This window comes from Acinetobacter sp. yr461 (assembly GCF_900110445.1).
Lineage (GTDB): Bacteria > Pseudomonadota > Gammaproteobacteria > Pseudomonadales > Moraxellaceae > Acinetobacter > Acinetobacter calcoaceticus.
The window spans coordinates 230,686-288,356 of the sequence record NZ_FODU01000003.1 but is presented as its reverse complement, the minus strand read 5'-3'; the positions used below and the strand labels follow the sequence as shown (position 1 = coordinate 288,356).

Sequence of the window (57,671 nt, the reverse complement as noted above, 5' to 3'; positions counted from 1 at the left end):
TTTTAAACTTGCTTCATGCCCCTGACGATACTTTTAATACGCATGAAGCTTTATTGAACACCATAAAAACCGGACAACCCTATACGCGTCGAGAAGCTGTCATTAATGTCAACTTTAAAGACCTTCATGTGGATTACACAGTTTCTCAATTAAATGCAGGTAAAAGCTACCATCCATTACTGTTGATCGAACTTAACCCAATTGATCGCATGTTAAAGATTTCAAAAGAAGAAAATCTGGTTCAACAGCATCAAGTCGCTAGACAACTCGTGCGTGGTGTTGCACATGAAATTAAAAACCCACTTGCAGGTATTCGGGGAGCAACCCAGTTACTCGCTCGTAGTTTAAATGATAAGACTTATGCTGAATTCACCGATGTCATCATTAATGAAGTAGATCGTTTAACCAACTTGGCTGATACCATGTTAGGTTCTAGACAACTACCAAGCTATGAAAATGTTAACGTACACGAACCCTTAGAACGAGTACGCTCTCTTATTGCAAACCAGACAAAGAAGAAAATTAAAATTATACGTGATTATGATTTGTCATTACCCGATGTTAATGCCGATCGAGATCAGTTAATACAGGTCATGCTCAATATTAGTGTAAATGCAATTCAAGCCATTACAGAAAACAAAGCATTTTTTATAGAACAGGAACCGGAGTTAATTCTACGTACGCGAATACAGCGTCTTGTCACGATTAATGGTGTACTGAATCGATCCACCGTTCGGGTCGACATTGAAGATAATGGACCAGGCATTCCTGAAAATATTTTAGAGTCTGTGTTTTACCCGTTGGTTACCGGACGAGCAAAAGGTACTGGGCTTGGCCTGAGTATTGCACAGAATATTATGCATCAACATAACGGAATGATTGAATGCCAATCTGTTCCTGGAAAAACTATTTTTAGCTTATATTTACCTTGGGAGTCAGACCGTGTCGCGAAATAAAATATGGGTTATTGATGATGATCGCGCCATGCGATGGGTATTGGAAAAGACCTTTAAAGAAGAAGGTTTTGATGTTACCAATTTTGAAGAAGCTCAAACTGCGCTTGAACGTTTGCATCATGACGCTCCCGATGTCATTTTAACTGACATCCGCATGCCTGGGATTGATGGGTTAACTTTCTTATCTAAAGTCAAAAACACTCATCCAGATTTACCTGTCATTATTATGACTGCACACTCCGATTTAGAGTCTGCTGTTTCAAGCTATCAAACAGGTGCATTTGAATATTTACCAAAGCCATTTGATATTGATGAAGCTTTAGCCTTAGTCAATCGTGCAATCCTGCATATCAACAAGCTACAACAGCAAGAAGCGACAAAAACAGCTTTACCTGTTCAATCAACAGAAATTATTGGTGAATCTCCAGCAATGCAGGAGGTTTTCCGCGCCATCGGCCGTTTATCTCAATCTCATATTACCGTTCTAATTAATGGTGAATCAGGTACAGGTAAAGAATTAGTCGCGCATGCTTTACACAAGCACTCTCCACGCCGTGCTAAGCCTTTTATTGCTTTAAATATGGCTGCAATTCCAAAAGACTTGATTGAAACCGAGTTATTTGGTCATGAAAAAGGCGCTTTTACAGGAGCAAACACCCAGCATCAAGGCCGCTTTGAACAAGCAAATGGCGGAACACTATTCCTTGATGAAATTGGTGACATGCCATTTGAAACACAGACTCGACTGCTACGCGTACTCGCTGACGGTGAATTCTATCGTGTAGGTGGACATATCCCAGTTAAAGTTGATGTTCGAATCGTTGCGGCAACGCATCAAGATTTAGAAAAACTGGTAAATGAAGGTCGCTTCCGTGAAGACTTATATCATCGCTTAAATGTGATCCGCATTCACATTCCTAAACTTGCCCATCGCAGTGAAGATATACCAATGCTGGCTCAGCATTTTCTTGCACGTGCTGGTAAAGAACTTGGCGTGAGTCCAAAAATCTTACGTACCGAGACAACAGACTATATGCAACAGTTGCCATGGCCCGGCAATGTTCGACAACTTGAAAACACGTGTCGCTGGTTAACGGTAATGATCACCGGGCGTGAAGTGTATCCAGAAGATTTACCTTCTGAGCTTAAACAAGTTCCACTACAAAAAAATAGTGAATCAGGGCAACCTGCACCTTCATTTGACCGCATTTCACTACATCATTGGGATGAACTGTTAAACCAATGGGCAATTCAAAAGCTTAAGAATGGTGAAATGAAGATTTTGGATATCGCTACACCAATGTTTGAGCGTACCTTAATTAATGCAGCATTACTGCAAACTCGCGGGCGTAAACGCCACGCAGCAGAATTACTGGGTTGGGGCCGCAACACCCTAACTCGCAAGTTAAAAGAACTTGGAATGGATTCTGCTGACGATGATGAAGAAGATGAACATAAGGTTACCCAAACTGAAGCCTAAAAAGCTTATTACCTAAATTAAAAGCGGCTAAGGATGTCTTAGCCGCTTTATTTTTTTATTAAATTTAAAAATGAACATCAGGTTACATGATTAGAGCACCCTAAAAATAGATCTAACCAACTATTTTATATAAGTTAATTTTAAAGCTATTTTATTTACTGTTCAGCAGTTGATCTAAAAAAATAGTGATGACCATCCTTAAAGATAGTTTTGCTATACTAAATAAGCAAAGTTAGTCGTTGTTATGAAATTTTATGCATGATTCAGTCCTTGAGTCACATCATTCAGTATGTGAAAAACCTCAAACACGCCGCGGTATTGAACGTCGTTTAGCTCTTCTGTTAAGCGCGACCGAGCTGTTCTTGGAAAAAGGATATGATGCAGTTTCACTTGATGACATTGTTAATCATGCCGGTGGCTCTAAGGCTTCTATTTATAAATATTTTGGCAATAAAGAGGGACTTTTTGCCGCTATTTGTGATCATAAACGTGAAATGTTTTTTAAAGATGTATGTATTGCATTCCAACCAGAAAAAAGTACTTTAAGAGAATATCTTATTCAAACACTCAATCGTGTTTATGTTCACATTATTCAACCCGAACATGTTGCTTTTTTACGACTTATTATCGAACAGACCGAGTGTAATACTGTGCTCATACAATACCTATATGACAAATGGGTACACAATTTACAAAACACGCTTACCCAAGCATTAGAGTCTGCAGATAAATCAGGGGAAATTACATGCAATTCTCCCTATTATTCTTCACTCATGTATTTTGGGATTTTACGCGATATTGAATGGCGTATGATTATGGGTATGCCCGCTCTACCTGATGAGAAAGAAGCTATTGATTATATTGAATATTGCGTAGATATTTTCCTCAAGGGCCACCATAAAGTCTAATTCTTTTGCATTTTAAAATGCTTATAGTATAGTAGACTTCTTTTTTTCCACATCCACCCAGCCAACAACAGATAATTGTTGTATTTCCTAACAATTATTATGGAGTAGCTACATGGCTCTAAGACATTTCCTGACTTTACGTGATCTATCCACTCTAGAACTTAATCGCATTTTAGAACGCGCAAGCGAGCTTAAAAAAATGCAGCATGACAATCAGGTATTCCAACCTTTTGTTGGTAAAGTATTGGGAATGATTTTTGAGAAATCAAGCACGCGTACACGTATCTCTTTTGAAGCAGGCATTAATCAATTTGGTGGTAGTGCGATTTTTCTATCGCCTCGCGACACACAATTAGGTCGTGGTGAACCAATTGAAGACTCAGCACGTGTAATTTCAAGTATGCTTGATATTGTGATGATTCGTACTTTCGGTCATGACATTGTTGAACGTTTTGCATCGTATTCAAAAGTTCCTGTTATTAATGGTTTGACAGATGACCATCATCCTTGCCAGTTACTTGCAGATTTACAGACTTATAATGAACACCGCGGTAGCATTAAAGGCAAAACCGTTGCTTGGATTGGTGATGGCAATAATATGTGTAACTCATATATTGAAGCTGCACACATGATGGGCTTTAAACTCAAAATTGCATCGCCGAAAGGATATGAGCCTAAACCTGAATTTCTAGCAGAGTTTGGTCATTGTGTTGAAGTTTTTGACAATGCAGAAGACGCTGCTGTAAATGCTGATCTCATTGTGACAGATGTATGGGCAAGCATGGGACAAGAAGAAGAACAGAAGCTTCGTGAAAGAGCCTTTGCTGCTTTTCAGGTCAATGAAAAATTAATGGGACTTGCTCATCCTGACTGTTTGTTCATGCACTGTTTACCTGCCCATCGTGGTGAAGAAATTTCTGAAACCATGCTTGATCATAAAAATGCAGTGGTCTGGGATGAAGCTGAAAACCGTTTACATGCACAAAAAGCTTTGATGGAATTTTTATTAAATGAGCATCTAAAATAAGCTTAATTTCTTTCATTAAAAAAACAGCACTTTTATCGTGCTGTTTTTTTATTTTCTAAATTACTTCTTTTGTTTAGTATAATTTTTTAATATTCTTGTTTAGGCTGACGAATATATAAGCAAGCCGTATTTTATCTCTCATATATAATCGTGTATAACATTGAACACAATAAGCCAAACTCACTCTTGCTGAGTACGATCATGACCACTCTTGAACAATCATTAGCTCAAATCCCTACTTTTTCTGTTATTCATGAGCACTTATTTAGTTCAGCTCAACCCTCAATCGAACAACTGAAACTGATTAAAGAATATGGTTGTAGTACAGTCATTAATCTCGCTTTAAGTAACGCACCAAATCATATTGAAAATGAAGATCGCATTTGTTTAGACCTCGGTTTAAATTATATCCATATTCCAATTGACTGGGAGACTCCATCTGCTGAGCAATGTTTATTAGTACTCGATCTCATTAATCATTTAGTCCAGAATGAAATTGTCTGGATTCACTGTACTAAAAACGATCGTGCTAGTTGCCTTATGTATGTCTATAGACAGTTTTATATGAATATGGATATGCCCACTTCTCAAGATTTACTCCACGAAATTTGGGAACCTAATGAAACTTGGACAGGGCTTATTCATAGCATTACCTTACAGCTACAAGGCCGTAAGGCAACTCTAGAGCTTCAACAGTCTTTGCAACAGGCCGATCACTTAGTGTGATGAGAGACTAGAACAGTTGCTGTAGCTAAAATACCTTCTTGACGACCGGTAAACCCAAGTTTTTCGGTTGTCGTCGCTTTAATACTGATTTGATTAACATCTACAGTTAAAACATTAGCAATGCTTTGACGCATTTCCAAATTATGCTTAGCTAATTTGGGACGCTCACAAGCCACCGTAATATCAGCATTATTTAACTGATAACCGCGATCCAATATGAGTTGGTAAACATGCTTTAATAATACTCGGCTGTCTGCACCTTTGTATTCTGGGTCAGTGTCAGGAAAATGTTGTCCAATATCTCCAAGTGCCAAAGCACCCAACAAAGCATCACACAGAGCATGAAGAACCACATCGCCATCAGAGTGTGCTTTCAAGCCATGTGTATGTGGAATTTGAATGCCAGCCAATGTAACGAAGTCCCCCGCTTCAAAGGCGTGCACATCCATTCCTTGTCCAATGCGAATTTGAGCAACCATATAACTATTACCTTCCATAAAAACGTAAGAAATCTTGTATTCAGCCTTTCTGTTTCGCTATAGTACACCTAGCAAAGTAGACTGAAAGTATAAGCGATCATGCTGTCTAATACTGATATGAATCAATTGAAAAGATTAAGTTTTGCCGTGACACTGAGTTGTTTGTGTTCATCTCTTGTCTTTGCAGAATCAATAGACTGCCCCAATTCTGGAACTGAGCTTAAAATCTGCTCAAAAACATTTAGTGAATCGAAGAAACAACTCGATAATAAATATCTTTCCGCATATTTAGTTACTGATGCCCCCTTACAGCTTTTACAGGATACACAAAAGTTATGGTCTAAGCATACTCAGCAATGCAAGAGTAATACATGCGTTCAGCAACAGTTTGATTTACGTACTGATGACCTAAATTTTTATGCATCACTTAAGCAAACGCTTACCCAACATTATCTTAGGTTTGAAAATGGACGTATAGCTGCACAACCTGTTCACATTCAAGTCCATCAGCTTGCAAAGGATAAAATCAAGATTGAAGGAATCGCATACCGCAATCCAAATAACCGCAAAGAAACTCAAACGATTTCTTTGATGGCCTATAGTTCGCCTGAACAAAAAAGTGAAATTTTAGACAATGAGCACAACTGTAAATATCAGTTTAATTTTCAAAAAGCTTTACTTAGTGTGAAAACCCAACAAAAAGGCTGTGAGCGGTTTAGCGGAATCTACCGACTATATGATTAATACGTAAAATAAAAGCCAGTGTTTAAACACTGGCTTTTTACTTTCTAAACTGGATATTTTTGAGCAATATCCTGCCCCACTAAAACTGCTGTCGCCGCAGACAAAGTCCACCCTAAGTGCCCATGTCCGGTATTATAGAAAATACGCGGTTGTTTAGACTGCTTCACCACAGGCAGCATATTAGGCATCATAGGTCTTAAACCCGCCCAAGGCACAACATGCTCGGTTGAAATATCGAAATTACGGTTCACCCAATTTACCAATGGTTGAATACGGTCAGCCCGTATGTCGCGGTTGTAACCGTTAAATTCAGCAGTCCCTGCCACGCGCAACCGATCTTTACCTAAACGAGAAGTCACGATTTTGGCACTTTCATCTAGTAAACTTACCCATGGTGCATTCTTCACACTTTGCTCATCTTTTAATTGCACAGTAATTGAATAGCCTTTTACTGGATAAACATTTACTCGCTCACCAATCATATCGGCGAGTTGATAACTCCCTACACCCCCACAAACCACAAGCACATCACCTTCGATCTGGATGTTATCGGATTCAACAAGATAAGGGTGCTCTGCACTTGGTTGACAACTTACAATCACTTTGTCTGTATGACACTTAATATCCGTGACTTCCAGACCAAATTTATACTGAACACCATATTGCTTAGTTTTTTCAGCCAAAGAGGTTGAATATTTATGGATATCCCCCGTTGCATCACTTGGCGTGTAATAGCCACCAAAATATTCACCTGTTAACGATGGCTCTATCGTTTTCATTTCATCAGGTGAAACTGAATAGCGCTCCAATTTACCTTTATTCAAGACATCATTGACTTGTTTAGCGATCTCGTAATCGGCCTTACTATGATACATATGAAGAATGCCACGTTTCTCCAGATCAAACTGAAGTTGCTCTTTTTCTGCAACTTCAAACAAACGCTTACGGGCGAGTAATGCCAATCGAACCGTCTCGATCGTATTAGCTTCATAGTTTTTAATATGGGATAAGAACTCAACCAGCCAACTATACTTATGCAAACTAAATGAAGGATTCAGTAGTAACGGTGCATCTTTTTGTCTCATCCACTTAAAGCCCTTAACTACAGTAGCTTTTTGGTTCCATACTTCGGCGTTACAAGCCGATAATTGCCCTCCATTGGCAAATGATGTTTCCATTGCAGGATATAGATGTCGATCAATCACTGTGACTTGATAACCTAGTTGTGATAATTCATAGGCAGAGGTAACCCCTGTGATTCCCGCACCTATCACAATAACATGTGGCATAACAGACTCCTCAGAAATGCAAAACATTTCATCAGTACAGCCCATCTGTCATTGGTACCTGAGAGTTTCGACCCCAACGTTACCTTTTAACGTTTAGATCTTCCCCTTCGGTGAGTTTATAATTTATAAGTTATTATTTTCAATTCTTATAAATCTAAGCTTCTCTCCAGATTTTTTAATTATTACAGTCCTTCTGCCTGAGAGTTTCCGGGCTTGTTGCTCCTTCGGCGGGTTCTTTCGAACCTCTCTCCCGCAATAATTTTGTATTTATATAAGCAATGTATCTGCCACTTTAAAAAAAACGCATTCTTTTCTTGTAAACTTTTGTACCAACAATTATCAAGTTATAAATCATTAATTTAATTATAAAAATAAAAAAGGTGAATCTTTATGAATTCACCTTTTGTGTTTAATTAGAGTTTCCCGTTGAGCACCGGGTCTGAAACTGTACCCTTCCATTGCTCACGCAAGGTTGGTAAATAAAATTTCTCACCAATAGTGACCAATTCTGCATCAATCAATGCGTGAACTTCGTGCATAAAAATATAATCAAGTGCAACCAAAGAAAGTTCATGATTTTTTTGGGCAGTTTTTTTGCGTTTCGCTTGAGCTTGTTTCACTAACTCATTCGCAAAGTTTTTATCTTTATAAGCCGTAATTGCATTTAAACGTAGTTCAATAACACCCCATCCAGCTAATAGCTTTTTAAACACATCAAAATCTTCTGAAGTTGATTCCCATGTTACATTTTCTAGATCATTATCATCAGGTAAAACTGGCAATAACAGGTCACCTGTACTTGGGAAAATCTTTTTAAGATTTAACAGAAACTTAACAGGCTGATCACCGGGATAATCATTAAATTGCACATGTTGTTGGGTATCTGTTAAATAAATAGAGAGCATTCAAAAATCCTTAGCTAAGCTTCTGTTTTTAACTGCTTTATTTCAAATCTCGTAAAATAGATGCAAAACAAAAACAATATAAAAAACAGGACAAGGTGCGCATTTTAACAATTATGGCAGCTTATTCAACGCTAATTCGCCATTAATTAGTGAAACTTACACCCGCTTGACAAAAAGCCCTCCGAAAAGAGCTCCTTGTTGATGCAGATTCAATTCTTGCCATAGCTATAAACCCCACCAATAACTTGTCTTTAGCAGGACTTCTTATATCGTAATAGATACATAGCTAATAAGACTTTTTAATAAAGTTTTCACCCTAGTTCTAAACTAAACTGAAGAAATGAACTCTGCTGTAGTTTTTAACTGAGCAAAAGCATTGCTTAAAACTTGGTTATGATGATCAATGATTTGCGGAGCATTTAAAGCTGCCGAATCAGTTGTTGTATGTGCATCTGAGATTAGTGTCACTTTATATCCATACTCTGAAGCAGCCCTAACAGTAGTATCAATACAATATTCAGTTTTCATCCCAGTCATTATGATTTCACCAATATCAAGTTTCTCTAATACTTCTTTTAAAACAGTATTCTTAAAGCTGCTAGGGTACATTTTTTCAATGACTGTATCTTTATGTGGATTAAAAGGTAAATCTGTAATTAGTTGAGTGTTCGGGCCATTTGGATCTAATGGTGTGCCTTTCTCACCAACATGCCGAATAAAGATAACTGGTCTATCATTCAACCGGCAATATTCAATAAGGCTAAGAATATTTGAAATTACGAATTTGGCATTATGTGGCTTAGGGTCGCCATTAAATAAACCATTTTGCATATCAATGACGAGTAAAGCCGATTTTGAGTTACTACTGAGTTTTTTCATAATCTTTCTCTGTAAAACCAATAATGAACAGAGAAAAATTAACCCAGCCATTATTGGCTGGGTTTGGTTATCTTATTAAGTCACTTTAATAAAAAATCACACGCAGCCTTGCTTAAAGGTCGTGGTGGTTGTCGTGATTTTATTCAATAAACAGTTCATTTGTTTTAACTGCCCATAATTAAAGCGTGATTAACCATACCATAGCTTTTTCAAAAGAAACAAAGCTTTTTAAATTTTTTATTTTGTGAAGTACCTTTTACTCTTAATTAGTTGTTACAGAAATACTTCATAATAGAAAGCTAATTTATTTAACTGAAAGTAAGTATTCATATGCTGTTTTTTCATCACTCTGTAGTTTAATGACTGCATCAGTTTCATCATTCAAAGTAAGGTTAAATACCTTCTCACCATCATAAGAAATTTGATGGCCCATACGGAATTCTGAATCAATTGACTCAAGAATAATAAAATTCCCTTCGATATTCGAAGCAATATAGTAAGTATTGTTCCGATGAACATATCTAATTGTGTACATCACTATTTAAATTCCATCTAAAAAATTATGTTTTTTCTTAAATAATAAAAAAGCTCACCTCATCTTCTCAAGCAGAAATGAAGCTAGCGAAAAAAAAGATCCGCCCTTCTTTTGATTTCTAGCACTAATCGTTCAGCGCTAAACTAATATATAAATATTACAGAAATACTTAACAATAAAAAACCCCGCCATTAGTCGATACTTAGTCGGGTTTCTTATACCGTCATATGTCTGAGAGAACTAACTCTCACATGGGCTTACTGCTATTTAAATTAATCTTTACACTTAACTTTCAAAACGGCTGCTTTGGTATTCACTGGAATAAGCAGTCCTGAATTATAGACAGTATGATGATTTACGATTTTGTTATTGCTATCCAACTCATCAAAACCTTTATCTTTACATATTTCTTCTGCTTTACCGATTAACTTTGATCTCAAAGCTTCTCTTGAACCAAATGCATTACTTTGAGCATGAAGTTGGTAAACACCAGGATTCACCTCAGCTACAGTAGGTGGAAACATTTGTAGACAACCCGACAAGGTACAAACTATTACTGCTAAAACAACTATTGATTTAGTCTTTTTCATTTATTGGAGCTTAGAATAAAATAACGTAGCAAAAATAAGGTTTAGTTATGACACTAACATTTCAAGGTATAAAAAAGCCCACTTTTTCAAGCGGGCCTTCCCCTTATGATTTTTTGCGCTGATCATTCAGGACTTTTGTTGTACTTAGCAACTCGCGGATATTACAGAAGTATTTGACAATAAAAAAGCCCATCAGAAGAGATTATTTACTATTTGGTGAAACCATTTTTTCAGGCTTAACCACTTCATCAAATTGCTCTGCCGTAACTAAACCAAGCTCAACAGCAACCTGCTTTAAAGTTTTATTTTCTTTATAGGCAGTCTTGGCAACTTTTGCAGAATTTTCATAACCAATCACTGGATTTAAAGCAGTGACCAACATGAGAGAGTTATGTAAGAAGTGATCAATTTTATCCTGATTAGGCTCAATTCCCACCGCACAGTGATCATTAAAACTATTACAAGCATCGCCAAGCAACTGAATAGACTGCAATAAGTTATAAGCAATCACAGGCATAAATACGTTTAATTCAAAGTTACCTGAAGCACCAGCCACATTAATGGTCGTATCATTTCCAAGCACTTGTGCAACAACCATCGTCATTGCTTCACTTTGTGTTGGGTTTACTTTGCCCGGCATAATACTTGAACCAGGTTCATTTTCAGGAATACGGATTTCACCGAAACCACAACGTGGACCACTGGCCAACCAGCGAATATCGTTCGCAATTTTATTTAAACTGACTGCAAGCGTTTTTAATGCGCCAGAAGCAAAAACAGCAGCATCACGTCCTGCAAGTGCTTCAAATTTGTTTGGAGCAGTCACAAATGGTAAGCCCGTAAGTAAAGCAAGCTGATCCGCTGCTTTCACTGCATAGTCAGGATGTGCATTTAACCCTGTACCTACTGCAGTACCACCTAGTGGCAATTCATATAAACCACTTAAAGCTTGCTGTAAGCGCACTACACCATGCTCAAGCTGAGATACATAGCCGCTGAATTCTTGACCTAAAGTTAATGGCGTTGCATCTTGTAAATGGGTACGACCAATTTTAACAATAGATTGAAACTCATCAGATTTCTTTTGCAAAGTCGCTTTAAGTTGTTCTACTGCCGGAATGAGTAATTCATTAATTTGCAGACTTGCAGCAACATGGATTGCCGTTGGAAATGAGTCATTTGTTGATTGCGCACGGTTGACATGGTCATTTGGATGTACTGGCTTTTGGGCACCTAATGCTTGACCTAATTTTTGGTTTGCAATATTTGCAATCACTTCATTGCAGTTCATGTTACTTTGCGTACCAGAACCAGTCTGCCAGACAACTAAAGGAAACTGGGAATCCCATTTACCATCAATTACTTCTTCAACCGCGCCCACAATATATTGGCTCAAATCTTGCGGCAACTGTTCAAGTTCAGCATTGGTTATCGCAGCAGCCTTTTTTACTAGCCCCATTGCTCGAATCATGGCACGTGGTAATCGTTCTTGCCCGATTTTAAAGTTCTGTAAGCTGCGTTGAGTCTGTGCTCCCCACAATGCTTCATTCGGAACTTCAATCTCACCCATAGTGTCATGTTCAATTCGTGTTTGCATAGAAACCTCAGTTGTCTGGTTAAAGAACTTACGGGCTGAAGCAAGTATTTGCTCTGGCTAGTTAATTTTTAATATCGTACTCAAGCATTCCATTATTGTAAATAAGAATCATTATCTTATCTTCCATTTAATGTGTTTTGATAAAAGCGCCATTCATCTTCAATCATTTGTTTTAACGAGCGTTTAGGTGTCCATTGCAATAATGTTTTTGCTTTCGTTATGTCTGCCCCAACCTGACCTAACTCAACATGTTTATAAATCGCAGGTTGAGTCGCAATTTCGGCTTGAGTTACTTGTGAAATTTCATCTAGTAATTGACGAATAGAGTGAACTTGGTCATGGGCAATATTGAATGCCTCACAACAATGTGTTTGATCACGTAGCCAATGTAAGCTTGCAGTTACAGCTTCACACACATCTAAAACGTGTAGAAAACTACGTTCAGTCGTATGGTCTGATGTTTCAGCTTGATCTTGTAATTCAATCAAATCGCGTTGCATTGCCGCAACTTGCATCGCAAGCGGTACAATATTTTTAGGCAGCTGTGCGACATACTCTCCGAGTACCCCATGTTCAAATGCACCTACAATATTAGATAAGCGCAAGATCGCAATTTTCCACTCATGATCAATTTTATAAGTATCACGGATAATTTCTTCAATCATCTGTTGAGACTTAATATAAGGATTAGGATAAGTGTAATTAAATTCTTCTGTTTCGCTTAATTGCAAACCAGATTTTCCATAAGCTGCAAGGCTAGACAGCTGAATAAAGTGACGAACACCTGTGCGTTGCATGGCACGCAGTAAACTCATGATGCAACTTACATTATCATTATAATATTCAAGAGGTTTAAGATTAGATTCTTCAATTGATTTAAACCCAGCAGTATGAATAACTGCATCAATTGAATATTGCTCAAAGACCTTATTCAATGCGGGTGTATTACGTACATCAAGTTTAACAAATGGAACGTACATACCAGAAATAAACTCTAGCCGTTCCAGCGTTTGCAAGGTCGAATTAGCCAAATTATCGACAATTACCACTTCTTGCCCTTGGGCCATTAGACTCAAAGCAATGTGTGAACCGATAAAGCCTAAACCACCTGTCACTAAAATCATTGTATACTTACCTTTCTCTTAATGCATCTACGCCCATTTAGACGTATGACCATAGTGAATTCTTAATGAGTACATTACTACTAATTACCTCTGCTCCTACTTCCATTCATGCTTGGCATGCGTTAGGACTTGCTCAGGCACTCAAAAGTAAAAATGAAGACTTTCGTGTATTCTTTTACCAAGACGGCGTGCAGGTTGCTAATGATTTTCAATGGGTTCCTGACGACCAGCGTAATTTAACGCATGAATGGCAAAAGCTTTCGATTCGACTTCCTGTATGTGTGAGTGCTGCCCTCGCTCGTGGTATTACCGATGCAGAAAATGCCAGTCGCCATCACCTTACTCATTACAACCTTGCCAAAGACTTTCAACTCGTCGGGTTAGGTGAACTTGCTGATGCGGTACAGTCAGCATCTCGTCTTATTCAATTTTAAGTTACTTTGTTTGCTTAGATTGTTGCTTTTAAAAGGTATATTGTGTGAAATCTGTACTCGTCATTTTAAGCCAAGCCAACTTAACTAGTCTTCAAATCAATGAAAGCCTTTCCGCTACTATGGTTTTAGCAACCTTTGGCTCACCAGTCAAAGTATTATTGAAAGATGCTGCTCTTAGTCTCTTGCAAAATGACTTAAGCTTTGACCAACTTCGTCATTCTTTCAAAGTAGCATCAAATATGGTCGAAAGTTTCGAGTTTTATGATTTGAGCCCTATTCTGATTGAAACTAAGAATCAACAACATCCTTTTGTTCAAAAAACTGAGCAAGAAATTGAGTTCGTTCAGTTGAATACCGACTTTATTCAATCTTTTGATCATGTTCTATATTGGTAGATGAAGGTGTAAGTTTAATGAATCCATCAACACTTTATCTCGTGCAATCTACTTATCACAATACACCGAATATTATTGATGAATTAGGTCATGTTTATCAGGCCGGTGACCAAATTATTTTTATGGGTGATTCTGTTGCAAGGCTTTCAGCTCAAATTATTCAACAGTTTGAATCTGTTTCATGCTTAAGTATCGAAAAAGATTTACTCGATGCAGATACTTTAGCTCAGATAAATGTATTGGACTATGATCAATTTGCAGATCTGGTTTTAACGTTTAATCGCTGTATTTCTCTTAAATAATAGATTTAGGCTAGTTTCATGAATTTAGAATTAGACCAAGATGGTCATTTAGTTGATTATACAATCTGGAATCCTGAAGTTGCGCAAGAGCTTGCCAAGTCACTTGATCTTGAATTAACTGATTGGCATTTTGAAGTTTTAGCTGCTGTGCGCCAGTTTTACCAACAGTTTGGACATTCTCCAGCAACTCGCCCCCTCATTAAATTTTTAATGAAAACAGTAAATCCAGACATTAATAATGCCATTTTGCAGCAACAATTTAATACTGGCTTAGTTGCCCGTCATTTAAGTCGTTTGGCAGGCATTCCTAAACCAGCAAATTGTTTATAAAGTTAAGCAAACTTTTTGGCAGCAGCTACACATAAAAGGGTTGCTGCTGTGACTACTAACATTGACCAGCTTACATGTTCGTGTAATAAGGCTGCTGCAATGGCTAGCCCCATTAAAGGTTGTAAGAGTTGTAGTTGACTAATCGCGGCAATTCCGCCTTGGGCAAGACCTTTATACCAAAAGAAAAAGCCGATCAGCATACTAAACAAAGACACATAAATAAGACCGACTAGAGCTGATGTAGAGACGTTCTCAAATGAAGCGGGCATATAAAAAACTGTGAGAAACAGCATGAAAGGTAATGACAAAATAAGCGCCCAACAAATGACCTGCCACCCGCCTATTTTTCTTGAAAGCACACCACCTTCTGCATAGCCAAAGCCACAGAAAATAATCGCCATCAACATATAAAAATCCCCTATTCCTAGTGATGTATCACCAGAAATGAAAAACATATAAGCGAAAACAACACCACTTCCCAAGATTGCAAATATCCAGAAAAATTGATTCGGCTTTTCTCCACCTCTCAGTACAGCAAATATTGCAGTTGCAAGCGGTAAAAGACTAACAAAGACAATTGAATGAGCTGCATTCATATATTGCAAAGCGAGAGCGGTAAATAACGGAAAACCAATCACCACCCCCAAAGCCACTATAGCAAGTGGCCACCAATCTTTCTTAGCTGGCTTTTTTTCTTTCAACACTAAAATAAGGATAAGCCCTAAAATACCAGCTATCGCAGCTCGTGCTGCTGTTAAAAAACCGGGATCAAACCCCATTACAGCGACTCGTGTTGCTGGTAGTGACCCTGCAAAAATAGCCACCCCAATAAATCCATTCACCCAGCCATTCATAAACCTGTTCATAATTTTCTCCGTCACTATACGAAGAATTTAAGCTGTGCTAAGGTGATTAAACCAGATACAAAGCAGTACAATTTAAAAGAACTGTTATGTACTCACAACCAGTACAGTTGAGATTGTAAGCCCGTGAACCAGAGCAAAACAAAAATTGAAATTGTTATTTTAGAAATTGAGCAACAAATAAAAAATCGATCTTTAATGCCTGGAGCACGCTTACCTTCTGTTCGTAAATTAGCAAATGATTTGGGTTTTTCAGTCTCAACTGTTGTAGAAGCATATGAAAGATTAATTGCTTTAGGGAAAATTGAATCAAGAACAGGATCGGGATTTTATATTGTAGGCCCTCTCGCACCTTTATCTTTAAGTGACTTAAGCCCACAGTTAGAACGATCAGTAGACCCTCTATGGATTTCGCGTCAGTCTTTAGAAGCGAAAGCAGATGTGTTTAAGCCTGGTTGTGGTTGGTTACCCGATGACTGGATGCCATTAGACAGTATTCGAAAAGGATTAAGGGCTGCTGCAAGGAGTTCAGACGCTTGTTTAATGAGCTATTCTGCGCCGTTAGGATTACCAGCGTTGCGCGATTTATTAGCAAGGCGTGCCCAATCAAAAGGAATAGATGCAAATTTAAATCAAGTACTTTTAACAGACTCTGGAACTCAAGCGATTGATTTAGTTTTCCGGTTCTTACTAAAGCCCGATGACGTCGTTCTGATTGATGATCCTTGTTATTTTAACTTTCATGCATTACTTAAAGTTCATCAAGTTAAAGTAGTTGGATTACCTTACACACCGACAGGCCCAGATTTAGAAGCATTTAAAGAAGCAATTGATACGTATAACCCACGTCTTTATATCACCAACTCAGGAATACACAATCCAACTGGAGCAATGCTTTCTCTTTCTACGGCGCACCAACTCTTAAAATTGATTGAGCAATCTAACTTAATAGTAGTTGAAGACGATATTTTTTCAGATTTTGAATATACCCCAGCTCCTAGGCTTGCTGCTTTAGATAATCTTTCACGCGTCATCTTTATTGGAAGTTTTTCTAAAACATTATCTGCATCTATTCGTTGTGGCTATATTATTGCAAAACCGGAATGGGTTGATCAGCTCACCGATTTAAAAATTGCGACCACTTTCTCGCATAACGGTGTTTCTGCAGAGGTTTTGCTTTCCGCTTTGACAGATGGTTCGTATCGCAAACATTTAGAGTTATTAAAAGTTCGTTTAGCAAAAGCCATGCATGACACTATTACCAAACTAGAACCGCTAGGCATCCGGCCATGGATTAAGCCGCAAGCAGGTATTTTTGTATGGTGTCATTTACCGGAAGGTTTAGAAGCTTCAAAAATTGCGAAATATTGTATTAATCACAATGTTATTCTTGCGCCTGGAAATGCTTTTAGCCAAGCGCCTAATGCGGGTCAATTTATCCGCTTTAATGTAGCACAATCAAACCATGCCCATATTTATAAAACTCTTGCTGATGCTATTCAACAAGAGTCTTCATAATTTATACCGAGAAAATTAAGCTTGTTTCTGTTTTTGTTGAATATATGCAAAATAGCCCGGTCCAGCTGAGACTTGCACTTGTTTTGCATGTAAAGGCTCACGGCAGACCGAACATACCATAACCGGTTCAAACTTATGTCCACAAGTTTTATGACGATATTCTAGTGGCTTACCTAAACCTTGATCCATCCATTTATCTGCCCAATTCGCCATAGATAAGATAATTGGATAAAGTTCAAAGCCCTTATCAGTGAGTTTGTATTCAAAGCGTTCTTGACGATCAAAATAAGGAGCTTTGGCTAATATTTCATATTCAACCAAACGTTTTAAACGATCTGAAAGGACATGACGAGTGACGCCTAATGATTTTTGAAAATCGTCAAAACGGCGTATTCCCATAAAAGCATTACGTAATATTAGCATCGTCCATCGATCGCCAATCACTGATAGCATACGAGCAACCGAACAAGGTTGATCACCGATGTCATCCCATTTCATCTTTATGCGTTCCTCGATATTACCTAGCCCAACGGCCCTATTGTTTATACCCTAAACCACTTACTACGATTTATGCAAGATTCATTATAAAAATAACTTCTTATCAACTTTATAAAAAAATTTCATTATGAAAAAAGAGAAAGTTATTATTAAAAATTGCTAAATAAATATAACCCACTCATTTTCATAATGAGTCATATTTATCATCTTTTATAATTAATTTGAAATAAATACACCCTTCAATATATTGCCTGCTTCTAGTTTTACACCTGCCGGAATGCGAACCAGACAATTGGCCTGCATTAAGTTACTCAGCATATGTGATTGCTGTTTTGCCAGACTTTTTATTTTAAGCTGTCCATTTTCAAAATAAGCATACATTCTTAAAAAACGTTCACGTGCATCTTCTTTTAACGCATTGTCCAAAATCGCACTAAACCACTCAGGCCCTGCTTGATTTCCCTGTAAAGTATCTAGTAATGCCTTACCATATACCTGCATAGACACATAGACCGCAGCGGGATTACCCGGCAAACCAAGCAAATAACAATGATGATCTGTTTCTGGATTTGAATATTCAGCAAAGAATAGCGGTTTGCCAGGTTTCTGTTTTACTTTCCAAAAGATTTGTTCAAAGCCAACCTCAAAAGCACATGGTCGTACAAAGTCATAATCACCTACAGAGACTCCACCTGTCGTTATAATGACATCATGGCTGTCTTTTAACTGATTAAAGTAATGCGTGACTTGCTCTGCCTCATCTGCCACATGAATCAGTTCAACATTTAAGCCATAATCTTCAAACCAAGCTTTTAATAATGGCCCATTTGCATCAAAGATTTTGCCGTCGACAAGATCTTCTGCCGTTTCTGCAACTTCATCACCAGTCACTAAAACAGCAACTTTCGGTGCACGATAAACTTCAACCGTTTGCACACCTGCCATACTTAAGGCAGCTAAGCTTCCAATATTTAGAAACTGTCCAGCTTGTGCAAGCAATTGACCTTTCTGAATTTCCTCACCTGTAAATCGAATATCGGCTTGGGGACGTATATGCTCAGTTAAACAAATTTCTTGGACCGAAAGAACCGATACAATTTCCTGCCGAGCAACATGTGTTGTTCCTTCTGGAATTTTACCGCCTGTGAATATACGAATAGCCTGACCTTCATGAAGGGTGTCATGGCTTTCGCTTCCTGCACGAATCTCACCAGTAACCTGAAATTTTTGCTTATTTAAATCTTCCACATGGCTACAAAGTGCATAACCATCTACCGCACTTTGAGAAAAGCTTGGAAGATTAATTTCTGAATAAATTTCTTTAGCGAGATATCTACTTAAACTGTTTTGAAGAACTTGGTTAATCGAACCCAACTTTTTTGGCTGCTTAATAATCAGCTCAAGTGCTTCATCTACACTAATTAATCCACGCTCTGTACCACAACCTGACATTACTCATATCCTCCTGGATGCGGTAAATCACGGCACACATCAAAAATATGAACGAGGGCTGGTAAAATAGCAGCCATTGATTCACTTGCTCCACCACGGCTTCCCGGTAAAGTCACCACCAATGAGCGATCGATAAAACCAGCTACCCCACGTGACATTGCCGCATATGGTGTGCGTTTTTGTCCAAAAGATCGTGCAGCTTCCATTAAGCCGTCTAGCTTACGCTCAAGAAGTGGCTCTAATGTATCGACCGTAATGTCACGCTTACCAATTCCGGTTCCACCCACCGTCATAATGCAAGCATATGACTTACTCAGCTCAAGCACTAAATCTTTTAGAACATCTGCCTCATCAGGCAAAATTTGGTAATGAATCGGATCGAATCCTGCTTCAGTTAAAGTTTCTACCACTGATTTTCCAGCTGTATCGGGTTTTCTACCGGCTGCAACGGTGTCGGATAACACAATGACTGCTGCCGAAACAGGCTGACGAAGAACTCGCTTAAAGTGTGATTTTCCGCCCTTTTTCTTAAGCAGTTTACATTGATCCATCCAGAGTTCTTCTGGTTCACAATGCGGTTTCAACATGTCGTAAATGGTTAAACCTGCAAGGCTTGCAGCCGTAAGGGCTTCCATTTCTACCCCAGTAGGACCAATCGTTTCGACCACCGTAATAATCTTTACAAAATCATGTTCTAATTCATATTCAACATCTGCACGATAAATCGGCAGTGGATGACACAAAGGAATCAGCTCATCAGTTCGTTTGGCTGCCAAGATTCCTGCCACACGTGCGGTTTTTAATGCATCGCCTTTTTCGGTGTTCCCTTGTCTTAATAGCTCAATACAATGTGGAGGCGCATATAAAATCGCTTGTGCTTCAGCAACACGATAACTTTCCGGCTTCATTCCTACGTTTTTCATTATTTATCCTAGTCGTGCATATTTCAGTGTGAGTGTTCATGGCCGGCATGATGGTGGTGATGCTTGTGTTCTTGTGGTGCATCTTTGCGAATACAACAACCTTCTACATAATGACTCGTACCGTCTGTAAAGAACTCTTCTTTAAAAACTGGCACTTCATGCTTCACTCGCTCAACCGCTTCCTCACATGCTTGAAAAGCTTCACGGCGATGGGCTGCATAAGCAATCGCAATAATGGCTGTTTCACCTACATCCAGATATCCAATCCGATGAACGACCCGCACATAAGATACCTGATACTTTTTCTCAATTTCCAGTTCAATTTCACGTATCATTTTTTCAGAAAGTGGCTTATATGACGTATATTTCAACGCTTTAACAGCTTTACCCTCATGGTGATTACGAACCGTACCTATAAAAATATCGATTCCACCACATTCAGGAAATGACTGGATAGGATCAAAAGTATCTAAACTTAAAGCCTGCTCTTGTATACGTGCAAAATCTCGCATGACTCACCCTCCTGCAACTGGTGACAATAAAACCAAAGTACATGGCTCACTTAAAGCAGATTGTCTCGTTATGACATTATCGCCAATCGCACATGCACATTTTTCCATGGCTTGTGTAGATTCTGGATGTAATGAAACAATTTCATCTAATACATCTTTAACCAAAATATGATTGGGACAAACCAACGAAAGGTTTTGAGGAAGCAATTTTTCAATTGCGCCAAACGCTTCTATTTTAATTTGGATAGATTGCTGCATTTATCCCCCAAGCATATGCATACTGATTTTACGGGTTTGTTGATGTTGTAAGGCATGAAAACCTTTAGCTTTGTGCCAAATATACGGCATAACCATATCTGTTAACTGTTGAAGATACATTGCATGATCAGGTGTATTACGTGCACGTAATAATGATTGAAGTTGGGGTTTAATATTTAGCCCCTGCGGTGCAAATAAACAGTTATATAACTCACCTTGTGCAGTTAAGCGTATACGGTCACATTGATGGCAAAATGAATGAGTAATTGTGGAAATAATTCCAAGAGAGTAGCTATTATTGATCAGATATTGGCGTGCTGGCTCATGCTGTTGTTCTACAACCTGTACTGAATAATGGGGTTGCAAAGCTTGTAAAATTTCAGCCTCACTCACCACATCTTTGCTAGACCAAAGCGCATCGCCATCAAGTGGCATAAACTCAATAAAGCGTAAAGGAATATGATTGGCGATTGACCATTTAACCATCGGTAAGATCTGATTATCGTTTTTATTTTTCATCAGTACGCAGTTAATTTTAAAGGGTAATCCGACATCTTTAGCAGCTTGAATACCCTCGAGAACAGGTTCTAATTTTTTCTTGGTAAGCTCTTTAAACTGAATCGGATCTAAGCTGTCTAAACTAATATTTAGGTCATCTAATCCCGCATCTTTTAACTGCCTAGCGTATTTTGCAAGGTAATGCCCATTTGTAGTCATTGAAATACGTTTTAGGCCCAGCGCTTTCAAAGCTTGTAACTCACGAACAAAATGCACAATGCCTTGACGCATTAATGGTTCGCCACCTGTAATGCGGATACTTTCAACACCATGTTGCACCATAAAATGACAAAATTGAAAGAGTGCCTCAAAACCAAGCAGATCTTGTTTATTCAACCATTCAGGATGTTCAGGCATGCAATATACACACTTAAAATTACAGCGATCAGTTACGGAAATACGTAACTTTCGCTTTACACGGCCATATTGGTCTTGAAGAACCAAAGGCGTATTTTCAGAGTGATATTGTTTCATCATTTGCACTCATATCGAGAACAGTTCAAATATTGCTGGCACTTTTTCTGAGCAATTAAAATAGAAATTTGCTCTTCAATAGTGCTCTGCTGTTTAAGCAAAATTTGTTCCAATTCTATTTATCATCCATAACTTCTTAGCTTTTTAATAGATCTTTTGCCGCACCACTTCAACTGTAATTTTATAACTGTATAAATTTAGTGCGACTCCAATCTCTTGTATGCCCTACATTATTTCTAGCATTTTTCTAGACGGATGGGTACATATTTATGGTACGGCGTTTTAGATAAAGGATCACAATGCTCACCAGACACCAGAAGATTTAATTGTGGCCCTATTGGCTCTCCCCCTTTAAAGCGCATGCCATAGCCATGTGGAAGTGACACAACACCTTTTCGCATACCTTCATCAAAATCTACGGTGACCTGAATTGCTCCGTGTTGTGAGATACATTTGAGTTGATCTCCTACAGCTACATTTAAGTTTGTTGCGTCTTCAGGGTGAATGCGCAAAGCACCTTCTGCATCTACTTTTCGCCACGCAGGATCACGGTAAATCTGATTAGCGTTATAACTACGGCGCTCCCCCGACAAAAGTATGAAAGGAAACTCTTCAATACTAAATTGATGATTTTTTAAATTTGCCAACTCACTCAACATTTCGTGAATAGCCAGACGTATTTTTTTGTCTTTGTATGCAACAAGCTTCCAAACTTCTTCATATTCATGTTGTGATAACACTACACCTGAACGCTGATTTAAAATTTGCTCAAACAACCGAACACCTAAGGTTAAAGGATTACCTTTGTAACCTGCACGGCGCACAGCTTTCGTATGTAAAAACGAATATTGAATAGACAGTGGTAATAAAAATGCCGTTGAAGCTGCTGAATTTTCTAGATGTTTACCTAAAGTGCGATAGAGAATTGAGGCTGCAAAAGGAATGTATTTTTTATGTCGAGCAAAAGTTAAACCCAAAGCCGACAGATAAGGTAGATAGGCTGTTTTTTTCGAGTCGACCGCAGCTATTTTGTCTAACACAGGAAAGCTTTTAGGAATGACCTTCATGGCTTCAAGTAATCGTGTATAAATTTCGGCTTCGGGTAAAGTATTGCCTCGAGCAGTGAATACTGGATGTCTCAGGTGAAAACCATTTTTAGGAAACTCTAAATTAAAACCAGTAAATTCCCATTTTTCAAACTGCGTATGGGCCGGCAAAATATAATCTGCAAACCTAGCTGTTTCCGTCATGGCAACATCGACTACAACCAGTAAATCTAATGCTTTAAACGCTTTTTCGTATGCAGGCGTATCAGGATAGGTTAATAAAGGATTACAGCTATCTACAAAAACCGCACGTATTCTTTTTTCGCCTGCTTTTAATATTTCATCGGGCAAAATATTGGGTGGGAAAAAACCTGAGATGGGAAACATTTTATGGTAAACACTACGTCGATATTTTGGCTTTCTTTCATCGGTATCGCTTAAAATTGGAATAAACATGGTGTGTAAATTATTGGTGCCTTGCTTTCCAAAGTTTCCGGTCAATAAATACAGTAGTTTTTCTAAATATCCGTTTAATGTCGTATTTAAAGTATGCTGAATACCTAAATCGATACGCACACAGCCTCTTTTAGCCTTCGCAAAATCTCTAGCCACTTGATAAATTAAATCGACTGGTACATCAGCTTTGGCAATATATTCTTCAATCGGGACACGGCTAAACGCTGTTTTTACCTCTTCAAACCCTTGTGTATGCTGTTCAATGAACTTCACATCATAAAGTTGTTCTTTAATAATAATGGCAATCATGGCCGACATTAAAAAAGCATCTGTTCCAGGTTTTAACTGCACATGAATATCTGCTTGTTTCGCCGTTTCGGTAACGCGTGGATCAAATACCACCATGGTACGATTGGGGTCTTTTTTAATATGCTTTAGTGTGTCTCGTGCATTTGGAATCCCATGTGCCTGAAACGGATTTGTGCCAATAAAAAGAACATAATCAGCGTATTCAACATCTTCTGTCGTATGGCAGGCTTGACTACCGAACAAACGCCCATTCAGCCAAAAATCACCCGTTTTTTCTTGGGCAAGAGAGTTATAAGCATAATAACTTTTCATGGCTAGCAAAAGCTGTCGACCATAAGCTGCACCAAGATGATTACCTTGACCACCTCCCCCAACAGAAGCAAAAGCAGTTCCACCAAAATTATCTCTAATCTGAACTAAACGTTCGGCAATTTCGTGTATAGCATTGTCCCAACTAATTTCTTGAAATGAACCATCTGGTTGACGCTTCAAAGGTGTAGTTAATCGGTCTGCATGCTGCTGATAATGCTGTAATCTTGCGGCTTTTTGACAAATGTAGCCTTGTGAAAATGGATGCTCTGGATTACCTTTAATTTTGACAAATTGATTATCTTTAATTTCAACACTTAAACCGCAATTTCTTGAACACAAGATACATGCGGTAACATCCGTTTTGTTTTCCTTTAGTGCTTCTACCATTTCGATTGACTCCCTTTATTTTTATGCATATGGATAGAACTAAAATAACAAGTTCCAAAATAGAACTTATATAATAAATAGTCAACGGCACAAAGATTAAAAACGTTTTTCGCACGACCAATGTAAGGTTAAAAGCTATTCAAATACATCATTAATTTGCTGTAAAAATTTCTTTAAATGCTGTGATTTGTTTGTATTGCTGAAGCTCATCTAGAGAATTGATACTATGAAAAAATAAATTTTGTTTTTGAAATATGGCGACTTGTGCATGTAAAAGCTTAAAGCACTCTTTCAAACTTAATCGTTGTTTTTCAATTTGCTCTGTTATCGTGATTAGGCTTTCACGCTTTAACAAGCAAAATGGGTACAAGGCATCTCCATTAATTGACACATAAGCTGCTTGAGCTTGTTTGTTTTTCCGAAGTGCACTATGTAATTTCGCAACGACTTGCGTTGGTATATAGGTCACATCACAAGGAATAAACAAAACATAATCTGCTTCTACATTTGACCATGCGCTTTTCATTCCCATCAGTGGGCCGAGAAAGCCTGAAGCATCATCTTGAAAACATTTAATATCTGGCACAATACTTTGATAGATGGAGTAGTCGCGATGACTATTGACCCAAAGTTCAGATACCGATGATCTTAATTTCTGATGAATTTTAAGAAGTTGGGGTTCACCATCAAATTGCTGCAACAACTTATTTAAACCGTTCATACGGCGGGCTTGTCCACCCGCTAGAATGACCAAATCAGTTACAGGATATCCCTTATTCACACTTCCACCTCCTGTTGGCAAGCTTTAATCAGGCCACGGATTTCAGGTAAACATGAACCACAGTTCCCACCTGCTTTTAAACAAGCAGTAACCTGTTTTTCATGGGTAATGTTTTGTGTTTTTATCGCTTCGATAATTTTATTCTTACCTACTTTAAAACAACTACACACTAAAGGCCCATCATTATTAGTAGCCGACATCGGCATACCCGCTAGCAAAGCTTTTCGGTGCAAGGCACTTAAACGTTCACGTTTAAACAGACTAGCGACCCAATCACGGTCTGGCAATAAATCTGGCGGTGCAATATATAAGCTTGCAATTACAATGCCATCTTTCAAAATAACGCTATGGCTCAGTTGTGAAGAGATATCTTCAATACTCAACCATTCAAAAGTTTCATCGGCAAATGGTAAGAAATTTTTCAGGTTCTTTTGAGTATCATGAAAAGTTTGGCGGTCTGCAAGTTCATAACGGTTGGTTTTAACCATTTTGACCTTAGTCCACCATGCACAGTGATGTAGCGAATCTTGCACAAGTGAATCATATCCTTCACGAACATAGAGCACACCTTGCCAAGTCGTATAAAACGGCTGAATAGTGACAGGTGTATGCTTAAATTCAGGCTCACCCGAAATTGCATCGACTTCTGGGTTAACGACTTTACCAATACGAGCATCGGAGGCAACTTGTTCAGTCCAGTGAATTGGTGCAAAAATTTGCCCACGACGCACACCCGATGAGAATGTTACACGCAGTACACAACTGCCCCATTTAGAACGAACTTCAACCAAACCTTGATCACGTACACCAAACTTTAGCGCATCACTCGGATGAATCTCACAGAATGGTTCTGCACGGTGACTGGTTAAGTTTGACGACAAACCAGTACGGGTCATGGTATGCCACTGATCACGAATACGGCCAGTGTTCAAAATGAGTGGATAGTCTTCTGAAACCGCATGAACCGGATCAATTGCGACCGTTGGAATCAGTTTTGCCTTCGCATTTTTATAACTAAATTGACCCTTGCCAAACAATTGCTGAACGGCTTTAGCATCTTGGGTTTTATCCCACACTGGCCATTGTAGGGGTTGCAGAGCATCGTACTCAACAGCATTTAAGTTCATCAAACCTTTAAGGTTGAAATAACGAAAAATACTACTTTCTTCACGCGCATCTATATCTACATTATCTTGTGCAGATAGTGCGGCATGCTCATTAAAAATGTCACTAGGCCCCGCAAAGTCAAAACCATTAAAGCCTAATTTTTTCGCAACCTGGCTCACTGACCACCAGTCTGCTTTTGCTTCACCTGGAGCTGGTAAGAAAGCACGCTGACGAGAGATACGGCGTTCGGAGTTAGTTACAGTACCGTCTTTTTCTCCCCAACCCAAAGCAGGAAGTAAAATATCAGCATATGCTGTCGTATCTGTATCTGCACAAATATCTGACACCACGACCAGCTCGCATTTTTCTAATGCACGCTTTACTTGGTCTGCATCAGGCAAGCTCACAACTGGATTAGTTGCCATAATCCAGATGGCTTTAATTTTTCCTGATTCAACAGCACGGAACAAATCAACTGCTTTTAAACCCGCTTGATTAGCAATAAATGGGCTATCCCAAAAGGTTTGAACGACTTTTTGATGCAGTGGGTTATCTAAGTCCATGTGAGCTGCTAGCATATTTGCCAAGCCACCCACTTCTCGTCCACCCATCGCATTGGGTTGGCCTGTCATTGAAAACGGCGCTGCGCCCAGTTTGCCAATTTTTCCAGTCAGTAAATGACAATTAATAATGCTGTTGGCTTTATTTACGCCCTGAGTGGATTGATTCACCCCCATTGAAAATAGTGTTACTACTTTTTCGGTCTGAGCGAATTTCTCAAAGAACTGCTGTAACTTCTCTAGCGCAATTCCTGTACGCTTTGCTACATACTCCATATCAGTTTCTGGCTGACTGCTCGCCAAAACTTCTTGTAGGCCTTCGGTATAAGCATCGACAAATGCCTGATCGGCATGACCATTTTGATATAAGTATTGAAATAAGCCATTAAACAAGGCGACATCTTGGCCCGGTAAAATCGGCAAATGTAAATCAGCCTGTTCACAGGTACTGGTAAAGCGTGGGTCAATTACCACCACAAACATATCTGGATTTTGGCTTTTAGCCTGCATAATTCGCTGATAAAGTACCGGATGGCACCATGCAGTATTAGAACCTACCAATACCACCATGTCTGCGTGTTCAAAATCCTCATAACTTGCTGGGACAATATCTTCACCAAAACTACGTTTATGTCCAGCCACCGCTGATGACATACAAAGACGCGAGTTGGTGTCGATGTTGGCTGTACCTAAATAGCCTTTTACAAATTTATTAACGACATAATAGTCTTCAGTAAGCAATTGTCCTGAAACATAAAAGGCGATGCTGTCACGACCATATTTGTCGATACACGACTGAAATTTATCGGCAATATTATCGATTGCATCGTCCCATGTAGTTACAGTCCGATGAGACTTACGTCCCATCATTGGCTGTAAAACACGCGTTTCTAACCCCAAAGTATCCGCAAGACGGCTACCTTTAATGCATAAGCGTCCAAAGTTGGAAGGATGCTCTGCATCCCCCTCAACTTGAACCACAGGCCCTTGAGGTTTTTGTTGAACGTGTACACTGACACCGCAACCAACACCACAATATGGACATGTTGTTTTAGTTATTTTTGCCACATGATCGGAGCTATCGATTTCAACGCTTGGAATACTGTTCATAACTGCTCCTTTCCCTATTTAGCCTGCATTTTTTAATGCAAAATCTCGACCAAATAACAGTTTATTTCTGAATGAAGAAACAGGGGTTTGATCTGCGATTAACTCTGCATACCACATGCCATCTTCAGTATCACCAAACAATACTGCACCAATTACCCGATCGCTTTGAATGATAATGCGTTTGTAAATCTGGCGTTTTTCATCGTTCAGGATAATATCTTCATAATCATCTTTAGGTTCAAAATTACCCGCAGAGAATACATCGACACCACTGACCTTTAATTGGGTCGGTACAGTCGGTGCCTTAAAGGTCAAACTACCATGCTCAGCCAAGTGCGTCGCACAGATAAAGGCTTGGCCCCATAATGGCTCAACCAGACCAAATGTTTGCCCACGGTGTTCAATACACTCACCCACAGCATAAATACTTGGGTCAAAGGTTTGCATAGTGTCATTCACCAATACGCCGCGGTTACAGCGTAAACCTGCACTTTGCGCCAAGCTAATATTTGGTCGGATTCCTACCGCAAAGACCACAAGGTCTGCATCTAAAACAGTACCGTCTTTTAGTCGAATCTGTTTTACATGACCATTTTCATCACCTACCAATGCTTCTGTATTGGCTTCGGTAATAATAGTAATGCCCTTTTGTTCAATGCTATGACGCAGTAACTGGCTCGCACGACCGTCGAGTTGACGCTCCATAATACGGTCCATTAAGTGCAATACGGTCACGTTCATACCACGTTGCTTTAAACCATAAGCTGCTTCCAAACCAAGTAAGCCGCCACCAATCACCACTGCATTGGTTTTTGAACCGCAGTATTCAATCATGGTGTTAACGTCATAAATATCACGGAAGGTTAAAACACCTTTTAAATCGACACCTTGGACTGGAGGAATAAATGGTGCCGAACCGGTTGCCAAGATCAAACGGTCATAATCAACTGTTTGTTCCTTTTCGGTGTAAACCACTTTACGTGGGCGATCAATTTTTACAGCTTTGTCGCCTGCAATAAATTTGATGCCTTTGTCGCTATACCACTTTGGTGGGTGCAGCATAATGTCTTCAATGGTTTTTTCACCAGATAAAACCGGAGATAACATAATACGGTTGTAGTTACCCCAAGGTTCTTCACCAATTACCGTTACGTCATAACGGTCTGGTGCCATATCAAGTAAATCTTCTAGGCAACGCATACCTGCTAAGCCATTACCAATCAGTACTAGTTTAAGTTTGTCTTGAGACACACCTGTATTGGTAATATAAGTTTTTTGTGGCACGGGGTTGATCAAAACACGACCATCAACAATTTTGCTTGGATAAACTGAAATTTTTTGATCTTTATCTTCTAAACAGCGACCAGTTGCCAAACTAAAATGTTGTTTATAAATTGGTGATGCAATTACACGCTCACCTTGTAAATCACCAATAATGCCACGGCTCATCACATTTGCTTGGCTAAACGGATCTTTATTGCTTAACACATAAACGCGTTTTTCATGTCCCACGCGGAAGATAGCCACTGCTTGACCATCTACTAACGCACCTGCGCCAGTGTTTGGAGTTAAGTCATCAAGTGCACACACATCAATCCATTGACCATCAGGAAGCATATTTTTGTCTTGTACAATATTCATAGAAATTCTCCTGCTTATGCTTCAACCATTGGAATACGGTCTTCTGAACGTTCAACGTCTGTTAATGGTCGGATTTGCCCACGTTCAGTCGTAAATTGAATGTGTGGATCGGCCTGTTCATTGGCACTTGCATTGATATAAGTTTGGAAGCGTTTACGAACTTCAGGATTTTCTACCGCAGTACGCCATTCATCTTGATATGTACCAATCACATGTTCCATACGGCGCTCAAGCTCAGCAGCCAACCCAAGAGAATCATCAACCACCACAGATTTAAGGTAGTCCAAACCACCTTCCATGTTGTCGCGCCATACGCTCGTACGTTGTAAACGGTCTGCTGTTTGAATGTAGAACATATAGAAACGGTCGATATAACGAATTAGTGTCTCTTTATCGAGGTCAGATGCTAGCAATTCTGCATGACGTGGCTTCATACCACCGTTACCGCACACATAAAGGTTCCAACCTTTTTCAGTCGCGATAATACCAACATCTTTACTTTGTGCTTCCGCACACTCACGCGTACAACCAGACACTGCCATTTTTAATTTATGTGGTGAACGTAAACCCTTGTAGCGATTTTCAAGCTCGATAGCCAAACCAACTGAGTTGTCTACACCGTAACGGCACCATGTACTACCCACACAAGATTTCACAGTACGTAAAGACTTACCGTATGCATGACCCGATTCAAAACCAGCAGCATTCAATTCTTCCCAAATGAATGGAAGCTCATGAACTTGTGCACCGAACATATCGACACGTTGACCACCAGTGATTTTGGTATACAGATTATATTTCTTGGCAATTTGACCAATGGCAATCAAACCATCCGGAGTCACTTCACCGCCAGCCATACGTGGTACGACCGAGTAAGAACCATCTTTTTGGATGTTACCCAAGTAGTAGTCGTTACTGTCTTGTAAACCGGCATGACTTGGTTCAAGTACGAAGTCATTCCAGCAAGATGCCAAAATATTTGCAGCAGCTGGTTTACAGATATCACACCCTAAACCATGACCATGTTGATCAATCAAATCATCAAAGGTTTTGATTTCATTAACACGAACCAAGTGATACAACTCTTGACGTGAGTACGGGAAGTGTTCGCAAATGTGGTTGTTAACGGTTACACCTTGACGTTGTAACTCAGATTTCAATACTTGAGTCACTAATGGTGCACAACCACCACATGCAGTTGCTGCTTTGGTGCATTTCTTCAATGCACCTAAAGAAGTCGAGCCATCGCTAATTGCTTGGCAAATGTCTGCTTTTGATACGTTGTTACATGAACAGATCGTTGCGCTATCTGGAAGTAAATCTACACCGCTACCACCTGATTTTCCTGCTGATTGCTCAAAGCCCGGCATGATTAAACTTTCAGGTACTTCAGGTAAATCCAGACCGTTTAACATCATTTGTAAAAGGTCATTATATTCTTTGGCATCGCCCACTAAAACTGCACCAAGCAACTTAGTTTTGTCTGCATTTACAACAATCTTTTTATAAACCAGTTCATGCTCATCTGCATAGAAATAGCTTAATGCACCCGGAGTCATTGCATGTGCATCACCTACAGATGCAACATCAACACCCATCAATTTCAACTTGGTGCTCATGTCCGCACCAGCGAAAGAGTGACATTCTTCATCTAACACATGTTTCGCTGCAATACGTGCCATGTCATAGCCCGGTGCAACCAAACCGTAGATTTTGTTTTGCCAAAGCGCACATTCACCAATTGCGTAAATGTTGCTATCTGAAGTTTGGCAGTAATCATTAATCACAATACCGCCACGTTCACCAATCGCCAGACCACTATTACGTGCTAACTCATCACGTGGGCGAATGCCTGCCGAGAATAAAATGATATCTGCTTCAAGTTCACTACCATCAGCAAACTTCATGACATGTGTTGTGCTATCACCGCATTCAATGCATTGAGTCGCTTTTTGCGTGTGAACTTTTACACCCAAATCTTCAATTTTACGGCGTAGAACTTTACCACCCAAGTCATCAATTTGAACTGCCATCAAACGTGGAGCAAATTCAACAACGTGTGTTTCCAAATCTAGGTCACGTAATGCTTTCGCTGCTTCAAGACCAAGCAATCCACCACCAATGACCACACCTGTTTTAGCATTCAGGCTCGCTGCACGAATGGCATCTAAGTCTTCAATGGTGCGGTAAACAAAGCAGTTTTCACGGTCATTACCCGAAATTGGAGGAACAAATGCATACGAACCTGTTGCTAACACCAATTTGTCATAGCTAATCACATCGCCATGATTGGTGGTTACTGTTTGTGCAGCAGTATCAATTGTAGTTGCTTTGGTGTTTAAACGCAGGTCTATGCCATGTGCATCTGCGAAGTCAAAACGGGCTAAAGATAAATCTTTTGCCGATTTCCCCGAAAAATATTCAGTCAAATGTACGCGGTCATACGCGATACGAGGTTCTTCCGCGAGAATCGTGATTTCCAGTTCATCATCTGCTTTTTCTAAAATGGCTTCGATGAATTTGTGGCCCACCATACCATGACCAATCATTACCAATTTCATAGTGTTTCTCCTCAAATCACGTTGCTTTTAAGCTGCGTTATTGCGTTCTCAAATAGACGTTGTTCTTTTGCCTTGTGCTCTACCGAGAAGCGAATCAACATCACGAAGCATGTAGCTGCTTTCAGCCAATTTTTTGCACTCGTTGACGACACCCAATGCACAGCAAAGTCATAAAAAGAAATAAAAAAAGCGAGCCCCCTCATAGAGAAGGCTCGCATCGCTGGAACTGAAAACTCAGATAATTCAGATGTAACTTTTTTATGCAATAAAAATAAAGACATGACCTTCACTCCGACTGAACGTAACTTCTTTGTGTGTACGGTTGCACTCACAAACTCGATCAGAACGGACATCGTTGGCCGTCTTTAAAACTCATGGTCGTCTTCGACCTGTAATTAAGTAAGCACTTTGCATGCCAATATTCTAAAAACTTAAGTAGATAATATTTTTTATATTTAATTTCATACAGATAGAAATTTTCAATGTGTAGGTAAAGAATTAAGTCTTATTTTGCCTGCTCTATCACTGCACACTTATATGGTTTAAATAGAAATACGCCTTGCTACAAAATGAATCGTATTTTTGCACCAAGATTGATCAGGCCCATACTTTGGCATGCTAAAGTGCCATTAAAGCTCGATTTTTTCTTTAGTTTTCGATGGCACTAATCTTGCTTAAAAAACTGATAACAAAAAACGCGTCGAATTGGCGCATTTTCTTAGCCTGATTTTCTGAACTTATGCCAAAACTCAAAATAGCCCTTATTGATGATGATCATGCGCGAGCCGACTATATAAGAAAAAGTCTGCTTGAAAATGATTTTGAAGTGGTCGCTTGCCTTACTTTGGACCACTTGAATATCTTTCGCCTCGAACATTTACAAGCTGATGTGATCTTGCTTGATATGGACCATCCTCACCGTGACATTATTGAAAGCTGTGTCAGTAGCTATGACCTTCCTACCGTTCTGTTCACCAAAAATTCAGATAAAGATACAATCAAACAAGCCATAGATGCGGGGGTGACTGCTTATATTGTTGATGGTATTGATCCTTCCCGCTTACATACCATTTTAGAAATCTCTATTGAGCAATATAAAAAACACAAAAAACTCGAAGGAGATTTAAGAGATGCTCAAACTAAACTCGCTGATCGTAAAGATGTTGAAAAAGCCAAAGTTTTACTTATGCAACTCCATGGCCTTCCTGAAGATACAGCATTCCAGTTGCTTAGAAAAAATGCCATGAGCCACCGTATCACGATTGGAGAAATGGCTCGGCGTTTACTTGACGCCCAAAAATTACTTGGCAATCAACTAAAGGATGAATAAATGAGCACATTAGAAAAGACTCAATTACAACTCGGCTATATTCCTTTGCTTGATTGTCTTGCATTGCTTTGGGCGAAACAAAGGGGTTTCTTTGACGAAGTAGGACTCGACGTTACTTTAGTTAAAGAAGCTTCATGGGCAAGTCTTCGTGATCGCCTTGCTTTTGGTTTATTAGATGCCGCTCATTGTTTATCTGCAATGTTACCTGCGGCTGCGGTAGGATCAGATCAAATTGGTACGCCACTGCAAACATCGCTTGTTTTGAGCGAAAATCGTGCATTTATTAGCTTAAGTCAAAAATTAACGCATCAACTTAAAATTCAAGAAAATGATACAGCTCAAGTAACGGCGCAAAAAGTGGTGCATTACATTGAACAAGGTCATTCCCTTTCTTTAGCTCATGTGTTTAAGCACTCCATTCATCATTATTGTTTAAGAGAATGGTTAGCTTTAGCAAACCCTGAACTCGCTCAATCGATTCAGCTCAAAACCTTACCACCACCTTATATGGTCGAAGCACTAGATAAACATGTGATTGATGGTTTTTGTGTCGGAGAACCTTGGAATACTCAAGGTGAGCTTCTCGGTTTAAGTAAAATGATTTGCTCAAGTCAGAACATTATTCCACCTGTAGCTGACAAAGTTTTAGCCGTAACGCAGGAATGGGCTGAACAGCATCCACAAACGCTGGTTGCACTCACCGCTGCAATTATGAAAGCTCAGCAAGAACTTAGCGAACTAGAAGACTTTGCTCCAATTTTAAAATTATTGGTCGAGTTTGGAATTGTTCGTTTTCATTGCTCAGAAGAAGTGCATGTCGACAAATACTATATGATTCAGGATATTGTCCGTCATTTGGTAAAAGAAAGCGCTCTTCCCAAAGTAGAAGACTTTTATTGGCTCTTTCAGCAAATGCAAAAGTGGGATGACCTTCAGCTAGACCAAACGCAAATCAATGCGCTGGGTCATAAATGCATTAATCTTATGGCTTATGAACAAGCTAAGCAGCTTAATTTCGTCTAACACGCCCTATCAATCAACAAAAAAAAGCTGTCTTTTATGACAAAGACAGCTTGAAAGACCCATAAGACAAAATGCGAAACACGCATTACTATACTTTTTGGACTCAATTGATCCATTTAAAATATAGCGCTTATGGACATGATCATATCTATCTAAACGTATCATTTTCAGACATTTTCATATCAATAACTGACACATCATCAATTTCACTCAATCATCCTTAACATTTTAATAAACTCCTTAAATATTGCTCTTTTTTATAAGCATTAAATATGGTCATAAACTCTACAAAATGTAGGCTTCATAAAATATGTTAATCAGCACAAATATTCCGATTTAATTTTAAAGAAATTTCAGTCACAAGTTTTAATTTGCAAAACCCTATGCTCATTAAATTATTTTTTATAGGTGAAAAGTAATTTATTGCCTATCTACTTATATTTAAAACATTTATTAATTACTCACTTTATAAAATATAAATATTAACATTCAAATAATTACACAAAAAAAATTAGTGAAAATTCCTATAACTCACCCCTCTTTTGCGTTACAAACCGCAACAATCATGTCACAATTGGTAATAATAATTAAATTAATAATCATTATCATTCACATCACATAAAAACCTGAGAAGATCTACCATGATCCATGAAAATATTCTCGACTGCATAGGTAAAACGCCACTATTACAATTATCAAGGCTATTCACGCATCAATCGATCTCAGTGATTGCGAAAATGGAATTGTTAAATCCAGGAGGAAGTATTAAAGATCGTCCAGCATTATTCATGCTACAGGAAGGCCTGAAATCTGGAGTAATTAATAAAGATAGTCATATTGTTGAAAGTTCTTCAGGAAACTTGGCTATTGCTCTTGCAATGGCATGCAAAATATATGGATTAAAATTTACTGCCGTTATTGACCCGAAAATTGCTTCAGCAAACTTACAAATGTTGAAGCTTTACAAAGCCAATATCGAAATGGTCTCTGAAAAAGACCAAAACGGCGGTTATTTAAAAACCAGAATTGACACTGTAAAGCGGCTATGCCAACAACTGCCGAATGCCGTCTGGATTAATCAATATGCAAATCCAAACAACTGGAAAAGCCACTATTTTGGTGAAGCAGAAGAAATCTTAAATCAAATTGATCGCAAGATTGATTACCTCGTGATCGGGGCAAGCACCTCCGGCACAATTATGGGCGTGTCTCGTCGCCTTAAAGAAAAGTTCCCAGAATTAAAAGTGATTGCAGTCGATATTGTTGGCTCAGTCTTGTTTGGGGGTACATCTGGTCCACGTGAAATTCCGGGCATTGGAGCAAGTACTGTTCCACCTCTGCTCTCTCCCGATGAAATTGATGATGTCATTTATGTAGATGACTATGAGTCTGCACTCGGTTGCAGAGAACTTCTTGAACATGAAGGAATCTTTGCAGGCGGCTCAAGCGGCTCATCTATTTCAGCCATAAAAAAACTTATTCCAACCATTCCCGAAGGTTCATGCGTCTTAACGCTGCTGCCTGATCGAGGCGATCGTTATTTAGATCTAGTTTATGCAGATGAATGGTTCGAAATGATCAAGAAACGTCACTTCAATCGAAACTTACGACGTCAAGAAAACCTTACTTTACAAAATGTTGTTTAACCTTCTCCTTAGGACATATTCATGAGCAATTTGGCTACCCTTCGTTATCTTAGTCAATCAGATTTATTAAATCTTGGCGCAAATCATAGCAATTCATTTATTGAAGCGATTACTGAAGGTTTAACCCTGCATGCAAATAAACAGTTTGTACAACCCTTAAAACCTTACCTCCGCTGGCAAGGTGCAGACCACATTGCTGACCGTATTATTGCAATGCCTTGTTATTTAGGTGGCAATGACCCGATTGCCGGAATCAAATGGATTGGTTCAAGACAACATAACCCTAAAAAATTCAATATTCCGCGTGCCAGCGCACTGATTGTTCTGAATGACTCAGAAACAAATTACCCAGTCGCAGTCATGGAAGGCAGCTTAATTAGCGCAATGCGAACTGCTGCAATTACGGGTGTTTCGATTAAGTATCTAGCCAAAAAAGACTTTTCAGATATTACCGTGATTGGCTGCGGACCAATTGCTCAAATGCAGATTAAGACTGTGCTTGAACAATACGCTCAAGTGAAAAAAATACATTTATTTGATGTGAACCCTGAAGCGGCGGAAAAACTCAAAGCATTGTTCCTTTCAGAATATCCACATCTAGAAATTGAAATTCATGACAGTGCCAAATCTGCAATTCAGCAAGCAGATGTGCTTATTACCTGCACAGTTTCAGATAAGCCTTACATCCCATTTGAATGGCTTAAAAAAGGCTGCTTTGTTTCAAATATTTCAATTATGGATATTGAGCCTGAAGTGTTCTTAAAAGTTGACAAAGTCATTGTGGATGACTGGGATCAATCAAATCGAGAAAAGAAAGTCATCAATGTGCTGGTTGAAGATGGCTTATTCAGTCGTGAAAAACTGCATGCTGAACTTGGCGACATCATTATTGGTCATAAAAACGGCCGCGAACATGAAGATGAAATTATTTTGCTCAACCCAATGGGCATGGCGATTGATGACATTGTTTGCGCTAAATGGTTCTTCAATGCCGCACAAGAACAAAACGTTGGCACGGTTCTACCACTTTTATAAGAATAGGAATAACTAAAATGCTAGATCGGATTTACACAGCACAACTACAAAAAACAATAGATGCCCTCTACATGGAGAATTATGGAGATTTTAGAGATCATATTTCCTATAAAAAGCCTTATCTGGCAATCACTCTAAATGATGAGTTGGAACTCTATTTCAGTTGTTTAAAAGTAGATGGTGTAAATCCTTTCTATGTTACTCAACCCGAAGTTTTACTTCATAACGTCTTGAGTAATACGACTTCTAAAATTTCTATTTCTGAAGTTTTTACCTATTTAACAAAAGCATCTTGGTGGCCTTCACCGCATCATCAAAAAGCGATTGATTATTGGCTCGACAACTTAGTAACGGCTGAAAAAATTCCTCAGATTTTACAGTCAGCACTTTCATTTTCCTCACCTTTAATTACAAGTGAATTGCTTTCCCTTGTTGCTGACCGTCCATTTCATCCGTTCGCCCACTCAAAAGGTGAACTTGCACCACTTACGATTCAAAAAGAAATTGAGGTGTATTGGTGGGCTTTTAAGAAAGATGACGTGATCAACAATATGGATTCGATTCCTTATAAAGAACTATTGCTATCAGACTCTGAAACCAACCTTATTACTGAAAAAATGAAGGAGCTTTCAGAGGATTACCTAGCCCTTCCTTTATTAGAGACTCAACATCGCTATTTAAAATTTGAAGAAAATAAGTATGAGGGTATTGACCTGATCCATGTCACGACAATTGGTTTACCGACTTCATCTTTAAGAACTCTTATTCACAACTCAAATCCTAATCTGCATTTAAAACTATCAACGAATGCCAAAACATTAGGTGCGATCCGTTCTATGCCAGGCCGTTATTTAATGAATGGACATACGGCATATGACTTTTTAAATGAAGTCATTAATGAAAATCCTTTATTAAAAAGTCGCCTCTTTTTGAGTAATGAAACTCACTGGTGGGTGTTGGGTAAACAAGAGCACATTGTAAAAAATTTAGGTGTAATCGGTTGCCAAGTAAGGCACCTACCCGACTTTTGTCAAAATAAAAATGTCACCCCAATTACCATGTCGGCTTTAAGCTGTATCTATGTTGACCCTTGGGAAACGTTAGGCGTTGAAGGTGACAAATGGACACTATTAAAAGACCTAAGTGTCCATTTCATTCAAACATTCTTAACGCTCTGGTCGAAAGGAATCATGCCTGAATGCCACGGGCAAAACACCATGGTTTGTTATGAAAATAATAAGTTCAAATGCTTTATTTTGCGTGACCACGATACCTTAAGAATATGTACACCAGCAATTGAAGAAAGTGGCTTCACACCTCCGATCTATACCATCGACACGAGTACGCCAAACAATCTTATCTTTAGTAAGAATGAAGACTTATTTAACTACTTCATTACCTTAGGGATTCAAATTAACCTCTACCCAATTGCTTTAGCTACCTTGAAATATACAGATCGTTCAGAAAGCGATTTCTGGGAAATGATTCAAGACATTATTCATGATTTTGTAGAAACCCAACCACTTTCAGAGCAAACAAAATCGCAAATTCAAACCTATCTTTTTGATAATAAGACTTGGCCGTTCAAACAGCTACTTACGCCGCTGTTAGCCCAAGAAAGTGATTCGACGGGCATGCCAAGCAAAATCGGAACGACCCCGAACCCTTATCACAGCTTATCTGTTTCTAGCTATGAGACCATGGATATCTAAATCATGCGCTCATCTCGCCTAGATCATTTCATTATTTTGCTCTGTCAGTTTTTTTCCACTTTCGGGCTCATGGTTCTTATTCCGATCATGCCGCTTTATATGGAAAAACTGACGGCGCACATGAGTGCTCCCACTATCTGGGCAGGTTTGGCACTCGCGGCTCCTGCAATTGGAAGCTTGTTTACAGCTCCAATTGTTGGCCAATTATCCGACACTTTTGGTCATAAGAAAGCGCTCCTACTTTCATTGGCTGGTTTTTGTATTTCAATACTACTCATGGCGAGCGCCCAGCATTTATTCGTATTTATTTTTGCGCGGATTCTACTCGGTTTTTGCGGTCTTTCAGTCATTCTGAATGCCTACGTTTCATATCTTTCTAATGAACAACAACGAGGTGCCGCTTTTGGGCAACTACAAAGTAGTGTTGCGCTAGCTTGCCTGTGTGGTCCAGTACTCGGCGGTATATTTATGGACCACTGGCGGGTTGAAATATTACTTAATGCAACTGCATTTATTGTAGTTACATTAATTGTGATCGCATCTTTTTTATTAGCCAATCCAGTTAAAACTGAGGCTGTAAAAACCAAAGAAAAATCTAAAATTCCAGACTTTTTTGATAGAACTATTTTTTCATGGCTAAGCGCTGGCATCTTGGTGCAAGCCGGTGGTTTTGGTTTAGTGTCTTGCTTCGTTTTATACATTAGTGAAATAAGCCAAAACATTCACTCGTCGTTATCTGCTGCAAGCTTAACGGGCACAATCCATGCGCTTTCATGGGGAGCTGCTTTTATTGCAGCAACCTATTGGGGAAAAAGAAATGATGACAAAGGAGATTCTTTTAATAACTTCGTTTACGCATCTTTAATTTGTGGCATCACGATTTTCGCGTTGATATGGGTTTCCAATCTCTGGCTCATTCTTATATTACGACTCATACAAGGTTTTTGCTTCGCAGCGCTTATTCCTTCGATTTTACACACAATTTCTCTAAAAGCTGGCACTCAAAGCCAAGGAAAAGTGATCGGCATTTCTAACAGTGCCTTTGTCTTAGGCCAACTTTTTGGTCCGATCACCATCACGCTTACCTACTCATTTTTCAATATTACAGCCGCATTAATCTGCACTTCTTTATTTTTTATCGGTGCGGGCTTAGTGGTGATTTTGAACAGATTCTTAATGGATACAATTTTAGAAGAGGCACAAGAATGAACTCAATTATTACAACTGATGCATGGTCTTATAAACTTTTCGAACAGTACCTGAATACTTTCTTTCGTGAACTTAAAGTAGATCTTGAAGAGCACATTATCTCAGCCCAAGATTCTCCTTTATTCACACGAGATGCGGAACAGCCTAACTCAATCTATTTTTCTTATACGTTTAATGCGTCTAATACGATTGTTTATGGAGCAGTTCAACACTTCTCCACCACTGGCTATCATCGATATCAGCGTGACTTTGCTCTGCAAAACTTAAGCGAAAATACATTTGATTCTCTAACTGATCCTAAAAATTTGGTGAAGCTCATTACAGATGAATTAAATAACCTATTCAAAGACAAAAACCAGAACAAGAACCTTTATTCCGATATTGCCAATAGTATCGAGAACACAAAATTCTTTTTAGAAAATAGACCATCCCAAACAACATCTAAAGAGTTGAGTGGTTTTCAGGCTACTGAACAAGGCATGTTATATGGCCACCCTTTTCATGTGACCTCTAAAGCCAACTTAGGTTTTTCGAAAGAAGACATGAAAAAGTATAGCCCTGAGTTAGACGCTAGTTTCCAACTTCATTACTTCGCGGTTCATTCTTCTTTAATCCGAAAGCTTATAAGTGAAGAACAGCTCTCTCACCATATTGAAAATGAAGTTTTAGAAACTGCAAAAGAGCGCTTGCAAGAAAATCTAGCCAACTATGAGCTCATGCCAACCCACCCTTGGCAAGCTAATTTCTTACTTCAACATCCGTCTTTAAAGAAATATTTAGACAGTCAAGAAATCATACATCTGGGTGCATTAGGCCAAACCGTATGGCCAACCTCATCAGTTCGTACGGTGTGGTTACCTCAATCTAACCTATTTTTAAAGCTCTCAATTGACGTACGTATTACTAGTTTCATTCGTAATAACCCAATGGATGAAATGGAAAGAGCGATTGATGCGAGCAAAATTATTATCAATCACAAGATTAATGAGCAATATCCTGACCTTGTGATTCTGCCAGAGTTAGAGGCGAAAACAGTCAAAATTCCAGAGCTTGAAAGTTCATTTGGCATTATTTATAGAGCGGGACTTACACCTGAAGTATTAGAAAATACCAGAATGCTCGGTGGCTTGGTTGAAGAAAACGAGAATCATGAAATTCCTCTACTAAGCTTTATTCAACAAGCTGCACCCAACCAAAATTTACAATCGAACGATGCCAAAGACTTCATTACTTTTTGGTGGAAACAGTACGTTAAAGTTTCACTTATTCCATTAATTGAATTGTTTGCAAATAAAGGCATTAGCGTAGAAGCACATATGCAAAACAGTTTAATGGAATTTAAAAATGGCTATCCACATCGCCTCATTCTTCGCGATATGGAAGGCATTAGTATTGTTCCAGAAATGATAGAGGACAACTCATCTATTTCTGAAGATAGTACCGTTTGGTTCTCTCAAAAAGATGCATGGACCTTTTTAAAGTATTACCTTGTGATCAACCACATTGCGCATCTCATCAGCGCGATTGCACGAGTTACGGTTATTGAAGAAAGCGAGCTATGGCAAGCAACACGACTTTCCCTCACACAAGAAAAATTTACCGCCAAAGGTCAGCACTACCGCGATTTATTAATTAATTCACTCACATTACCAATTAAGGCAAATATGTTAAATACGCTCTACCACAGTGGTGGCAATCCAATCTGGATTGAAGTTGAAAATCCTATTTATAAATATCGCGGCGCAGAAGCCCTTTGCCCTCTTCAACCGACACAGCAAGCCAACTATAAGACTCTTGCAGAAAATCGAGTGATGGGCCAATTATTAGAAGCACTTATTTTTGAAAATACCTTTAAATATGAACTTTCTAAAGGTCAGATCAAGTTTTATATTTCCGATACAGTTTTCTATACATGCGCCGCTAAACGACACTTTAGTTTTAAACGAATTAAGTTAGATCCTTCAAGCTTAGTCCGTTCTGATATTACGTTAGGCGCTGAAACTCGTCCTAACTTAAAAATGCTACTTGCCGATCTAAAAAATATTATTGAAGCTGACCCAGTTAAATGGCAAAACTTTAATGATGAACTCAATTTAACTTACGTTAAACATGCGCAGACTTTGAGCCAAGCACCTGCCCAACCTTTAAGAACTTTGCCTTATTTAGAACAAGAAGCAAGGATTACCAATGCGCATTTATACCATCCAAGCTTTAAGTCTCGTATTGGCTTCGATTTAAAAGAAAATCAAAAATATGCACCTGAGCTTTCTGAAGGTTTTACGGTTAAATGGGCAGCGACTCATAACAGTTTATGCAAACTGGTTTTAAGTGAAACCATTAACTTAGAGCAGCTTTATAAACAGCATTTTTCAGAAAAAGATCTACAAACCATTAGTAATCAATTAAAAGATAACAATGTAGATTTTAAAGATTATATTCTCACCCCAATTCACCCATGGCAGTGGGATAAAATTATTGAATTATATTATCAAGATGCGATTAGTAACCAACTTATTATCCCGCTAGATATTGAAGGCCCGACTTATTTACCACAGCAGTCGATTCGAACTTTATCAAACATTAGTGATATCTCTGCACTTTCTCTCAAGTTGGCAATGAATTTGGTTAATACCTCTACATCTCGCGTATTAGCACCACATACCGTTCAAAATGCTGCAAAAATGAGTGACTGGCTTTATAACATTGTCGAGCAAGACCATATTCTAGAAAAGCATCGCAAGCCTGTCATTCTAAGAGAAATTGCTGGTCTTTCAGTTAATCAGCAAATTGCTCTACCTGTTCAATATGGTGCACTCGCCTGCATTTGGCGCGAAAGTATTTACAGTTACTTAAAAGAAGGTGAATCGGCAACTCCTGTAACAGGACTAATGCAAGTTGATAATGACCAAAAACCTTTAATTGATGAGTGGATTCAAGAATACGGTATCGAGTTTTGGTTAGAAAAGTTACTCACCAATGCCTATTTACCAATCATGCATATTTTATGGTGCCATGGCCTCGCTTTAGAGTCACATGCACAAAACATGGTTCTGATTCATAAAAATGGCCTACCAGTTAAAGCAGCCTTGAAAGATTTCCACGATGGAATCCGTTTTAGCCGACATCTTTTACGTGAGCCAGACCTTCTACCAGATTTACAAGATGCGCCAAAAGAACATGCCAAGATTAATCCGAATTCGTTTTTGGAAACCCATTCTCCAAATGAGTTAAGAGACTTTACGCAAGATGCGCTTTGGTTTGTAAATTTGGCAGAGTTAGCAATTTTCTTAAATGAACATTATGACTTCGATGAAATCAAATTCTGGACCATGTTAAGAACCATCATCAATCAACACAAAGAAGCTCATCCAGAGTTTGCTGAGCGATATGAATTGTTCAACTTTACAGATGACACTATCGACATTGAACAGCTCGCAAGTCGCCGCTTCCTTCCGGAAATTCGCTTAAGAGTGCAAACTACGCCGAACCCGCTCAGCCTCATTAAGGAAATTGAATATGAATAAATATTCGATTTCTTTTAAGAAACGAATAGAAAATGGTGAGACGCTCTACGGAATATTTTGTTCCGTAGCCTCTCCTATTAATGTCGAGCAACTGGTACTTGCGGGCTATGATTTTATTATTATCGACTTGGAACATACTTTATTTAGTACGTCTCAAGTCGAGACCATGATTTTAGCGGCTAGAGCCATGAGTCTTGATGTTTTTGTCAGAGTACCTTTAAACGCTAACCACCTAGTTCTACCTCTGCTCGATGCCGGGGTAACGGGTATTGTGTTTCCGCGTATTGAAAATGCGAAGCAGGCACAAGAAGCTGTGAACTATTGCCACTATATGCCGCTTGGGCAAAGAGGACTGAATTCGACAAGGTTAAATCGATACGGCATGGACGATTTAGCTAGTTTTGTTGAACAGGCTGCAAACGAGACTGTTGTCATTGCTATGATTGAAAGCTTAGAGGGATTAGAACAGATAGATGAAATTTTAAAAGTTGAAGGTATTGATATTATTATGGAAGGTGCTGCCGACCTTTCCCAATCCATGGGAATGCCGTGGCAATCTAGTCATCCAAAAGTGAAAGAAAAAGTTCAAGAGATGTATACAAAGACCAAAAATAGTCAAAAGCATTTCTGTGCTATTCCCCGACAACCTGAAGATATCGCGGCTTGGAAACAACAATCTGTTCAGCTTTTTGTGCTCGGCGATGACCGAAGCATTATTCGCCGCGCCCATCAAAATCATTTGAACGCCTATAAGGAAATCTGATCACTGTTCAATTTTTTTGGGGGAATAAACACCTATTCCCCTAATTCATTGAATAAATTTCAAATATATTATTTTTTAAGCAATTAATAATATTGTTAACTACAATGATTCTCATTTATAATTCGCTCAATTTAAAATCACTCTCAGGGCGAGAAAATGGGAAATAAGATAAAAAGTAATAAACTTTTTACAAGAAAGTCTGAAGTTAAAAATATCATTCCACTTCTTTCACTTGGTGGGGCCATTTTTCTTTCAAATTCAGCATTTGCAGCCTCAGCCTCTGAGACAACAGATGCTGAAAAAAAGCCTGAAGCACTCCCTACAATTACAATTACCGCTTCACGCGCAGATGAACTTTCTACTTCTGCTAAGCAAGTCACCAAGCTAGATGAAAAACAAATTGAACTTTTAAGAAATGGTTCCTCTGGAAGTATTGCGACTGTATTAGCAAAGGCTGTACCGGGCCTGTCTGACTCAAGCCGTACTATTACAGATTACGGTCAAACTTTACGTGGACGTAATGCCCTGATCTTGGTCGATGGCGTTCCAATGAACCTTACACGGGACACATCCCGCGGACTTTCAGCAATTGACCCTGAAAGTATTGCGAACATTGAAGTGATTCGCGGCAGTAATGCAATTTATGGCGGTGGCGCTGCGGGTGGTATTATTTCAATTACCACGAAAGCTGCGGGTGGTGAACCTACTGCAAAAACCGTCATTGGGTTACAAACACCTTTAACGAATTTCCGTTCTGATGCTTTGGGTGGAGATATTCACCAATATTTCACAGGCAGCTTTAACGCCTTTGATTATGCACTCGACTTTGGCTATCAACGTATTGGTAGTCCGTACGATGCAAGTGGTGACCGTGTTGCACCTGAACCAAGTCAGGGCGACCTTTATGATTCCGATGGCTACAGCGTAGGTGGTAAGCTGGGTTACCATATTGATGACAATCAATATCTACAATTCGCTGCAAACTATTATAATGCTGAGCAAGACTCAGATTATGCATCTGATCCAAGTGTTAAAAAAGCTCCAGCTGGAACTGTACCAGCGAAAGCCATCAAAGGATTAAAGCTTAAAGACCAAAATAAAAATGAAAACCAAATATACAATTTAACCTATACCAATAAAGACTTATTAGGTAATAAGGTTGATGCTCAAATTTATTACCGCGACTTCTTTACCCGTTTTTCACCATTTGATGCTCGTGGAAATGCGAACCGTGGCAAACAAGTCGACCAGATTTATCAAGAAAATAATGTACTCGGTAGCCGCTTAACTGTTACCACACCACTTGAGTTTTTAGGCGATACATCATTGGTTTGGGGTGGTGACTTCAGCCGTGAAAAAAGCGAAATGCCTTTAGATATTTTTGACCCTCAAATTTATGATCAATCAGGTGGTCTAGAATTTGTAAAAATTGGCAAGCTCATTTATTTACCTGAACTCACCACGCAAAGTGTTGGCGGTTTTATACAGTTAAAACACCGCTTTAATGACCAATGGTCAGCTGAAGCAGGTACACGCTATGAAGACAGCTATGCGCAAATTGATAGTTTTGTTCCATTATCACAATTAGGTAAGACCAACCCTTACACTGTTCCAGGCGGAAAAGTGAAAGCTGATGCATGGTTATACAATGCTAATGTGACCTTCTCTCCAAATGATCAAAACTCGATCTATGCATCATTTAACCAAGGTTTTCAGTTGCCTGATGTCGGTTTGATTATCCGTAATGCTGGTGAAGGTTTTAACCTTGGCTCATCATTTTTAGAACCTGTAAAAGTTGATAACTATGAGTTGGGCTGGAAAGGAAACTTCAATAACTTCTCATCAAGCTTAGCTGTATTCCACTCAACTTCTGATCTTGGGGCTGTGCAATCTTTCAACAATGGTCTAGTGCTTGCTAGAACAAAAGAAAAAGTAACTGGTGTTGAAGCAACTTTTGACTATCTTGACGATGCAAATATTTGGGGAACTGGTGGTAGCGTTACGTGGATGAAAGGTCGTGAAAAACCTCAAAACGGTTCTGAACAAGACATGACAGGTTTCCGCATTCCACCATTAAAACTCACAGCTTACGTTTCTTATAGCCCAACTGAAACTTGGACGAACCGCCTGCAAGCAACATACTTCGGTTCAGAAGATTACCGCTTAAATGGTGTAAATGGCTTTGGTCGCTATGATGTGAAGTCTTACACAACAGCCGATTTAATCAGTAGTTTTGCACTTAACAAGAAAGACACTGTGACGATTGGTTTGGAAAACATGTTTAATCGTAAGTACTACCCGCTTTATAGCCAACTATTAAGAACGAGCGATAACACTAGCCACTTGGTGGCAAATGGGGCAACGCTTAAAGTTTCTTATAGCCATAAGTGGTAATTAAAATTACATAGCATGTGTCATAAAAAAGGGGATCTATACGATCTCCTTTTTTTATTTAAAAATTATTTAAGCCTCATCTTCTTTTCTTTGTCGATTTGAAACCGACTGTCGGGACTCCCCTAGCTTTCTACCAGAAATTTTGTTAACTTGATTTCGTTACATATTCAAGATGTGATTTTATCCCAACACTTTTCAACATCATTTTTATGAAACTCAATTCATGCATGTGGCTTTACCAATATTTTTAAGGGGAAATCATAGTGGAAATTTCACATCGAGAAATTTATGCGCTTGTAGACATTAATAATTGTTATGTCAGTTGTGAGCGACTATTCAACCCCAAACTTATTGGTTTGCCTGTTGTGGTACTTTCTAACAATGATGGATGCGTTGTATCACGCAGCGAAGAAGCAAAAGACTTGGGTATAAAGATGGCAACCCCATGGTATCAAATTGAAGAAGAAGCTCTCAAAGCAGGCGTACACGTCTATTCAAGCAACTACACTTTATATGCCGAGATGTCTCGTCGCTTTTTTTCGGTTCTTGGGGAATTTTTCTCATCCGATGATTTAGAGGCTTACTCTATTGATGAATGCTTTATCCACCTTACCCCTTACCTCCAATCTCTAGATATCCATTCTTATTGTGTCAAAGTCGTAGAAACGCTAGAAGAATGGTTAAGCCTACCTTGCTGTATTGGCATCGGATATTCAAAAACTCAGGCCAAGTTAGCCAATCACTATGCAAAAAAAATTAAAAGTTTTAATGGAATTTGTAATTTCACTACTTTAGATCCCCTACTTCTTGAAGACCTCATGCAACAAACTTCTGTTAAAGAAGTCTGGGGAATTGGCTACCAATTGGTCAAACAACTACAAAGCTATGAAATTTATTCATGCCTAGACTTAACTTTTGCCAATGAATACCATTTAGCCAAAGCTTTTTCTGTGGTTATGGCACGTACTATTCGTGAGCTAAAAGGCCAATCCTGCATTCAACTTGATGATCCTGCCATCCTAACAAAACGAATTTTAGCATCACGAAGTTTCGCTCAAGCTTTATCCAGCATTGAGATTATTAAACAAGCGCTTATCTTTCATCTCAATCGTGCTCATCGACGTTTAATGAAACAAGAACAACTCTGTGCCTGCATTCAAGTCATGCTTTATGAAAAAACAGATAAACCGCCTTATAAAAAAGCGTCATCTCAAGCCATTGGCTTAACTTATGCAACAGATGATCTATGCATATTAACCAAAGCAGCAATGCAACAAATTGATGTTTTATATAAAGAAAATAAAAGATACATTAAGATTGGAGTTTTATTTTGTGGTTTGCACGCCCGTCAACATCACATTGATGATTTATGGCAACCTCTTGAGTTGATCCAGCAAAGACAACAACTCATGAAAACACTAAGTACAGTCCGTAATCGATTCGGTAGTCACTATTTACAAGTGGGCTATCATTCGCGTAGCCCATCTTGGCATATGAAACAATGTCACCGTTCAAAAAACTATCTAACCCGATGGAATGAGCTACTCGTAATTGAAGAGAACTCTACAGCCGTTACACAAAATACATGAACTGTTTTTGTCAATTCAGTTTAAAATAAGCTTCATTAAATTACTTGAAATTTTGTCATTTTTTAACATTGCTAAATCATCGCAAAATTTACAATATATAAGCCGAATTTGGCGTACCCTTTCTGCGACAATTAAAACAAATTATAAAAAAATTGTAGAAACATATGCCATAATAAGCAAACTTTGCAGACATCTTGCAAAGACTATTTGCAACTTTAGAGCTGGAGCAATCTGAATGAGTTCGACCATTTTGGTGATTCATGGACCGAATTTGAATTTGCTGGGAAAACGCGAACCAGAAGTATATGGTCATCTTACCTTAGGTGATATTAACCAACAACTTATTACCCAAGCTCAACGCGCATCAATTACATTAGATACTTTCCAGAGCAACTGGGAAGGTGCCATTGTTGACCGTATTCATCAGGCACAAACTGAAGGCGTAAAACTTATTATTATTAACCCTGCCGCCCTCACTCATACTTCTGTTGCTCTACGCGATGCTCTACTTGGCGTTGCCATTCCATTTATTGAAGTACATTTGTCGAATGTTCATGCACGAGAAGCATTCCGACACCATTCTTATTTATCTGATAAAGCAATTGGCGTAATTTGTGGTCTAGGTGCAAAAGGCTATAGTTTTGCACTCGATTACGCCATTGAAAAAATTCAACCATCTAACCCAAACTAGTTTAGGAATAGTCGCCCATGGATATCCGCAAAATTAAGAAACTCATCGATTTAATGATTGAGTCTGACTTGCAAGCGATTGAAGTTAAAGAAGGTGATCAATCAATCGCTTTAACTCGTCGTAGTCCAGTCGTTGCTGCGGCTGGTGTAGCACTTCCGGCAGCTCCTGTTGCAGAAGCACCAGTTGCAAAAACACCACGTGGAGCAGTTGAACCTTCTCCAATGGTTGGCGTGTTCTACGCTGCTCCAAGCCCAGGCGAAGCACCATTTGTTAAAGTAGGTCAAACTGTATCTGCTGGTGAAACTTTGGGTATTATTGAAGCAATGAAAATCATGAACCCAATTGAAGCAACTCAAAGTGGCGTGGTTGAAGAAATTTTAGTGAAAAATGGTGATGTTATCCAATTCGGTCAACCTTTATTCCGTTATCGCGCGTAATTACCTCGGGGACGTCTATGTTGCAAAAAGTTTTAATTGCAAACCGTGGTGAAATCGCTTTACGAATTACCCGGGCTTGCAAAACATTAGGAATCAAGACTGTTGGTATCTATTCAGATGCTGATAAGGACTTGATGCATTTACGTTTTGTTGATGAAGCAGTATGTATTGGTCCGGGCGCAAGTAGTGATAGCTATTTAAATATCCCGGCAATTATTACTGCTGCAGAAATTACTGGTGCTGATGCCATTCACCCTGGTTATGGTTTCCTTTCAGAAAATGCTGAGTTTGCTGAAATTGTAGAAAGTTCAGGCTTTACTTTTATTGGTCCTCGTCCAGAACATATTCGCCTCATGGGGAATAAAGTTTCTGCGATTGTTGCCATGAAAAAAGCAGGCGTACCTACTGTACCGGGTTGCGACCATGCCGTGACCATCCACAATGCCTTAGCTGAAGCGAAAGAAATCGGTTTCCCGCTTATTGTTAAAGCGGCATCTGGTGGTGGTGGACGTGGTATGCGTATTGTTGAGCGTGTAGATACGCTACTTGAATCAGTTCAAGCAGCACAACGCGATGCAGAAATGTGGTTTGGTGACGATACTGTATACATGGAGCGTTTTTTACAAAAACCTCGCCATGTCGAAGTTCAAATTCTTGGCGATGGTAATGGTCATGCGATTCATTTATATGACCGCGACTGTTCATTACAACGTCGTCACCAAAAAGTGCTAGAAGAAGCGCCTGCACCAAACCTGCCAGAACAAGCTCGAGCTGATATTTTAGAAGCGTGTGTTCATGCATGTCAGCTAATGCAATATCGTGGTGCTGGTACGTTTGAATTTTTATTTGAAGACGGTGAATTCTTCTTTATTGAAATGAACACTCGTGTTCAGGTAGAGCACCCTGTTACTGAAATGGTGACTGGTGTTGACATTATTGAACAACAGCTACGTATTGCAGGCGGCCTAGGACTAGAACTCCAACAAGAAGATATCAAAGTTCAAGGACATGCAATCGAATGTCGTATCAATGCAGAAGATCCAACAACTTTCTTACCTTCACCGGGTAAAATTGAAAGTTTCTATGCACCAGGTGGTGCTGGTATTCGTTTAGACTCTCATATCTATCCAGAATATAGCATTCCACCTTACTATGACTCTATGATTGCCAAACTGATTTCTCATGGTAAAGACCGTGAAACTTCAATTGCACGTATGCGTCAAGCGTTAGATGAAATGATCCTTACAGGAATAAAAACCAATATTCCTCTGCATAAAGATCTTATTTTGCAAGATAAGAGCTTCTGTTCTCAAGCAATGGACATCCATTACCTTGAAAAACACTTGTTAAAGCAATTGGAAGAAAAGAAGAAAGCTGAAACTGCATAATAAAAAAAGCCTCTTATAAATAAGAGGCTTTTTTTATATCTATTACTTTATGGTAGTACTCTACGCAAAGTCGCAAAACACTGCTCACCTTTAGCGGTTGAACAGAAGTTAATAGTATGATCATTTTTCCACTGTACAAAATATTGAGAAACATCACCTGTTTGATCTTGTTTCTGTCCAGAACAATCCATTTTATTATTATCAAATTTAATTTGCATGACTAAAGCAGCTAACTGCTCTTTAGGATCATCGGACGGTTGATATTCATATAAGCCATATGACCATTCTTGACCACTTTTGATCACTACATCATTACCACTACGGAAATTATAATATTCCACACATTTCTTATTATTTGGAATTTCCATTCCCCATAATCCCATAATTTCAGGACGCGTAACAATACGTATAGCATTAGGATTACTTGCTGTCCGAACGGGTTGTTCAGCTGGCTGCTGAGTCGCCGTTTCTGCCACAGCTAAACCAGAACAAGCCCACAATAATCCAATAATATAAATATTTTTCATAGATTTATTAATCATTAAACGCATGAACTTAAGTTAGCATATTTTTTGACAAATTCACTGGTTCATAACCATATAAAAACAATATTTTTCAACTGTAACGTGCTACAACAAGTCATCAAACAATTTTATATTTACTTGCTTTTTTCAATATAAATACCTTGTTTTTTCATTATTTCGAGCTTATGCCGTTGAGGAATCAATTTGTTTAGGAAGCCACATTACAAAGCATAAGCCTAAGAGTACAACCAAGCTGGCACACATAAAGATAATTTCACCGGAAAGAATTTTCCAAAAATGTCCAGCCAGAACACTACCAAAAGCCACACCTAAGCCCCACATGGTGCTGTAAAGAGCTTGTCCCCGCCCTTGTTGTCCAGCCGAGAAATTTTGAAAAATAACTCGCATCGCGATTAAGTGAAATAGACCAAAACTAAAAGCATGTAAACACTGTGCAAAAAGTTGACCAACAAAATAATGTGAAAATAGTGCAACTAACATCCAACGCATGCTCGTCACTAGTAAACATACAATCACTAAACTACGCCACGAAAAACGTTGAAAAATCTTTGGAGCAATTGAAAACATAAAAATTTCTGCAAAAACCCCTATAGCCCATAAAAATCCAATTTCAGTCGTACTAAAATTCAAAGATTTCAGAAAATTACTATAAAAACTATAAAAAGGTGCATGTGAAAAAAGTAAAATAAATTCAATTGTAAAAAATGCAGCTACTGTCGGGCGTTTAAGCACGGGAAGTAAAGGCTCTAACTGCTTTTGTGAGGTAGGCGCACCATCCGGTTCTCGAATTGTGAAAGACCAGATAAATGCCAATGAAGCAATAATTAATAATAAAATCGGAAGCATCGAAATAGGTACTATTTCTAGAAGTGCACCAATAACGAAGACACCTACAATGAATCCAACAGATCCCCACTTACGGATTTTTCCGTAAAGTTTAGCTTTTTGATCGCCCAACCAAAATAAAGTAACCCCTTCAAATTGAGCTAAAATAGCATTTTGAAAGAAGCTAAAAATAAGCATGAGTAAAGCAATCGATTGAAAAGTATTTGGAACTATAAAAATAGCCAACCATATACATGATTCCATCCAAGTCGCCAACCGTACTAATAACATTCGCTTACCAGATTTGTCAGCAATCCATCCCCATACCAAAGGTGCGAAAAAACGCGTTACAATGGCAATTGATGATAAAACACCAATTTCTTGATAATTAAACCCTTGATCTTGAAGATATAAATTCCAGTAAGGCATAAATGTGCCAACAATGGAATAATAAAAGAAGTAGAATCCGCCGAGTCTAGTTTGGATTGTAAGTGGTCGGAACAAGTGGTAAACCTTTGTATTTTCAATAGGTTAAAATTCGAGATAATTGTATATATCAAAACATCCCAACCCTACAATTCTAACACTTTGTTTTACAATACAAATAACTAATTTATTAATAACCAGCTTTTCCTTTAAAAGCTTTTTTTATTGATAAGAAAGATTAAATAAAGATAAGAGAACTGTAATTTAATTTGTACAATATGTTAACTTGTGTAAAAATACATTTAATATTCATAAGGTATTTAATCATCAGATGTTTTTTCTTATTTTCTTAATTTGCCTTTTTCTGTTTTTACTTATCCTAAAACAACATTACCGTTAACCGTCTTTTTTCAACTATCTTTTCTTTAAAAGCTTTTCTACTTCCTTTAAATTAGAACAATTAAAAATCAAATTTATAGACATCACTCTTTAGAACTAAATTTTCAAATTAAGCTTAGCTTAAATATTGAATATCAAACTCACGGATATTCACATTACCAACCCAGCACCAGAAAGATACTCAACATTAAATTCAAAAATTTAATCAATAAGTTACAGTAACAATAACACTATCTGAGTAGTTACCGGGAATCGTTGAAATAGTAGTACCTTGTGGAATTTTTCCATACACATTTGTGCTTTGAGCACTCCCCGATCCCGTCTTGGAAACACCTCCAGAACCTCCAACCGCGGTTACACCACCTGTAGTATCCCATACCGTACTATAAGTCGAGTTCTGATATAACTGATAGGGAATATATTGACTACTACCATTTGTCATACGTCTAAAACCACCAGCAATACGGTTATTTCCATCCCCCAAGTAAATACTGTATGGCGTTCCATTGTTACAAGTCGTATTCACTGCACCTTGCGCAGTGTAATCACGACTAGTCGAGCCAATATCATTAATATTGCCAAAATCTACATTTGATGTTGAATCTAATTGGCATAAACTCGGTACAACATAATTAGCTGTTATAGTGGCATTACCTGAATCCCAACCGCCTCCGCTATTACCTTCACAGACAGTGCTAGAGCTTGCCTGCATGTCCCAAAAAAGCTGAACCGTACCAGTATATGTGCCTTTAGGATATGCAATGAGCGAACCAGTGCGGGCTGGTACTTTTACATTTACAGAGTAACTAATAATATTATTTGAAGCGACCGTTCTCACTGGTCCATACCAAACATTTGAGGTCTGATTTGTGGTAGAAGAACCTGCGCCACCCACAGTTGCAGTGACCGTATAAGGTAATGAAATGCTGTTATTGGCGTTCGTAGTTCCCGTAAATACGGTTTTCATACACATATAAGCTGAAATTTCAGGAGTAGTACGCCCCCCAAGACAGCTAATCGTGCCAGAAAAGTTGATGTTTGCATCACTATTAATTGTGGCAGCCGTATAGGTATACGTACTATTAGTCGTTCCCGTTACCGTACAAGCAGCATGTGCAGAGCTAAAAAATGCATATAATATAAAAGACAGAACAATTGCTAAAATATACTTTATGGCCAATGAAAACTTTTTACTCTTCATCCAAAAACTATGATTCGCAGTAGTTATCGACATACATAAGGCCCCAATTTTTTAGCACTGTATTGCTTATTTTCATATGCAAAATTAACTTGGCATGAACCATGATCCAGAAGATCGACTTCAAGTTTGTTTTGTTTTAATAGATTTGGAATAAATACTTCACCGTCGTAGCCAACTACCCCATCTTGCTGTCCATTAATTCGAACGCTATAACCTGGTAATAACGCTGAGTTATTCGAATCAACAAGTTTTACTAACCCTGAAATAACCTGATGAGCACCAAAGCCTACTAAGGTTCCTTGGCGATAACCCACAAATGCTGTTTGGTTAGTTGAAGTAACATCCCATTCTAAAGGTAAATATGATGGATCTAGGTAGATATGATGAAGCTGATAGGGTCTTAAATTTGAAATTAAGAATCGACCGGTTCGATCAGTCGCTCCTAAATTGACTCCACCATTTAGAATTTGGCTTTGCGGTCCAGCATTGATCACAACTGCGTAGCCGTCTCCAATTTCATTGGCTGCAAAAATCCGCCCTGCTGCTGCAACCAACGATCCTGTCGCTGAAAGTGCAACCTGATCGTTCTCTCCTATTTTGTTATATCGACCTGTCAGATAAGCAGCACGGGCACGGTAAGATGCATAGATAGATGCATTGTTTTGATTGGCATCCTGATCATGCTCAACATAGCCTCCCCATCCAAATGCACCGATTTGTGGGTCACTAAATCCATTTATTTCTTGTCTATATGTTGTTTTACCACTTTCATTAGAAATACTTGTAATCGTATTAACTCTAGTAGATGGTGTATAACGCAGTGCAAAGTAAATGCCATAGTCTTTGTGATTTTCATAATCTTTATACGCTGAGCTATAAAATCCCCAGTTCTTGTTCAGACTTCCGCTTAAATTGGCAGAGACTAACTTATAAGAGTTGTCGCTAAATTTGATCTGGTTGTAACCCAGATAAGCCCCATAGCCTTCATAAAAATTATAGTTAATCCCTGCCCTAAGAATCTCATCTGCTAGCGCACTATAGCTCAGATAGTTTTTGGGTTCAGCATCGGCCTGATTATCTTTTAAATATCGAACTTGGGACACACGGGCAAGGTCAAAATAGTTATCGAATACTTTACGGTAACTGGTATTAAATGAAATATTCTTACTGATACGCCCTTCTAAACCAACCAAGGCAGAATAACCGTTTTCATCTTTATATTGGCTTGCTGCAATATCAGCATTAATTACCCCAAAACCAAACAGGTTTTTGGCAAAACCAGTGCCCAGATTTGATAGCCCATCTGTAGAAGCTTCTGCACCACCACTTAAGGTCAGCGAGTTACTGTAGCCGTATCGAATCGCACCTGATGCAAAAGTAGCATCATCATAATCGTTTGAATACAACCCATAGTTATAACGTGGAACCCCGACATCTACTGAGAATTCATTGATGCCTTTTGCCAAAATTTTAGATGAAAAATAGTAAGCCTGTTTGGTAATGCTCTGCTGACCCGTCGCATCAGTGGTCACAAGCGTGACTTCATTACCCGAAATAAACGGTAGCTGCTTAATGTCAAACGGACCTGAGGGTACAAGCCCTGAATAAATCTTTTGTTGGTTGACATATAAATCCAGTGTCGAAGGCAGTGCAGCCGAGCCAGAAAATTGTGGTAATGCCGAAGTGACAATATCACCACGTTGAGTATAAGCACTCGACCACTGAAAACCCGCAAGGCGCACACTACTCCCCCAGTCAGAACTATTGGAAATAAAGTCCCCTAAGGTATATATCCTGATCTTTTCAGGGTCTACATACTGCCACTTACTCTCTAGGCGCACCCACTTTTCATGGCTATAACTAGTTTCATTACTACCGTTATATAAAATGCCTGAAGAAAAATTACCAATAGCGCTGTTAAAAATCCCTTCTGCCGAACCGGAGAAAACATTCTCGTCATTAGTCAGGGTGTGATAGAGGTTATAGTTCAGAATAGCCGCATTTAAGGGCTCCATTTTCAGTAAATGAGGGCTCGTGAGCTGCTGACCATTTAAATCAACTGAATAATCCGCCAACATGTTTGAAGGAATTTGTAAATTTAGAGACTGCTCGTTCTCTAGATATTTAAACTGGATTTCTTTTAGCTCATTAATACACACCCATTGGCTATCTGGAGTGTGTTCATCTATTTTTACCCTTAAAACTTTTAAATCACGAGCACGAATATACAGCTTTCTATCTTGATCTTGGTGTACCGAGATTAAATCTGTTGAAATATTCGAGTTAATAGAAATCTTTAAAAAAAGCTGTGTGTACGCCTTATCAGAACTAAACACCTGATGAGAAGAGTTTGTAACTTCCGGAATACTTGGTAAAGCAATATTGGTGTTATCTTGCAATGATTCAGCAAAAGCATGAATCGGCAAGTACATAACACATAAGGCACTTACGAGATATTTCATATGTGCCTCTTTAAAGAGATGTTTGCTTACCGTTAATATTCAATGAAATATTATATTTATGATCCGTTTGAAATTTAAAATCAGGGCTAATATTAAAATTTCTTGCTTTGCCAGCAAGAATATAACCATTCACCGTATTTACTTTAATCGGATAGCTTTTATTTGCTGTCACATCAACAAGCGTTAAATTATTTAAAAGTGCATGTCGATTGCCAACATTGCTAATCATAAGAGAAGAAGTATTTTGCTCTTGTTGAATTGACCAATTGAGTTTAGTAATTGCATCTTTATTTACGACAAATAGAGGCAATGACGAACGTAGTAGGACGTTAATCCCTTGATCCGCTTTACGGTTATCAATCGGTTTTGGTAGTTCATCAATAATAATACGGTATGTTTGCTCACCAGAAACGGGTGCTGGATTAATTCTAACTACACGTAAGTTATAAGAATCATTAGGTTGTAATTTTAAAAACGGGGGGCTAACCGCGATCTCATCTGTAGGTATCAGTTGATCTTGCCCAGCATTTTGGCGCCATTCAAATACACGTACCTGCAAATCAGTACTTTCATTTGACTGGTTATATAAACTGATTGAGGATGCCGATTGATCATTTAATATTTCAATACTTACAGGCGAAAGACGAATTGATGCAGCGTTCAGCATACTAGGCAAAAATAACAATAAACTTGTAATAACAAAGATATTTTTTCTCATGATTTGCCCAGAACTACTTTTCTCAAATTAGGCTAGCTCTCTGAATCAAGAGCTAGCAATGACACAATAAAACTTATTAAAAATTAATAAGTCACTGTTACAGTTACAGTGTCAACATAGCTACCTGCACTTGGCAAAGTTGAGCCAGCAGGGATACGACCATAGACGTTAACTGCTTGTGGCGCACCAGTACCAGTACCACTATATGCAGTCGTTGAAATACCAATTGCTGTTGCACGGTTAGTGTCAGAGAAGAGATTGTAAGGAATAAATTCGTTGCTTGTTGCGCCACCAATCATACGACGTTGGGTCGTTTGAGCATTTTTGC

General features: G+C 38.7%; 52 protein-coding genes and 1 riboswitch (2 of these 53 only partly in view). Of the genes, 24 read left to right on the top strand and 28 right to left on the bottom strand.

From position 1 onward, the window contains the following. From glnL to BMW38_RS07665, 5 genes are all read left to right on the top strand, one after another. Positions 1 to 956 carry the 3' portion of a nitrogen regulation protein NR(II) gene (glnL, locus tag BMW38_RS07685; RefSeq protein WP_092707044.1) on the top strand. 154 nt of this gene lie to the left of the window's left edge, so the window shows 956 of its 1,110 coding nt (coding positions 155–1,110); its start codon lies beyond the left edge, outside the window; its stop codon occupies positions 954 to 956. Next, the gene (gene glnG / locus BMW38_RS07680; RefSeq protein ID WP_017392217.1) at positions 943 to 2,436 is read left to right on the top strand and encodes a nitrogen regulation protein NR(I); all 1,494 of its coding nucleotides are present in this window, start codon (positions 943 to 945) and stop codon (positions 2,434 to 2,436) included. Before glnL ends, glnG begins: the two co-directional genes overlap by 14 nt. A 254-nt stretch (positions 2,437 to 2,690) precedes the next feature. Next, positions 2,691 to 3,344: a TetR/AcrR family transcriptional regulator gene (locus BMW38_RS07675; RefSeq protein ID WP_017392216.1), complete on the top strand. Its 654-nt coding sequence runs from the start codon at positions 2,691 to 2,693 to the stop codon at positions 3,342 to 3,344. 112 nt (positions 3,345 to 3,456) lie between these two features. Then, positions 3,457 to 4,371 carry an ornithine carbamoyltransferase gene (gene argF / locus BMW38_RS07670; protein WP_004643115.1) on the top strand — a complete coding sequence of 305 codons (915 nt, stop codon included), beginning with the start codon at positions 3,457 to 3,459 and terminating at the stop codon, positions 4,369 to 4,371. Positions 4,372 to 4,572: 201 nt separating this feature from the next. Further along, positions 4,573 to 5,097, top strand: a complete 525-nt coding sequence (locus tag BMW38_RS07665) for a protein tyrosine phosphatase family protein (protein ID WP_092707042.1) — start codon at positions 4,573 to 4,575, stop codon at positions 5,095 to 5,097. On the opposite strand, the gene ispF is transcribed toward BMW38_RS07665, so the two are convergent. Next, a complete protein-coding gene (gene ispF, locus BMW38_RS07660; protein WP_092707170.1) occupies positions 5,085 to 5,576 on the bottom strand; it encodes a 2-C-methyl-D-erythritol 2,4-cyclodiphosphate synthase in 492 nt (163 codons plus the stop codon). The two genes, BMW38_RS07665 and ispF, sit on opposite strands and share 13 nt — an antisense overlap. A gap of 99 nt (positions 5,577 to 5,675) precedes the next feature. On the opposite strand from ispF, the gene BMW38_RS07655 reads away from it, so the two are divergent. Then, positions 5,676 to 6,320, top strand: a complete 645-nt coding sequence (locus BMW38_RS07655; RefSeq protein WP_213031122.1) for an A1S_1983 family putative colistin resistance protein — start codon at positions 5,676 to 5,678, stop codon at positions 6,318 to 6,320. A 44-nt stretch (positions 6,321 to 6,364) separates the two neighbouring features. Here BMW38_RS07655 and BMW38_RS07650 read toward each other — a convergent pair whose 3' ends face one another. The 7 genes from BMW38_RS07650 to BMW38_RS07620 all read right to left on the bottom strand — a co-directional run bounded on the left by BMW38_RS07650 (position 6,365) and on the right by BMW38_RS07620 (position 13,239). Then, positions 6,365 to 7,609 carry a D-amino acid dehydrogenase gene (locus BMW38_RS07650; protein ID WP_092707040.1) on the bottom strand — a complete coding sequence of 415 codons (1,245 nt, stop codon included), beginning with the start codon at positions 7,607 to 7,609 and terminating at the stop codon, positions 6,365 to 6,367. 175 nt (positions 7,610 to 7,784) lie between these two features. Then, positions 7,785 to 7,872: riboswitch (glycine riboswitch) on the bottom strand. A 150-nt stretch (positions 7,873 to 8,022) separates the two neighbouring features. Then, a complete protein-coding gene (locus BMW38_RS07645; RefSeq protein ID WP_092707038.1) occupies positions 8,023 to 8,514 on the bottom strand; it encodes a hypothetical protein in 492 nt (163 codons plus the stop codon). Between the two features lie 327 nt (positions 8,515 to 8,841). Next, complete coding sequence (locus BMW38_RS07640; RefSeq protein WP_092707036.1) at positions 8,842 to 9,393, bottom strand: cysteine hydrolase family protein; 552 nt, start codon at positions 9,391 to 9,393, stop codon at positions 8,842 to 8,844. Between the two features lie 304 nt (positions 9,394 to 9,697). Continuing rightward, positions 9,698 to 9,928, bottom strand: coding sequence for a hypothetical protein (locus tag BMW38_RS19485; protein WP_004643124.1), 231 nt, complete (start codon positions 9,926 to 9,928; stop codon positions 9,698 to 9,700). 272 nt (positions 9,929 to 10,200) lie between these two features. After that, the gene (locus BMW38_RS07630; RefSeq protein WP_092707034.1) at positions 10,201 to 10,518 is read right to left on the bottom strand and encodes a hypothetical protein; all 318 of its coding nucleotides are present in this window, start codon (positions 10,516 to 10,518) and stop codon (positions 10,201 to 10,203) included. Between the two features lie 202 nt (positions 10,519 to 10,720). Beyond that, on the bottom strand, positions 10,721 to 12,115 hold the full coding sequence (gene fumC / locus BMW38_RS07625; protein WP_092707032.1) for a class II fumarate hydratase: 1,395 nt from the start codon (positions 12,113 to 12,115) through the stop codon (positions 10,721 to 10,723). A 116-nt stretch (positions 12,116 to 12,231) separates the two neighbouring features. Next, complete coding sequence (locus BMW38_RS07620) at positions 12,232 to 13,239, bottom strand: NAD-dependent epimerase/dehydratase family protein (protein WP_045431017.1); 1,008 nt, start codon at positions 13,237 to 13,239, stop codon at positions 12,232 to 12,234. A gap of 65 nt (positions 13,240 to 13,304) precedes the next feature. Here BMW38_RS07620 and tusD point away from each other — a divergent pair, with 65 nt between their 5' ends. Genes tusD through BMW38_RS07600 form a run of 4 tightly spaced genes read left to right on the top strand, consistent with a single transcriptional unit; the run spans position 13,305 to position 14,700 of the window. Further along, positions 13,305 to 13,673, top strand: a complete 369-nt coding sequence (tusD, locus tag BMW38_RS07615) for a sulfurtransferase complex subunit TusD (protein ID WP_003652216.1) — start codon at positions 13,305 to 13,307, stop codon at positions 13,671 to 13,673. A 44-nt stretch (positions 13,674 to 13,717) separates the two neighbouring features. Then, positions 13,718 to 14,068, top strand: coding sequence for a hypothetical protein (locus BMW38_RS07610; RefSeq protein ID WP_092707030.1), 351 nt, complete (start codon positions 13,718 to 13,720; stop codon positions 14,066 to 14,068). Positions 14,069 to 14,085: 17 nt separating this feature from the next. Beyond that, positions 14,086 to 14,370, top strand: coding sequence for a DsrH like protein (locus BMW38_RS07605; RefSeq protein WP_092707028.1), 285 nt, complete (start codon positions 14,086 to 14,088; stop codon positions 14,368 to 14,370). Between the two features lie 18 nt (positions 14,371 to 14,388). After that, positions 14,389 to 14,700 carry a TusE/DsrC/DsvC family sulfur relay protein gene (locus BMW38_RS07600; protein ID WP_092707026.1) on the top strand — a complete coding sequence of 104 codons (312 nt, stop codon included), beginning with the start codon at positions 14,389 to 14,391 and terminating at the stop codon, positions 14,698 to 14,700. A gap of 2 nt (positions 14,701 to 14,702) precedes the next feature. Here BMW38_RS07600 and BMW38_RS07595 read toward each other — a convergent pair whose 3' ends face one another. Beyond that, positions 14,703 to 15,566 (bottom strand): DMT family transporter, encoded by an 864-nt coding sequence (locus tag BMW38_RS07595; protein ID WP_213031121.1) that lies wholly within the window; start codon positions 15,564 to 15,566, stop codon positions 14,703 to 14,705. Positions 15,567 to 15,689: 123 nt separating this feature from the next. Here BMW38_RS07595 and BMW38_RS07590 point away from each other — a divergent pair, with 123 nt between their 5' ends. Beyond that, positions 15,690 to 17,081: an aminotransferase-like domain-containing protein gene (locus BMW38_RS07590; protein ID WP_092707022.1), complete on the top strand. Its 1,392-nt coding sequence runs from the start codon at positions 15,690 to 15,692 to the stop codon at positions 17,079 to 17,081. Positions 17,082 to 17,096: 15 nt separating this feature from the next. Here the strand turns inward: BMW38_RS07590 and BMW38_RS07585 are convergent, their stop codons facing one another. The 12 genes from BMW38_RS07585 to BMW38_RS07530 form a co-directional block, all read right to left on the bottom strand. After that, on the bottom strand, positions 17,097 to 17,579 hold the full coding sequence (locus BMW38_RS07585) for a winged helix-turn-helix transcriptional regulator (protein ID WP_092707020.1): 483 nt from the start codon (positions 17,577 to 17,579) through the stop codon (positions 17,097 to 17,099). Positions 17,580 to 17,795: 216 nt separating this feature from the next. Further along, entirely contained in the window at positions 17,796 to 19,031 is a 1,236-nt protein-coding gene (locus tag BMW38_RS07580; protein ID WP_092707018.1) for a molybdopterin molybdotransferase MoeA, read from the bottom strand. Further along, complete coding sequence (moaCB, locus tag BMW38_RS07575) at positions 19,031 to 19,954, bottom strand: bifunctional molybdenum cofactor biosynthesis protein MoaC/MoaB (RefSeq protein WP_003652229.1); 924 nt, start codon at positions 19,952 to 19,954, stop codon at positions 19,031 to 19,033. Before moaCB ends, BMW38_RS07580 begins: the two co-directional genes overlap by 1 nt. Positions 19,955 to 19,977: 23 nt before the next feature. Then, positions 19,978 to 20,466 carry a molybdenum cofactor biosynthesis protein MoaE gene (locus tag BMW38_RS07570; protein WP_092707016.1) on the bottom strand — a complete coding sequence of 163 codons (489 nt, stop codon included), beginning with the start codon at positions 20,464 to 20,466 and terminating at the stop codon, positions 19,978 to 19,980. Between the two features lie 3 nt (positions 20,467 to 20,469). Then, positions 20,470 to 20,724: a MoaD/ThiS family protein gene (locus BMW38_RS07565; protein ID WP_003652232.1), complete on the bottom strand. Its 255-nt coding sequence runs from the start codon at positions 20,722 to 20,724 to the stop codon at positions 20,470 to 20,472. Next, entirely contained in the window at positions 20,725 to 21,765 is a 1,041-nt protein-coding gene (moaA, locus tag BMW38_RS07560; RefSeq protein WP_092707014.1) for a GTP 3',8-cyclase MoaA, read from the bottom strand. Between the two features lie 227 nt (positions 21,766 to 21,992). Continuing rightward, complete coding sequence (locus BMW38_RS07555; RefSeq protein WP_092707012.1) at positions 21,993 to 24,266, bottom strand: molybdopterin-dependent oxidoreductase; 2,274 nt, start codon at positions 24,264 to 24,266, stop codon at positions 21,993 to 21,995. 151 nt (positions 24,267 to 24,417) lie between these two features. Further along, on the bottom strand, positions 24,418 to 25,047 hold the full coding sequence (locus BMW38_RS07550; RefSeq protein ID WP_092707010.1) for a molybdenum cofactor guanylyltransferase: 630 nt from the start codon (positions 25,045 to 25,047) through the stop codon (positions 24,418 to 24,420). Next, on the bottom strand, positions 25,044 to 27,824 hold the full coding sequence (locus BMW38_RS07545; protein WP_092707008.1) for a nitrate reductase: 2,781 nt from the start codon (positions 27,822 to 27,824) through the stop codon (positions 25,044 to 25,046). The genes BMW38_RS07550 and BMW38_RS07545 overlap by 4 nt, the downstream gene beginning before the upstream one ends. Before the next feature lie 18 nt (positions 27,825 to 27,842). Then, a complete protein-coding gene (gene nirD / locus BMW38_RS07540; protein ID WP_092707006.1) occupies positions 27,843 to 29,465 on the bottom strand; it encodes a nitrite reductase small subunit NirD in 1,623 nt (540 codons plus the stop codon). 14 nt (positions 29,466 to 29,479) lie between these two features. After that, entirely contained in the window at positions 29,480 to 32,026 is a 2,547-nt protein-coding gene (nirB, locus tag BMW38_RS07535; RefSeq protein ID WP_092707004.1) for a nitrite reductase large subunit NirB, read from the bottom strand. A gap of 11 nt (positions 32,027 to 32,037) precedes the next feature. Next, positions 32,038 to 32,379 carry a hypothetical protein gene (locus BMW38_RS07530; RefSeq protein WP_092707001.1) on the bottom strand — a complete coding sequence of 114 codons (342 nt, stop codon included), beginning with the start codon at positions 32,377 to 32,379 and terminating at the stop codon, positions 32,038 to 32,040. A 386-nt stretch (positions 32,380 to 32,765) separates the two neighbouring features. On the opposite strand from BMW38_RS07530, the gene BMW38_RS07525 reads away from it, so the two are divergent. Both BMW38_RS07525 and BMW38_RS07520 read left to right on the top strand, forming a co-directional pair. Further along, complete coding sequence (locus tag BMW38_RS07525) at positions 32,766 to 33,356, top strand: ANTAR domain-containing response regulator (protein WP_092706999.1); 591 nt, start codon at positions 32,766 to 32,768, stop codon at positions 33,354 to 33,356. Then, positions 33,357 to 34,379: an ABC transporter substrate-binding protein gene (locus BMW38_RS07520; RefSeq protein WP_092706997.1), complete on the top strand. Its 1,023-nt coding sequence runs from the start codon at positions 33,357 to 33,359 to the stop codon at positions 34,377 to 34,379. It abuts the gene before it with no gap. Here BMW38_RS07520 and BMW38_RS07515 read toward each other — a convergent pair. Further along, the gene (locus BMW38_RS07515) at positions 34,376 to 34,495 is read right to left on the bottom strand and encodes a hypothetical protein (RefSeq protein WP_092706995.1); all 120 of its coding nucleotides are present in this window, start codon (positions 34,493 to 34,495) and stop codon (positions 34,376 to 34,378) included. The two genes, BMW38_RS07520 and BMW38_RS07515, sit on opposite strands and share 4 nt — an antisense overlap. 525 nt (positions 34,496 to 35,020) lie before the next feature. Between BMW38_RS07515 and sbnA the strand changes: the two genes are divergently transcribed. From sbnA to accC, 11 genes are all read left to right on the top strand, one after another. After that, positions 35,021 to 36,025, top strand: coding sequence for a 2,3-diaminopropionate biosynthesis protein SbnA (sbnA, locus tag BMW38_RS07510; RefSeq protein WP_092706993.1), 1,005 nt, complete (start codon positions 35,021 to 35,023; stop codon positions 36,023 to 36,025). 21 nt (positions 36,026 to 36,046) lie between these two features. Beyond that, positions 36,047 to 37,060 carry a 2,3-diaminopropionate biosynthesis protein SbnB gene (gene sbnB, locus BMW38_RS07505; RefSeq protein ID WP_003652251.1) on the top strand — a complete coding sequence of 338 codons (1,014 nt, stop codon included), beginning with the start codon at positions 36,047 to 36,049 and terminating at the stop codon, positions 37,058 to 37,060. A 71-nt stretch (positions 37,061 to 37,131) separates the two neighbouring features. Next, positions 37,132 to 38,772: an IucA/IucC family protein gene (locus BMW38_RS07500; RefSeq protein WP_092707166.1), complete on the top strand. Its 1,641-nt coding sequence runs from the start codon at positions 37,132 to 37,134 to the stop codon at positions 38,770 to 38,772. Positions 38,773 to 38,775: 3 nt separating this feature from the next. Beyond that, a complete protein-coding gene (locus tag BMW38_RS07495) occupies positions 38,776 to 39,981 on the top strand; it encodes an MFS transporter (protein ID WP_092706991.1) in 1,206 nt (401 codons plus the stop codon). Beyond that, positions 39,978 to 43,505 carry an IucA/IucC family protein gene (locus tag BMW38_RS07490; RefSeq protein ID WP_092706989.1) on the top strand — a complete coding sequence of 1,176 codons (3,528 nt, stop codon included), beginning with the start codon at positions 39,978 to 39,980 and terminating at the stop codon, positions 43,503 to 43,505. The genes BMW38_RS07495 and BMW38_RS07490 overlap by 4 nt, the downstream gene beginning before the upstream one ends. Beyond that, positions 43,498 to 44,268: an HpcH/HpaI aldolase family protein gene (locus BMW38_RS07485; protein ID WP_092706987.1), complete on the top strand. Its 771-nt coding sequence runs from the start codon at positions 43,498 to 43,500 to the stop codon at positions 44,266 to 44,268. Before BMW38_RS07490 ends, BMW38_RS07485 begins: the two co-directional genes overlap by 8 nt. 156 nt (positions 44,269 to 44,424) lie before the next feature. Next, the gene (locus BMW38_RS07480; RefSeq protein ID WP_092706985.1) at positions 44,425 to 46,662 is read left to right on the top strand and encodes a TonB-dependent receptor; all 2,238 of its coding nucleotides are present in this window, start codon (positions 44,425 to 44,427) and stop codon (positions 46,660 to 46,662) included. 263 nt (positions 46,663 to 46,925) lie between these two features. Further along, complete coding sequence (locus BMW38_RS07475; protein WP_092706983.1) at positions 46,926 to 48,251, top strand: Y-family DNA polymerase; 1,326 nt, start codon at positions 46,926 to 46,928, stop codon at positions 48,249 to 48,251. 235 nt (positions 48,252 to 48,486) lie between these two features. After that, on the top strand, positions 48,487 to 48,942 hold the full coding sequence (gene aroQ / locus BMW38_RS07470) for a type II 3-dehydroquinate dehydratase (RefSeq protein ID WP_003652261.1): 456 nt from the start codon (positions 48,487 to 48,489) through the stop codon (positions 48,940 to 48,942). 17 nt (positions 48,943 to 48,959) lie between these two features. Next, positions 48,960 to 49,379, top strand: a complete 420-nt coding sequence (locus BMW38_RS07465) for an acetyl-CoA carboxylase biotin carboxyl carrier protein (protein WP_003652263.1) — start codon at positions 48,960 to 48,962, stop codon at positions 49,377 to 49,379. 17 nt (positions 49,380 to 49,396) lie between these two features. Further along, on the top strand, positions 49,397 to 50,767 hold the full coding sequence (accC, locus tag BMW38_RS07460) for an acetyl-CoA carboxylase biotin carboxylase subunit (RefSeq protein WP_003652264.1): 1,371 nt from the start codon (positions 49,397 to 49,399) through the stop codon (positions 50,765 to 50,767). Between the two features lie 47 nt (positions 50,768 to 50,814). Here the strand turns inward: accC and BMW38_RS07455 are convergent, their stop codons facing one another. The 6 genes from BMW38_RS07455 to BMW38_RS07430 form a co-directional block, all read right to left on the bottom strand. Beyond that, a complete protein-coding gene (locus BMW38_RS07455; RefSeq protein WP_092706981.1) occupies positions 50,815 to 51,318 on the bottom strand; it encodes a hypothetical protein in 504 nt (167 codons plus the stop codon). A 156-nt stretch (positions 51,319 to 51,474) separates the two neighbouring features. After that, on the bottom strand, positions 51,475 to 52,641 hold the full coding sequence (locus BMW38_RS07450) for an MFS transporter (RefSeq protein WP_213031120.1): 1,167 nt from the start codon (positions 52,639 to 52,641) through the stop codon (positions 51,475 to 51,477). A 526-nt stretch (positions 52,642 to 53,167) separates the two neighbouring features. Continuing rightward, a complete protein-coding gene (locus BMW38_RS07445; RefSeq protein ID WP_092706979.1) occupies positions 53,168 to 54,196 on the bottom strand; it encodes a Csu type fimbrial protein in 1,029 nt (342 codons plus the stop codon). Further along, positions 54,187 to 56,595, bottom strand: a complete 2,409-nt coding sequence (locus BMW38_RS07440) for a fimbria/pilus outer membrane usher protein (protein ID WP_092707162.1) — start codon at positions 56,593 to 56,595, stop codon at positions 54,187 to 54,189. The genes BMW38_RS07445 and BMW38_RS07440 overlap by 10 nt, the downstream gene beginning before the upstream one ends. A 40-nt stretch (positions 56,596 to 56,635) precedes the next feature. Continuing rightward, entirely contained in the window at positions 56,636 to 57,343 is a 708-nt protein-coding gene (locus BMW38_RS07435; RefSeq protein WP_092706977.1) for a fimbrial biogenesis chaperone, read from the bottom strand. 83 nt (positions 57,344 to 57,426) lie between these two features. Continuing rightward, a protein-coding gene (locus BMW38_RS07430) for a Csu type fimbrial protein (RefSeq protein WP_017392181.1) crosses the window boundary here: on the bottom strand, positions 57,427 to 57,671 show its 3' end. Its footprint extends 286 nt past the window's final position; only the last 245 of its 531 coding nucleotides appear in the window; the start codon falls outside the window, past its right edge; the stop codon is at positions 57,427 to 57,429.

Coding starts and splice junctions, on each gene's coding strand:
- BMW38_RS07665 (WP_092707042.1), top strand. CDS start 4,573: ATGACCACTCTTGAACAATCATTAGCTCAAATCCCTACTTTTTCTGTT.
- BMW38_RS07570 (WP_092707016.1), bottom strand. CDS start 20,466: ATGCGAGATTTTGCACGTATACAAGAGCAGGCTTTAAGTTTAGATACT.
- moaCB (WP_003652229.1), bottom strand. CDS start 19,954: ATGAAAAACGTAGGAATGAAGCCGGAAAGTTATCGTGTTGCTGAAGCA.
- BMW38_RS07515 (WP_092706995.1), bottom strand. CDS start 34,495: ATGGATCAATTGAGTCCAAAAAGTATAGTAATGCGTGTTTCGCATTTT.
- BMW38_RS07530 (WP_092707001.1), bottom strand. CDS start 32,379: ATGTCCGTTCTGATCGAGTTTGTGAGTGCAACCGTACACACAAAGAAG.
- BMW38_RS07565 (WP_003652232.1), bottom strand. CDS start 20,724: ATGCAGCAATCTATCCAAATTAAAATAGAAGCGTTTGGCGCAATTGAA.
- BMW38_RS07490 (WP_092706989.1), top strand. CDS start 39,978: ATGAACTCAATTATTACAACTGATGCATGGTCTTATAAACTTTTCGAA.
- BMW38_RS07620 (WP_045431017.1), bottom strand. CDS start 13,239: ATGATTTTAGTGACAGGTGGTTTAGGCTTTATCGGTTCACACATTGCT.
- ispF (WP_092707170.1), bottom strand. CDS start 5,576: ATGGTTGCTCAAATTCGCATTGGACAAGGAATGGATGTGCACGCCTTT.
- BMW38_RS07495 (WP_092706991.1), top strand. CDS start 38,776: ATGCGCTCATCTCGCCTAGATCATTTCATTATTTTGCTCTGTCAGTTT.
- tusD (WP_003652216.1), top strand. CDS start 13,305: ATGAGTACATTACTACTAATTACCTCTGCTCCTACTTCCATTCATGCT.
- BMW38_RS07675 (WP_017392216.1), top strand. CDS start 2,691: ATGCATGATTCAGTCCTTGAGTCACATCATTCAGTATGTGAAAAACCT.
- BMW38_RS07595 (WP_213031121.1), bottom strand. CDS start 15,566: ATGAACAGGTTTATGAATGGCTGGGTGAATGGATTTATTGGGGTGGCT.
- BMW38_RS07585 (WP_092707020.1), bottom strand. CDS start 17,579: ATGAAATGGGATGACATCGGTGATCAACCTTGTTCGGTTGCTCGTATG.
- BMW38_RS07525 (WP_092706999.1), top strand. CDS start 32,766: ATGCCAAAACTCAAAATAGCCCTTATTGATGATGATCATGCGCGAGCC.
- BMW38_RS07605 (WP_092707028.1), top strand. CDS start 14,086: ATGAATCCATCAACACTTTATCTCGTGCAATCTACTTATCACAATACA.
- BMW38_RS07480 (WP_092706985.1), top strand. CDS start 44,425: ATGGGAAATAAGATAAAAAGTAATAAACTTTTTACAAGAAAGTCTGAA.
- BMW38_RS07465 (WP_003652263.1), top strand. CDS start 48,960: ATGGATATCCGCAAAATTAAGAAACTCATCGATTTAATGATTGAGTCT.
- BMW38_RS07630 (WP_092707034.1), bottom strand. CDS start 10,518: ATGAAAAAGACTAAATCAATAGTTGTTTTAGCAGTAATAGTTTGTACC.
- sbnA (WP_092706993.1), top strand. CDS start 35,021: ATGATCCATGAAAATATTCTCGACTGCATAGGTAAAACGCCACTATTA.
- BMW38_RS07545 (WP_092707008.1), bottom strand. CDS start 27,824: ATGAACAGTATTCCAAGCGTTGAAATCGATAGCTCCGATCATGTGGCA.
- BMW38_RS19485 (WP_004643124.1), bottom strand. CDS start 9,928: ATGTACACAATTAGATATGTTCATCGGAACAATACTTACTATATTGCT.
- sbnB (WP_003652251.1), top strand. CDS start 36,047: ATGAGCAATTTGGCTACCCTTCGTTATCTTAGTCAATCAGATTTATTA.
- BMW38_RS07555 (WP_092707012.1), bottom strand. CDS start 24,266: ATGGTAGAAGCACTAAAGGAAAACAAAACGGATGTTACCGCATGTATC.
- argF (WP_004643115.1), top strand. CDS start 3,457: ATGGCTCTAAGACATTTCCTGACTTTACGTGATCTATCCACTCTAGAA.
- fumC (WP_092707032.1), bottom strand. CDS start 12,115: ATGCAAACACGAATTGAACATGACACTATGGGTGAGATTGAAGTTCCG.
- BMW38_RS07640 (WP_092707036.1), bottom strand. CDS start 9,393: ATGAAAAAACTCAGTAGTAACTCAAAATCGGCTTTACTCGTCATTGAT.
- accC (WP_003652264.1), top strand. CDS start 49,397: ATGTTGCAAAAAGTTTTAATTGCAAACCGTGGTGAAATCGCTTTACGA.
- BMW38_RS07445 (WP_092706979.1), bottom strand. CDS start 54,196: ATGTCGATAACTACTGCGAATCATAGTTTTTGGATGAAGAGTAAAAAG.
- BMW38_RS07440 (WP_092707162.1), bottom strand. CDS start 56,595: ATGTACTTGCCGATTCATGCTTTTGCTGAATCATTGCAAGATAACACC.
- BMW38_RS07580 (WP_092707018.1), bottom strand. CDS start 19,031: ATGTCAGGTTGTGGTACAGAGCGTGGATTAATTAGTGTAGATGAAGCA.
- BMW38_RS07485 (WP_092706987.1), top strand. CDS start 43,498: ATGAATAAATATTCGATTTCTTTTAAGAAACGAATAGAAAATGGTGAG.
- BMW38_RS07650 (WP_092707040.1), bottom strand. CDS start 7,609: ATGCCACATGTTATTGTGATAGGTGCGGGAATCACAGGGGTTACCTCT.
- BMW38_RS07455 (WP_092706981.1), bottom strand. CDS start 51,318: ATGCGTTTAATGATTAATAAATCTATGAAAAATATTTATATTATTGGA.
- BMW38_RS07500 (WP_092707166.1), top strand. CDS start 37,132: ATGGAGAATTATGGAGATTTTAGAGATCATATTTCCTATAAAAAGCCT.
- aroQ (WP_003652261.1), top strand. CDS start 48,487: ATGAGTTCGACCATTTTGGTGATTCATGGACCGAATTTGAATTTGCTG.
- BMW38_RS07600 (WP_092707026.1), top strand. CDS start 14,389: ATGAATTTAGAATTAGACCAAGATGGTCATTTAGTTGATTATACAATC.
- nirB (WP_092707004.1), bottom strand. CDS start 32,026: ATGAAATTGGTAATGATTGGTCATGGTATGGTGGGCCACAAATTCATC.
- nirD (WP_092707006.1), bottom strand. CDS start 29,465: ATGAATATTGTACAAGACAAAAATATGCTTCCTGATGGTCAATGGATT.
- BMW38_RS07435 (WP_092706977.1), bottom strand. CDS start 57,343: ATGAGAAAAAATATCTTTGTTATTACAAGTTTATTGTTATTTTTGCCT.
- BMW38_RS07520 (WP_092706997.1), top strand. CDS start 33,357: ATGAGCACATTAGAAAAGACTCAATTACAACTCGGCTATATTCCTTTG.
- BMW38_RS07655 (WP_213031122.1), top strand. CDS start 5,676: ATGCTGTCTAATACTGATATGAATCAATTGAAAAGATTAAGTTTTGCC.
- BMW38_RS07645 (WP_092707038.1), bottom strand. CDS start 8,514: ATGCTCTCTATTTATTTAACAGATACCCAACAACATGTGCAATTTAAT.